General features: G+C 68.3%; 53 protein-coding genes and 1 other RNA gene (2 of these 54 running past the window's edge). 34 read left to right on the top strand and 20 right to left on the bottom strand.

Annotated elements, in window-relative coordinates:
- Positions 1-1,188: the 5' portion of a glutamate-1-semialdehyde 2,1-aminomutase gene (gene hemL / locus AC06E7_RS03040; RefSeq protein WP_478062931.1), read on the bottom strand. 102 nt of this gene lie to the left of the window's left edge; only the first 1,188 of its 1,290 coding nucleotides appear in the window; the start codon lies at positions 1,186-1,188; its stop codon lies off the left edge, out of view.
- Positions 1,185-1,832: a thiamine phosphate synthase gene (thiE, locus tag AC06E7_RS03035; protein WP_478062929.1), complete on the bottom strand. Its 648-nt coding sequence runs from the start codon at positions 1,830-1,832 to the stop codon at positions 1,185-1,187. The genes hemL and thiE overlap by 4 nt, the downstream gene beginning before the upstream one ends.
- Before the next feature lie 72 nt (positions 1,833-1,904).
- Between thiE and AC06E7_RS03030 the strand changes: the two genes are divergently transcribed.
- Entirely contained in the window at positions 1,905-2,096 is a 192-nt protein-coding gene (locus AC06E7_RS03030) for a rubredoxin (protein WP_068853901.1), read from the top strand.
- Between the two features lie 60 nt (positions 2,097-2,156).
- Here AC06E7_RS03030 and AC06E7_RS03025 read toward each other — a convergent pair whose 3' ends face one another.
- The 8 genes from AC06E7_RS03025 to AC06E7_RS02990 all read right to left on the bottom strand — a co-directional run bounded on the left by AC06E7_RS03025 (position 2,157) and on the right by AC06E7_RS02990 (position 6,187).
- Positions 2,157-3,002 carry a SirB1 family protein gene (locus tag AC06E7_RS03025; protein ID WP_068853900.1) on the bottom strand — a complete coding sequence of 282 codons (846 nt, stop codon included), beginning with the start codon at positions 3,000-3,002 and terminating at the stop codon, positions 2,157-2,159.
- Positions 3,003-3,089: 87 nt separating this feature from the next.
- Entirely contained in the window at positions 3,090-3,545 is a 456-nt protein-coding gene (locus AC06E7_RS03020) for a DUF192 domain-containing protein (RefSeq protein WP_068853899.1), read from the bottom strand.
- A gap of 47 nt (positions 3,546-3,592) precedes the next feature.
- Positions 3,593-4,240 (bottom strand): ribose-5-phosphate isomerase RpiA, encoded by a 648-nt coding sequence (rpiA, locus tag AC06E7_RS03015; RefSeq protein WP_093533643.1) that lies wholly within the window; start codon positions 4,238-4,240, stop codon positions 3,593-3,595.
- 25 nt (positions 4,241-4,265) lie between these two features.
- Positions 4,266-4,742 (bottom strand): EVE domain-containing protein, encoded by a 477-nt coding sequence (locus tag AC06E7_RS03010; RefSeq protein WP_068853897.1) that lies wholly within the window; start codon positions 4,740-4,742, stop codon positions 4,266-4,268.
- An 8-nt stretch (positions 4,743-4,750) separates the two neighbouring features.
- Entirely contained in the window at positions 4,751-5,326 is a 576-nt protein-coding gene (locus AC06E7_RS03005) for a 5-formyltetrahydrofolate cyclo-ligase (protein ID WP_478062926.1), read from the bottom strand.
- A 70-nt stretch (positions 5,327-5,396) separates the two neighbouring features.
- A non-coding RNA gene (ssrS, locus tag AC06E7_RS03000) (6S RNA) lies at positions 5,397-5,581 on the bottom strand.
- Between the two features lie 91 nt (positions 5,582-5,672).
- Complete coding sequence (locus tag AC06E7_RS02995) at positions 5,673-5,969, bottom strand: cell division protein ZapA (protein WP_068853895.1); 297 nt, start codon at positions 5,967-5,969, stop codon at positions 5,673-5,675.
- Positions 5,966-6,187 carry a TIGR02449 family protein gene (locus AC06E7_RS02990; protein WP_214901773.1) on the bottom strand — a complete coding sequence of 74 codons (222 nt, stop codon included), beginning with the start codon at positions 6,185-6,187 and terminating at the stop codon, positions 5,966-5,968. Before AC06E7_RS02990 ends, AC06E7_RS02995 begins: the two co-directional genes overlap by 4 nt.
- 129 nt (positions 6,188-6,316) lie before the next feature.
- Between AC06E7_RS02990 and AC06E7_RS02985 the strand changes: the two genes are divergently transcribed.
- Positions 6,317-6,865 (top strand): UPF0149 family protein, encoded by a 549-nt coding sequence (locus AC06E7_RS02985; RefSeq protein WP_068853893.1) that lies wholly within the window; start codon positions 6,317-6,319, stop codon positions 6,863-6,865.
- A gap of 7 nt (positions 6,866-6,872) precedes the next feature.
- Positions 6,873-8,201, top strand: coding sequence for an aminopeptidase P N-terminal domain-containing protein (locus AC06E7_RS02980; RefSeq protein WP_478063616.1), 1,329 nt, complete (start codon positions 6,873-6,875; stop codon positions 8,199-8,201).
- A 543-nt stretch (positions 8,202-8,744) separates the two neighbouring features.
- Here AC06E7_RS02980 and pepQ read toward each other — a convergent pair.
- The 7 genes from pepQ to rph all read right to left on the bottom strand — a co-directional run bounded on the left by pepQ (position 8,745) and on the right by rph (position 16,010).
- Complete coding sequence (pepQ, locus tag AC06E7_RS02975; RefSeq protein ID WP_478062923.1) at positions 8,745-10,070, bottom strand: Xaa-Pro dipeptidase; 1,326 nt, start codon at positions 10,068-10,070, stop codon at positions 8,745-8,747.
- An 82-nt stretch (positions 10,071-10,152) separates the two neighbouring features.
- On the bottom strand, positions 10,153-10,500 hold the full coding sequence (locus AC06E7_RS02970) for a PilZ domain-containing protein (RefSeq protein ID WP_068853891.1): 348 nt from the start codon (positions 10,498-10,500) through the stop codon (positions 10,153-10,155).
- Positions 10,497-12,953, bottom strand: coding sequence for a DUF1631 domain-containing protein (locus AC06E7_RS02965; protein ID WP_478062921.1), 2,457 nt, complete (start codon positions 12,951-12,953; stop codon positions 10,497-10,499). The genes AC06E7_RS02970 and AC06E7_RS02965 overlap by 4 nt, the downstream gene beginning before the upstream one ends.
- A gap of 82 nt (positions 12,954-13,035) precedes the next feature.
- Positions 13,036-14,247, bottom strand: coding sequence for a radical SAM family heme chaperone HemW (gene hemW / locus AC06E7_RS02960; RefSeq protein WP_249834384.1), 1,212 nt, complete (start codon positions 14,245-14,247; stop codon positions 13,036-13,038).
- A gap of 58 nt (positions 14,248-14,305) precedes the next feature.
- Complete coding sequence (gene rdgB / locus AC06E7_RS02955; RefSeq protein WP_249833043.1) at positions 14,306-14,899, bottom strand: RdgB/HAM1 family non-canonical purine NTP pyrophosphatase; 594 nt, start codon at positions 14,897-14,899, stop codon at positions 14,306-14,308.
- Positions 14,896-15,285: a VOC family protein gene (locus tag AC06E7_RS02950; RefSeq protein WP_068853888.1), complete on the bottom strand. Its 390-nt coding sequence runs from the start codon at positions 15,283-15,285 to the stop codon at positions 14,896-14,898. Before AC06E7_RS02950 ends, rdgB begins: the two co-directional genes overlap by 4 nt.
- Positions 15,282-16,010, bottom strand: a complete 729-nt coding sequence (gene rph / locus AC06E7_RS02945; RefSeq protein WP_093533648.1) for a ribonuclease PH — start codon at positions 16,008-16,010, stop codon at positions 15,282-15,284. Before rph ends, AC06E7_RS02950 begins: the two co-directional genes overlap by 4 nt.
- Before the next feature lie 120 nt (positions 16,011-16,130).
- Here rph and AC06E7_RS02940 point away from each other — a divergent pair, with 120 nt between their 5' ends.
- From AC06E7_RS02940 to AC06E7_RS02875, 14 genes are all read left to right on the top strand, one after another.
- Positions 16,131-16,991 (top strand): YicC/YloC family endoribonuclease, encoded by an 861-nt coding sequence (locus AC06E7_RS02940; RefSeq protein ID WP_068853886.1) that lies wholly within the window; start codon positions 16,131-16,133, stop codon positions 16,989-16,991.
- Entirely contained in the window at positions 16,988-17,653 is a 666-nt protein-coding gene (gene gmk, locus AC06E7_RS02935) for a guanylate kinase (RefSeq protein ID WP_093533650.1), read from the top strand. Before AC06E7_RS02940 ends, gmk begins: the two co-directional genes overlap by 4 nt.
- A gap of 111 nt (positions 17,654-17,764) precedes the next feature.
- On the top strand, positions 17,765-18,064 hold the full coding sequence (gene rpoZ / locus AC06E7_RS02930) for a DNA-directed RNA polymerase subunit omega (protein WP_068853884.1): 300 nt from the start codon (positions 17,765-17,767) through the stop codon (positions 18,062-18,064).
- Positions 18,065-18,218: 154 nt separating this feature from the next.
- Positions 18,219-20,378 carry a RelA/SpoT family protein gene (locus tag AC06E7_RS02925; protein WP_068853883.1) on the top strand — a complete coding sequence of 720 codons (2,160 nt, stop codon included), beginning with the start codon at positions 18,219-18,221 and terminating at the stop codon, positions 20,376-20,378.
- A gap of 56 nt (positions 20,379-20,434) precedes the next feature.
- Entirely contained in the window at positions 20,435-20,821 is a 387-nt protein-coding gene (locus AC06E7_RS02920; protein WP_068853882.1) for a RidA family protein, read from the top strand.
- Between the two features lie 7 nt (positions 20,822-20,828).
- A complete protein-coding gene (gene recG / locus AC06E7_RS02915; RefSeq protein WP_478062916.1) occupies positions 20,829-22,940 on the top strand; it encodes an ATP-dependent DNA helicase RecG in 2,112 nt (703 codons plus the stop codon).
- Between the two features lie 144 nt (positions 22,941-23,084).
- Positions 23,085-24,023, top strand: a complete 939-nt coding sequence (locus tag AC06E7_RS02910; protein ID WP_478062915.1) for a nucleoside hydrolase — start codon at positions 23,085-23,087, stop codon at positions 24,021-24,023.
- 113 nt (positions 24,024-24,136) lie between these two features.
- The gene (locus AC06E7_RS02905) at positions 24,137-24,403 is read left to right on the top strand and encodes a type B 50S ribosomal protein L31 (protein ID WP_093533653.1); all 267 of its coding nucleotides are present in this window, start codon (positions 24,137-24,139) and stop codon (positions 24,401-24,403) included.
- 324 nt (positions 24,404-24,727) lie between these two features.
- On the top strand, positions 24,728-26,005 hold the full coding sequence (locus AC06E7_RS02900; protein WP_068853878.1) for a citrate synthase: 1,278 nt from the start codon (positions 24,728-24,730) through the stop codon (positions 26,003-26,005).
- Between the two features lie 612 nt (positions 26,006-26,617).
- Positions 26,618-27,130, top strand: a complete 513-nt coding sequence (locus AC06E7_RS02895; protein WP_068853877.1) for a CS1 type fimbrial major subunit — start codon at positions 26,618-26,620, stop codon at positions 27,128-27,130.
- Between the two features lie 51 nt (positions 27,131-27,181).
- The gene (locus AC06E7_RS02890; protein WP_478062913.1) at positions 27,182-29,782 is read left to right on the top strand and encodes a CS1-pili formation C-terminal domain-containing protein; all 2,601 of its coding nucleotides are present in this window, start codon (positions 27,182-27,184) and stop codon (positions 29,780-29,782) included.
- Positions 29,767-30,900, top strand: a complete 1,134-nt coding sequence (locus tag AC06E7_RS02885) for a CfaE/CblD family pilus tip adhesin (RefSeq protein ID WP_478062911.1) — start codon at positions 29,767-29,769, stop codon at positions 30,898-30,900. The genes AC06E7_RS02890 and AC06E7_RS02885 overlap by 16 nt, the downstream gene beginning before the upstream one ends.
- 17 nt (positions 30,901-30,917) lie before the next feature.
- Complete coding sequence (locus AC06E7_RS02880; protein ID WP_210130975.1) at positions 30,918-31,616, top strand: fimbria/pilus periplasmic chaperone; 699 nt, start codon at positions 30,918-30,920, stop codon at positions 31,614-31,616.
- Positions 31,617-31,627: 11 nt separating this feature from the next.
- On the top strand, positions 31,628-33,277 hold the full coding sequence (locus tag AC06E7_RS02875) for a YadA-like family protein (protein ID WP_478062909.1): 1,650 nt from the start codon (positions 31,628-31,630) through the stop codon (positions 33,275-33,277).
- Positions 33,278-33,295: 18 nt separating this feature from the next.
- Here AC06E7_RS02875 and AC06E7_RS02870 read toward each other — a convergent pair whose 3' ends face one another.
- On the bottom strand, positions 33,296-33,943 hold the full coding sequence (locus tag AC06E7_RS02870; protein WP_068853874.1) for a hypothetical protein: 648 nt from the start codon (positions 33,941-33,943) through the stop codon (positions 33,296-33,298).
- A gap of 157 nt (positions 33,944-34,100) precedes the next feature.
- On the bottom strand, positions 34,101-36,521 hold the full coding sequence (locus tag AC06E7_RS02865) for a penicillin-binding protein 1A (protein ID WP_095363596.1): 2,421 nt from the start codon (positions 36,519-36,521) through the stop codon (positions 34,101-34,103).
- Between the two features lie 225 nt (positions 36,522-36,746).
- On the opposite strand from AC06E7_RS02865, the gene AC06E7_RS02860 reads away from it, so the two are divergent.
- From AC06E7_RS02860 to tkt, 15 genes are all read left to right on the top strand, one after another.
- Positions 36,747-37,805 (top strand): pilus assembly protein PilM, encoded by a 1,059-nt coding sequence (locus AC06E7_RS02860; RefSeq protein ID WP_038686523.1) that lies wholly within the window; start codon positions 36,747-36,749, stop codon positions 37,803-37,805.
- Positions 37,805-38,644: a PilN domain-containing protein gene (locus AC06E7_RS02855; protein WP_478062906.1), complete on the top strand. Its 840-nt coding sequence runs from the start codon at positions 37,805-37,807 to the stop codon at positions 38,642-38,644. The genes AC06E7_RS02860 and AC06E7_RS02855 overlap by 1 nt, the downstream gene beginning before the upstream one ends.
- Positions 38,641-39,315 (top strand): type IV pilus inner membrane component PilO, encoded by a 675-nt coding sequence (locus AC06E7_RS02850; protein ID WP_068853871.1) that lies wholly within the window; start codon positions 38,641-38,643, stop codon positions 39,313-39,315. Before AC06E7_RS02855 ends, AC06E7_RS02850 begins: the two co-directional genes overlap by 4 nt.
- A 35-nt stretch (positions 39,316-39,350) precedes the next feature.
- On the top strand, positions 39,351-39,848 hold the full coding sequence (locus AC06E7_RS02845) for a pilus assembly protein PilP (protein WP_237334367.1): 498 nt from the start codon (positions 39,351-39,353) through the stop codon (positions 39,846-39,848).
- 20 nt (positions 39,849-39,868) lie between these two features.
- A complete protein-coding gene (locus AC06E7_RS02840; protein WP_320457638.1) occupies positions 39,869-41,851 on the top strand; it encodes a type IV pilus secretin PilQ in 1,983 nt (660 codons plus the stop codon).
- A 126-nt stretch (positions 41,852-41,977) separates the two neighbouring features.
- On the top strand, positions 41,978-42,247 hold the full coding sequence (locus AC06E7_RS02835) for a YkgJ family cysteine cluster protein (RefSeq protein WP_320457637.1): 270 nt from the start codon (positions 41,978-41,980) through the stop codon (positions 42,245-42,247).
- A gap of 92 nt (positions 42,248-42,339) precedes the next feature.
- Complete coding sequence (locus AC06E7_RS02830; RefSeq protein WP_414715846.1) at positions 42,340-43,371, top strand: AAA family ATPase; 1,032 nt, start codon at positions 42,340-42,342, stop codon at positions 43,369-43,371.
- A gap of 7 nt (positions 43,372-43,378) precedes the next feature.
- A complete protein-coding gene (locus AC06E7_RS02825; RefSeq protein WP_478062903.1) occupies positions 43,379-44,305 on the top strand; it encodes a DUF58 domain-containing protein in 927 nt (308 codons plus the stop codon).
- Positions 44,302-44,763, top strand: coding sequence for a DUF4381 family protein (locus AC06E7_RS02820; protein WP_478062902.1), 462 nt, complete (start codon positions 44,302-44,304; stop codon positions 44,761-44,763). The genes AC06E7_RS02825 and AC06E7_RS02820 overlap by 4 nt, the downstream gene beginning before the upstream one ends.
- Positions 44,760-45,761, top strand: coding sequence for a vWA domain-containing protein (locus AC06E7_RS02815; protein ID WP_478062901.1), 1,002 nt, complete (start codon positions 44,760-44,762; stop codon positions 45,759-45,761). The genes AC06E7_RS02820 and AC06E7_RS02815 overlap by 4 nt, the downstream gene beginning before the upstream one ends.
- Positions 45,758-47,497 carry a tetratricopeptide repeat protein gene (locus tag AC06E7_RS02810; protein ID WP_478062899.1) on the top strand — a complete coding sequence of 580 codons (1,740 nt, stop codon included), beginning with the start codon at positions 45,758-45,760 and terminating at the stop codon, positions 47,495-47,497. Before AC06E7_RS02815 ends, AC06E7_RS02810 begins: the two co-directional genes overlap by 4 nt.
- The gene (locus AC06E7_RS02805; protein ID WP_478062897.1) at positions 47,494-49,179 is read left to right on the top strand and encodes a BatD family protein; all 1,686 of its coding nucleotides are present in this window, start codon (positions 47,494-47,496) and stop codon (positions 49,177-49,179) included. The genes AC06E7_RS02810 and AC06E7_RS02805 overlap by 4 nt, the downstream gene beginning before the upstream one ends.
- Positions 49,180-49,246: 67 nt before the next feature.
- Positions 49,247-50,572, top strand: coding sequence for a dicarboxylate/amino acid:cation symporter (locus AC06E7_RS02800; RefSeq protein WP_478062895.1), 1,326 nt, complete (start codon positions 49,247-49,249; stop codon positions 50,570-50,572).
- An 83-nt stretch (positions 50,573-50,655) separates the two neighbouring features.
- Entirely contained in the window at positions 50,656-51,075 is a 420-nt protein-coding gene (locus AC06E7_RS02795; protein ID WP_221414595.1) for a hypothetical protein, read from the top strand.
- Positions 51,076-51,231: 156 nt separating this feature from the next.
- Positions 51,232-53,241 (top strand): transketolase, encoded by a 2,010-nt coding sequence (gene tkt, locus AC06E7_RS02790; RefSeq protein ID WP_478062893.1) that lies wholly within the window; start codon positions 51,232-51,234, stop codon positions 53,239-53,241.
- A gap of 72 nt (positions 53,242-53,313) precedes the next feature.
- Here the strand turns inward: tkt and AC06E7_RS02785 are convergent, their stop codons facing one another.
- On the bottom strand, positions 53,314-55,263 hold the full coding sequence (locus AC06E7_RS02785) for an acetyl-CoA hydrolase/transferase C-terminal domain-containing protein (RefSeq protein ID WP_478062891.1): 1,950 nt from the start codon (positions 55,261-55,263) through the stop codon (positions 53,314-53,316).
- A gap of 124 nt (positions 55,264-55,387) precedes the next feature.
- On the opposite strand from AC06E7_RS02785, the gene AC06E7_RS02780 reads away from it, so the two are divergent.
- Complete coding sequence (locus tag AC06E7_RS02780) at positions 55,388-55,753, top strand: BlaI/MecI/CopY family transcriptional regulator (RefSeq protein ID WP_478062890.1); 366 nt, start codon at positions 55,388-55,390, stop codon at positions 55,751-55,753.
- Positions 55,746-56,536, top strand: partial view of a M56 family metallopeptidase gene (locus AC06E7_RS02775; RefSeq protein WP_478062888.1) — the 5' portion only. 448 nt of this gene lie beyond the right edge of the window; 791 of the gene's 1,239 nt are visible here — the first part of the coding sequence; it begins with the start codon at positions 55,746-55,748; the stop codon falls past the right edge of the window. The genes AC06E7_RS02780 and AC06E7_RS02775 overlap by 8 nt, the downstream gene beginning before the upstream one ends.

Here is a 56,536-nt window from a genome sequence, read left to right as displayed (position 1 = left end):
CGGGGCCAGGAACACTCCGCGCTCGAGCATCGCGTGGAAGAAGCGGTTGAACGCGGCGGTATCGCAGGCCGTGGCCTGGGCGTAGGTTTCCACCTTCTGGTCGGTGAAGAACAGCCCGAACATCGCGCCCACCTGGTTGGTGGTTACCGCTACACCCGCATCGGCCGCCGCAGCTTCCAGCCCGGCGCACAGGCGCGCGCTGGCCGCCGACAGGCGGTCGTGGAAGCCCGGTTCCTGCACCAGTTCCAGCATCGCCAGGCCCGCGGCCATGGCCACCGGATTGCCGCTCAGGGTGCCGGCCTGGTAGATCGGGCCGGCCGGGGCGATCTGCGACATCAGCTCGCGGCGGCCGCCATAGGCACCCACCGGCATGCCGCCGCCGATGATCTTGCCGAAGGTGGTCAGGTCCGGGGTGATGCCGTAGTGCGCCTGCGCGCCGCCCAGCGCCACGCGGAAGCCGGTCATCACTTCATCGAAGATCAGCACCGTGCCGTACTGCGTGCAAAGCGCGCGCAGGTGCTGCAGGTAGCCGTCGCGCGGCGGAATGCAGTTGGCGTTGCCCACCACCGGTTCGATGATCAGGCCGGCGATGTCCGCGCCCTGCTCGGCGAACAGCGCGGTGGCCGCCTCGAAATCGTTGTAGGGCAGGGTCAGGGTGAGTTCGCTCAGGCCGGCCGGCACGCCCGGCGAGGTCGGCACGCCCAGGGTCAGCATGCCGCTGCCGGCCTTGACCAGGAACGAGTCGCCGTGGCCGTGGTAGCAGCCTTCGAACTTCACGATGCGGCTGCGGCCGGTAGCGCCGCGCGCCAGCCGGATCGCCGACAGGGTGGCTTCGGTACCCGAATTGACCATGCGCACCATCTCGCACGAGGGCACCAGCCGGGTCAGCGTTTCAGCCATGGTCACTTCGGCCGCGCACGGCGCGCCGAACGACAGGCCGTTGTTGATCGCGTGCTTGACCGCCTGGCGCACCGCGCTGTGGTTGTGGCCGACGATCATCGGGCCCCACGAGCCCACGTAGTCGATGTAACGGTTGCCGTCGACGTCGTACAGGTACGGGCCGTCGGCGCGCTCGACGAAGAACGGCTCGCCGCCCACCGACTTGAACGCGCGCACCGGCGAATTGACGCCGCCCGGAAGCAGTTCCTGGGCGCGGGTGAACAGGGCGTGGGACTGGTCGTGCTTCATGCGGAAGGGTCCTGGAAACAAGCAAGGTAGGCGTGCAGGGTGGCCACCGGGTCGTTGGCGGCGAAGACGCTGCTGACCACGGCCACCAGATCGGCGCCGGCGGCGATGATCGGGCCCACATTGTCCGGCGTCAGCCCCCCGATCGCCACCCGCGGCACTCCGAGTGCGGCGCTTTGCCGCAGCAGGTCCGGGTGGGCGCGGCTGCTGGTGACCTTGGTGGTGGTCGGGAAGAAGGCGCCAAAGGCCACGTAGCTGGCCCCGGCGGCCAGCGCCCGTTCGGCGTTGGCCAGCTGGTCATAGCAGGAGGCGCCGATGATGGCGGCCGGGCCGAGCAGGGCGCGCGCGGCGCCGATGTCGCCATCGGTGCCGCCCAGGTGCACGCCGGCCGCGCCGACCTCCAGGGCCAGGGCCGGGTCATCGTTGATGATCAGCGGCACCCCGTGCGCGGCGCACAGGTCCTGCAGGGCAAGCGCCTGCTCGCGGCGCAGCGCGTCGCTGGCGGTCTTGTTGCGGTACTGCAGCCAGGTGGGGCCGGCCGCCAGCAGCGGCGCCACGCGGGCCAGCAGGCGGGCGGTATCGGCCTCGTCGGGGGTGATCAGGTACACGCCGCGCGCGGGCGCGGCCGGGGAAGCAGGGAGCGTCATCGATGGCTACCGGCAGAACGACGGGAGTGGGACAATGGCCTATGACCGTACTGCCCAACGCCTGATTATCCGATGACCGACGCCACCGCCACCACCTTCCGCACCTGGATGTGCGTTGTCTGCGGCTTCATCTACAGGGAAGTCGATGGCCTGCCCGAAGAGGGCATCGCCCCGGGTACCGCCTGGGAAGACGTGCCCGACACCTGGACGTGCCCGGACTGTGGCGTGACCAAGGACGATTTCGAGATGGTCGAGATCGATTGACCGGTAGCGTTAGCGGGTAGAGCCGACTGACAGTCGGCTCTACCGGCGGGCGGCCCAGGTTCAATGCAGGCGCGGTACGCGCCCCCCCATTTCCACCAGCTTCTCGCGCACCCACTGCGCATCATTGGCCTGGCCGTTGCGCTGCAGGTACAGGGCCAGGTCCTGGCGCGCGCCGGCCTGGTAATCCAGCTGCAGGTAGGCCAGGCCGCGGTCGCGCAGGGCATCGTCCTGTTCCGGGGCCAGCTTCAGCAGGCGGTCGGCACTGCGCGCGGCGCGGTCCCACTCGCTGCGCTCCACATATACGCCGTGCAGGTTGCGCAGCATCCGCATCAGGATCGCCCGCGCCGGGGCCGCATCCAGGATCTGCGCCAGCACGCTGTCGTCGGGCACTTCGCCGCCCAGGTGCGAGCGCGCGCGTTCGCGCAGCTCCTCCACGTCCAGCGGCCGCCCGCCGTTGAACGGGTCCATGACCAGCATCCCGTCGTCCACCGGCAGCCGCACCAGGAAATGGCCGGGGAAGGACACGCCGTCCAGCGGAATGCCCAGCCGCCGCGCCACTTCCATCTGCACCATGGCCAGGGAAATCGGGTTGCCCAGCCGGCGTTCGAACACCTGGTTGAGGTAGCTGTTACGGGGGTCGTAATACTCGCCATGGTCGCCGCCATAGCCGAGTTCATCGAACAGGTGGCGATTGACCGCCGCGATCTTGAGCGGCCAATGCTCGATCGTGTCCACCTCGGTGCGCAGGTGGTCGGCGTGGCTCTGCACCAGCGCGTCATAGACCTGCGGGTCCAGGTCGGGGTATTCGTCGCGGGCGATCAGCAGCGCCGTGGGCAACAGCGGCAGCGCCTCGTCGTCCAGTTCGGCCAGGGAGTCCCACGCCGGCAATGTCATTGGCGCCTGCATGGACACAGACTGGCGACAAACGCGGCCCGATTCAAGCGGGATCGCGTGAAAACTCCGGGACTGGCGGGGCGTGCCCGCCAGCCCGGTTCAGGGCTTGTCGGCGATACCCGGGCCGAAGGTCAGTACCGCGCCATCCTGCAGGCCCAGCTTCTCGGCCTGGCCGGCGTTGAGTTCCAGCACGTAACGGGCCGGGCCGCTGCTGGGGTAGGGCGGGCAGCGGTCGCCGGCCGAACACGGCGGCACATCGCGCTGCTGGCTCACCAGGCGGCGCTGGTCATCGAAATACAGGATGTCCAGCGCGATCTTGGTGTTCTTCATCCAGTACGCCTGCAGCTCCTGGCGGTCGTGCACGAACAGCATGCCGTGGTCGGCGGGCATCTCGTCGCGGAACATCAGGCCGCGCGTGCGGCTTTCATCGTTGGTGGCCAGTTCCACCTGGTAGCGGGCCCCGCCCAGTTCCACCCAATGGCTGGCACCGGCGCTGGCACAGCCGGACAACGTGAGCAGCAACAGCAGCGGCAGCAGCAGGCGCATGAAGGGCATGGGCGATCCTCGCAGAAGAGCCGGCACGGGCGTGCCGACGGTGGATATCAGAACACCATCGGCGGTTCACCGCCAACAATCACCACATCGGCCGGGCGGCGCGCGAACAGGCCCACGGCGACCACGCCGGGCAGCTGGTTGAGCTCGCGCTCCAGCGCCACCGGGTCGGTGATCTGCAGGTGGTGGATGTCCAGGATCTGGTTGCCGTTGTCGGTCACCACGCCTTCGCGCCAGGCCGGCTGGCCGCCGGTCATGTCCATGATGCGGCGGGCAATCAGGCTGCGCGCCATCGGGATCACTTCCACCGGCAGCGGGAATCTGCCCAGCACCGGCACCTGCTTGCTCGGGTCGATGATGCAAACGAAGCGCTCGCTGGCCTCGGCGATGATCTTCTCGCGGGTCAGCGCGGCGCCACCGCCCTTGATCAGGCACTTGTTGCCGTCGCACTCGTCGGCGCCGTCCACGTACAGCGACAGGCCGCCGGTGTGGTTGAGTTCCAGCACCTCGATGCCGTGCTGCTTCAGGCGCGCGGTGCTCTGCTCGGAGCTGGACACGGTGCCCTTGATGCGGTGCTGGATGCGGGCCAGGCCGTCGATGAAGTAGGCAACGGTGGAGCCGGTGCCGACCCCGACGATCATGCCGTCTTCGACGTATTCGAGGGCTTTTTCTGCGGCGAGGCGTTTGGCTTCGGACATGGCGGGAAACTCGTGAAGGAAAAGGTCAGTGTTTTTCGAGCGACAGCAGCAGCTTCCACTGCGCGGCGGTCACCGGCAGGATCGACAGGCGGTTGCCGCGCGCGATCAGGGGAAACCCTTCTCCCAGCGCGTCGGCATGCAGCTTGATCTCGTCCAGCGAAATGGTGTCGCGCAGCTTGCGCTCGAAGGCCACGTCCACCAGCAGCCAGCGTGGCGTTTCGCGGGTGGCCTTGGGATCGTAATAGTCCGATTTCGGATCGAACTGGGTGTCATCCGGATACGCCTCGGTGGCGACCGTGGCGATTCCCACGATGCCCGGCACCTTGGTGTTGGAGTGGTAGAACAGGATGCCGTCGCCGACCTTCATGCCATCGCGCATGAAGTTGCGCGCCTGGTAGTTGCGCACGCCGTTCCAGGGTTCCTGGCCCACGCGCTTGAGGTCGTCGATGGAAAAGGCGTCCGGTTCGGACTTCATCAGCCAGTAGCGCTTGCGTGCGGTCATGCGTCGTTCTATCGGGGAAGGTACGTGGTGGTGTCGGTGCAGATCGCATCCACGCCGACGTCCCACGGCTGCACGGGCAGCTCATCGACCTGCTGCACCGAAAAACCGACGCCGGCCAGCCACGGCGGGGCCGGGCGCTGGCTGCGGAATGCGAAGCTGCGATCATACCAGCCGCCTCCCATGCCCAGCCGCCGGCACTGCGCGTCGAAGCCCACCAGCGGGGCTGCCACCAGCGTCATCTGCTCCGGCGCGAGGGTGTCGCCTGCGGCGATGTCGGGTTCTGGAATGCCGAAGCGGTTGCTGGTCAGCGGCTGGCCCGGGCGCCACGGCGCGAAGCGCAGCATGTCGCCGGCCAGTACGGGCAGGCAGTAGACGGCGGTGTCGGGCAGACGCATCTGCCAGCGGTGCAGCGCGATTTCGCCATCCAGTGCCCAGTACCCGGCCACGAAGCCATGGGTGGGCGCGAAGGGCAATGCAAGCAGGGCATCGGCAAGCAGTTCGGCGGCGGCCAGCCGCTGCACGGCGGGAATGTCTCGGCGGCGTTGGCGCAGCTGCTGGCGCAGTGCGGAGCGCGGGTCGGTCATGCCTGGGTCCGTTGGGGCCGGATAAAACAAGAGCGACGTTCCAGTGGAACGTCGCTCTTGCAGGAATACTGCATTCTCCGCGGTGACGATGCGTGCGAAACGACCTTGAACCCGGGGTTCAAGTGGGTACGCTGGGCCTCCATTGGGCTTCCCGCTACAAGGCGGACCTGCACTCCCGGCGACGTCGCGCACCCGTGGTCGTAATTAAGGGACAAGGCGAATGTTTGCACACGCCGTCGTTCACAGCAGAGAACGCATCGCCATTATAGCCAACCGGACCGGATCGGATACCCCGTTCGTCGGTCCAATTACGTGCCAATTCAGAACAATGAAAGACGCGTGCAGTTCAGCCCGCGTCGAGAGCCCGGTCCAACCGCCTGTTCAGATCGGCCAGCGTCTGCTGCAGGGCCACGCCTTGGCGCGCATGGTCGTCGCGCAGCTGCTGCAGTTCATGCGCCAGGTTCAGCGCGGCCAGTACCGCGACGCGGTCCACGGCGGCCATGCGGTTGCTGCCGCGGATCTCGCGCATCTTGGCGTCCAGCAGCCGCGCGGCGGCGGTGAGGCTTTCGCGTTCTTCGGCGCCCACGCCCACGGTGTATTCGCGGTCCAGTATGCGGACACTGACCGGTTCGGTCTGGCTCATGTGTGCTGCTCCAGGCTTTTGAGCCGGGTGATCATCGCTTCCACCCGCGAGCGCGCCTGCTCGTTCTTGGCCAGCAGCTGCGAGCGCTCGTTGACCAGCTGTTCCTGCTGGTGGCGCAGGCTGCGGTTTTCCTCGGCCAGGCGCTGGTTGCGTTCCAGCAACGCCTCCACCCGGGCGGCAAAGGCCTGCAATTGGGCGATGGCATCGGCGGGTTCCATGTCCGGCACGATAGGCAAGCGGGGTGGAGCCGGTCAAGCTAATAATGACAAGGGGCGGATTGATACACTGTGACGCTGCCAACCCAGGGTTGCCGGCGGCGCCGCCGACCCATCAGATCGAGCCCCAAGATGACCGAACTTCCGAGTGTCAACGACGTAAACCAGGCCAGCCAGGCGGCCGGCCTGGGCGCTACTGCCGCGGAGCTCCACGGAGGCCTGTGCGGCTGGCTGGCGGCCGGCGGCGCGCCGGTGCCAGAATGGCCGGCCCGTGTGCTGGCCGACGACAACCTGCCCACCCCGACCGCAGGCGATGCGCTGGACCGGCTGCTGGGCGCCAGCGTGGCGCAGCTGGAGGACCGCGATTTTGCCTTCGAGCTGCTGCTCAGCGACAGCGATGACACCGCCGCGCAGGCCGATGCGCTGTTCACCTGGGCGCGTGCGTTCCTGGGCGGCTTCGGCCTGGGTGCGGGCCAGCAGCGTCCCACCCTGTCCGAGGAAGGCGAAGAGGCGCTCAACGACCTGGCCAAGCTGGCACAAGCCTCGAGCGAGGATTTTGAAAGCGGCAACGATGACGACGAGGACGCGCTCGCCGAAATCGAAGAGTTCATCCGCGTGGCGGTGCTGATCCTGCACGGTGACTGCGTGATGGCCGTGCGTCACCGGCAGCGCCTGAACTGAGATGGATATCCGCGAGTTGACCGGCATCACCGCGGCCGAATACGCGGGGCGCCGCCAGGCGCTGATGGAAATGGCGGGCGATGACGCCATCCTGGTGCTGCCGGCCGCGTCGGAGCGGGTGCGCAGCCTGGATACGCACTATCCGTTCCGGCAGGATTCGGACTTCTGGTACCTGAGCGGCTTCCCGGAGCCGGATGCGGTGCTGGTGCTGATTCCTGGCCGCCGCCACGGCGAAGTGATCCTGTTCTGCCGCGAGCGCGACGCCGACCGCGAAGCCTGGGACGGCGCACGCGCCGGCCAGGAAGGCGCGGTGGCGCAGTACGGCATGGACGATGCGTACCCGATCGACGACCTGGACGACATCCTGCCGGGCCTGCTGGAAGGGCGCTCGCGGGTGTATTACCACTTCGGGCGCGACGCCGAGTTCGACCTGAAGCTGATCGGCTGGGTCAACCGGGTGCGTTCGCAGGTGCGGCATGGCGCGCAGCCGCCGCATGAATTCCTGGAACTGGGCCACCTGCTGCACGAGCAGCGGTTGTTCAAGTCGAGCGCGGAAATCGCCCTGATGCAGCGCGCGGCCGACATCACGGTGCAGGCGCACCGGATGGCGATGCGCGTGGCGCGGCCGGGCATCCACGAGTACGAGCTGCAGGCGGACCTGGAGCGCGAGTTCCGCGCCAATGATGCGTGGGCAGCCTACGGCAGCATCGTGGGTACCGGCGCCAACGGCTGCATCCTGCATTACCGCGCCAACAACGCGCGCAGCCGCGATGGCGAGCTGGTGCTGATCGATGCGGGCGCCGAGTACCGCGGCTACGCCAGTGACATCACGCGTACGTTCCCCGTAAATGGTCGCTTCACGGCCGAACAGCGCGCGCTGCACGATCTGGTCGGTGCGGCGCAGGCGGCAGCACTCGCGCAGGCCAAGCCGGGCGTGCCCTACGAGGCGGGCCACCTGGCGGCGGTACAGACGCTCACCGAAGGCCTGCTGCGGCTGGGCCTGCTCACCGGCACGCTGGAAGAGAACATCGCCGACGGCCATTACCAGCGTTTCTACCGTCACAAGACCGGGCACTGGCTGGGCCTGGACGTGCACGACGTGGGCGACTACCGCCTGGCCGGCGATTCGCGGCTGCTGGAACCGGGCATGGTGTTCACCATCGAACCGGGCCTGTACATCAGCGCCGACGACCGCAGCGTGGAAGCGCGCTGGCGCGGCATCGGCATTCGTACCGAGGATGACGTGGTGATCACCGACAGCGGGCATCACGTGCTGACGGCTGGGTTGGCGCGAAGTGCAGATGAGATTGAGCAGGAAATGAACGCTGCTGGCTGATGTTGGCTTTGCGCCAAGAGCAGCGTTTCAGTTTTTCCGGGCTGGGGAGGCCGACGGGCAGCCCCTTACGGGACACGCCGTAAACCCATCCTTGGGGGCTTGGCAAAAACATCCATGTTTTTGACAGTCCCTACAGGGGCTGCCCGCCGGCCTCCCCCGATAGATAGTCGCGTGCGGATACGAAGAGCATCCACGCAGGGCGTGGCTCTACGCGGTGGGGCGCCGGACTGGCCTGAGCGGTAGCGTCGGTTCCCGAACGACGGCACGGAACGCCACCGCGTCCGGAAACGCATGAAAATGATCGACACCGCCGTTGATCTTCCGTGGCCCCCAACACACCGTCGAGGGTCGGCGGGGGCGGGTTTGCGGGACTGTAGAAAACATGGATGTTTTCTACAAGCCCCCATGGATGGGTTCACGGCGTGTCCCGCAAACCCGCACCCGCCGGCCCAGCTCAGGCCACGCGATGCGCACCGGCTGTTCGCCAAAATGCATGAAGCAGCCGGGCAACAGCCCGGCTGCATGGGCAAGCGTCGATCAACGTTACGCCTTGGCAAACTCCGGCCGGGTCAGGTTGTCCGCATCGCCGTCGGTGCACAGCACTTCGTCTTCAATGCGGATGCCACCGTAAGGCCGGAAGAAGTCCACGCGAGCCCAGTCGATGCTGTCGCCTTGGCCGCGTTGCTTCACTTCGTCCAGCAGCATGTCGATGAAGTACACGCCCGGTTCGATGGTGACCACCATGCCCGGTTCCAATGCGCGGGTCAGGCGCAGGTACGGGTGGCCTTCCGGGCGCTCGACGCGGCCGCCGCGGTCGCTTGCCGCAAAGCCGGCCACGTCGTGGACCTGCAGGCCGATCAGGTGGCCCAGGCCGTGCGGGAAGAAGGCCGCGCTGACGCCGGTGGCCAGCGCCGCCTCCGGCGAGACCTTCAGCACCCCGAAGTCCTTCAGGATGCCCATGAGCGACAGATGCGCATCGATGTGCAGCTGCTTGTAATCCACGCCCGCCCGCACGCCGGCACCCATTTTCTGCTGGGCCGCATCGACCGCATCGATCATCGCCTGGAACTCGTCGTGGCCGGCGGCCGCATACGTGCGCGTGATATCGCTGGCGTAGCCGTACGCGCTGGCGCCGGCGTCGATCAGGAAGCTGCGCAGCGGCTGCGGCGCGCTGCGGCCCAGGTCGGTGTAATGCAGCACCGCAGCGTGTTCGTTCAGCCCGATGATGTTGCCGTAGGGCAGTTCGTTCGCATCCTGGCCGACCGCGCGGCAGTAAGCCATGTGAATCTCGAACTCGCTGGCACCGGCGCGGAACGCCGCTTCGGCCGCGCGGTGGCCGCGCACGCCCAGCTGCTGGGCCTGGCGCATCAGCGCGATTTCATACGCCGTCTTGTACGCCCGGTGCCAGTCCAGGTAGTGGATCACCGGCTCGGGGTTGTTCGGGGTGAACGTGCCCAGCGCACTCTGCGGCTCGCCCAGGATCGCGCAGCGCGCCGCATCGCGTGGCAGCAGCGCCAGCGCCTCGTCCGGCGTGCGGATGATCTCGATGTCGAAGTGTTCCACCCACCAGCCGTTCGGCGCATCGGGCACCACGTGCCAGTAATCGAACGGCTGGTGGAAGATCACCTTCGGGCGCTGGCCCGGCGTGTATACCACCCAGCTGTTGGGCACCTTGGTCAGCGGCAGCCAGGCCTTGAAGTTCGGGTTCACCGCGTACGGGTAATCGCGGTCATCGAAGGCCTGGTAGTGCAGCGTGCCGCTGGGAATCACCAGGTGGTCGAAGCCGCCGCGCGCCAGCGCCTCGTCGGCGCGTTGGCACAGCACGCGGACATGATGGGAATACAGGGCGGCGAGGTCGGGCTGGTTCATCGCGGAAGCTCACAGGGCAGTGCGGAATGCAGCCCCTGATTCTGCCGCAATCAGCCCGTGCGCGCTGTGCCGGAACCGGCACTCACACCGCCGAAGATTCCTCGGCGATCCAGGCGCGCAGCTGGTCGCGGTGCTCGCGGCTCAGTGTGAGGAAGCGGAAGCCCGCCCAGGACTGGCCCGGCGCATTGCTCTGTTCGATCCACAGCAGGTGCGCCCCCACGTCCACCTGCACCGGTTGGCCGTTCGGCCCCTGGATGGCGAAGCGGAACTGGTAGTTGCCGTCCGGCGTCAATGGCACCGAACAGATCATCAGCATGCCGGTTTCGGACACATTGCCCAGCCGGCCGATCACCGCCTCGGCCATCGTGTCGGTCACCGGCACCTGCTCGGCCACCTGGCGGCGGGGCGCGCGGCGGGTGTCGTCGTTCATTGGTCAGTCTCTGCAGTGGCCGGGGTGCCGGCCAGCGAGCGCAGGGTGCGCAGCGTGGCCTGCCAGGCGCGGTCGATCAGGCGGCTCTTGCCCTCGCTGACCAGGCGCGCCTGCCCGTGCACCATCAGCCGGGCCAGGCTGTCCAGCGAATGCTCGGCCACCTTCTGCCCGCGCGGATTGACGAACAGCGCGTTGTCGGTGATCAGGCTGTACCAGGACAGCCGCTGGCGGCGCATGTCGCCCTGCTGGTTGGTGGTGAATTCGAACCAGGTGCCGAACGGCAGCGTGCGCAGCTGGCGGTAACAGTCTTCCTCGGCAGGGCTGCGCGCCAGCGGCGCCTCGCGCCGGGCTTCGGTGCCTTCGGCCTGCTCCCCCAGCCGGGTGCGCGCACGGATGCGCGCGGTCAGTTCGGTGCGTGAGCTGCTGTCGTCTTCACCGCCCGGGGTGGACAGCCGTCGCGCGATCGCCGCCGCTTCGTCGTGGTGGTAGCCGACCTGCAGCAGTGCCGCTTCGACCTGCTCGCCGAGCTGGGTATCACTCCCGGCGCTGCCGGGTGGTTGGCAGGTGACCTCGGCGATGCGTGCGGTTTCCTGCTCGCGCGCCTGCCATTGCTCGGAGCCTTCGCCGCTGCGCAGCAGGGTCAGGGTCAGCACATCCGACCAGGCCTGCTTCAGCAGCGACTGCACGAACCGCGGCGGCGCGGTCTGCGCGCACAGCTGTTCGATGCTGGCGCCGGCCTGCTGCTTGGCCGATTCCAGCCGTTCCTTGCCACGCGCCGCTTCCACGTGGCGGCGCTCGGCCAGCTCGGCCTTGTGCGCCAGGGCCCGGAAGTGCTGCTGGATCTCGTCGTTGGCCGCTTCGAAGACCGCCGCATCACCCTCGTAGTCGGTGACCACCTTGTCGACGGCGCGGTCCAGCTTCTGCACCAGCTGCGGATCGACATCCTCCTCGCCCAGCCAGTTGGCGCCGGCTTCGGCCACCGCGTTGAGCAGCTCGCGGGCCGGGTGCTGGTCGCGCACGAAGAAGGCCGGGTCGGACAGTGCCGCGCGCGCCACCGGCACCTGCAGGCGGGTGAGCAGGTCCACGGCGGCCGCGTCGGGGCGGACCTCGCGGTGGATCTGCCCGTACAGCATGTCCAGCAGGTCGAAGGTGTCGGTGTCCTTGACCGTCAGCGCGGCCTGCGGACCGTGGTCGGCGCGCATCTGGGCGAGCAGGGCGTTGTGCAGGTCGGCCATGGTGCGGCGCACGCCGGCCGACTGCGCCTGCAGCTTGGCCAATGTGGCGTGGAGGTTGCCGCTCGAGATCGCGACCGGTTCCGGCCGATCACCTGCCCCCGCGGCCTCCGGATGGGGCGACGCCCCGGTTGCGGCTTGTGCTCCCTCCACGCCACCGGTGTCAGGGCCGGCGGCGGTACCGGGCTGGCCCGGCGTCACTGGAATGCCATGGCCGAGACCCGCCGGGCCTTGGGTATGCCGGGCGGCGTCCAGCAGGTGGTGCAGGGCCGACAACGCCGGGGCGTTCATGTCCACCGGGGCGACATCCGCGGGCGCTGCAGCGGCCACGGCCGGCGCCGGCGGCGCCATCTGGCCGATCACCTCGCTGGTCATCGCCGCCCAGCTGCCGCTGCTGGCAGAACCGCTCCAGCCGGTGAGCGGGCGTCCGCCCGCCCCGCCGGGTTCGCGCGGGGGCGCCGCGCCGGTCCCGCGCTCGGGGCCGGTGACGATCCGCCGCGTGGTGGCCGAGCGCGCCAGGTACGGGGTGTAGACCAGCCCTGGCAGCACGCCCTCATGGGTCAGCAGCACGTTGGCGCGTTCCAGCAGCTCGCCCAGGCGTTCCAGCAGCTGGCGGTCGAACACGCGGAACAGCGCCAGCTGGGTTTCCAGGCCCAGCGCGAATTCCTCGCCCAGCTCACGGGTGATCCGGCACAGCACGTAGGGCCCGAACGGCAGGTCCTCGGCGTCGAACGCCGGGCCGGCGGCGAGCACGCCGAAGCGCTGCCCCAGCAGCTGCAGCGCACTGGCCGAGCGCTGCGCCTCGCGCCGGGTGATGTCGGCCAGCACGATGTCGCGGTCGATATCGGTGTCGGTGACCAGGGTCAGCGTGGTGGCCGCCACCGGCGCGCTCGGGGCGGGCACGTGCCGCACCCGCGGTTCGCGCAGGTTGGCCAGGGCCGTGGCCAGCGCGTCCAGGAAGCGCGGCGCGAACTGCGCGTTGACGTCGTGCAGGCGCCGGGCCTGGGCGTAGATGTCGGCCTGGATCTGGCTGTTGCGGGCGCGTTCGGCGTCGCGGAACAGCTCGCGCTCCAGCTCCACGATGGTCAGCTTGAGCGGGGTGCTCAGGGTCTGCACGGCCAGCGCGTGCAGCGCCGCCAGCAGGCGGCGCACGCGTGGCGGTGCATTGACCCCGGCGAACCGGGTCGGATCGGATGACGATGAAGGTGCGGACGCAGACATCCGTTGTGGGTTCCGGCTCCCCTGAGAGCACAGAATCTAACGTTTTCCCGGGGTCCCCGCCAGAAGGGATCTCCCGACATCCTCAGCCCAGGAACAACTCCACCACGTCGTTGGTGAAACGCCGGCCCAGCTCGGTCGGCTGCACATGGTCGCCCTGCACCGTCATCCAGCCGTTGGCGAGGGCGGTCTGCAGCGGCGCGGCGATGCTCGCCCGGTCCAGCCCGGTGCGCGACTCGAAGTCCTTGAACCGGAAGCCCTCGTGCAGCCGCAGCAGGTTGAGCATGTATTCGAACGGCAGGCGGTCGGCGCCGATCACCTCGTCGCCGCCGATCGACGCGGCCGTGCCGGCGGTGTCCATGAACGTCTGCGGGTGCTTGTGCTTCCAGCGACGCAGCACGTGCTGCCCGGCGCCGGAGCTGATCTTGCCGTGGGCGCCGGCACCGATGCCCAGGTAATCGCCGAAGCGCCAGTAGTTCAGGTTGTGCTGGCTCTGCCGCCCGGGGCGCGCGTACGCGCTCACTTCGTACTGGGCATAGCCGGCCTCGGCCAGCAGGCGCTGGCAGTGCTCCTGCATGTCCCAGGCCGAATCATCGTCGGGAATGCCCTGCGGCGGCCGCGCGAAGAACACCGTGTTCGGCTCCAGGGTGAGCTGGTAGTGCGACAGGTGGGTGGGCTGCAGCGCGAACGCGCGTTCCAGGTCGTGCTCGGCCTGGGCCAGGGTCTGCTGCGGCAGCGCGTACATCAGGTCGATGTTGAAGTTGTCGTAACCGGCATCCTGGGCCAGCTTCACTGCGCGCTCGGCTTCGCCGCTGTCGTGGATGCGGCCCAGCCGCTGCAGTGCCTCATCGTTGAAGGTCTGGATGCCGAAGCTGATCCGGTTCACCCCGGCCGCGCGGTAGCGGTCGAAGCGGCCGTGCTCGGCCGTGCCCGGGTTGGTTTCCAGGGTCACCTCCAGGTTCGGGGCGAAGCGCAGCCGTGCCGAAGCTGCCTGCAGGAAGCGGTCGATCGCCTCCGGCGGGAACAGGCTGGGTGTGCCGCCGCCGAAGAACACGCTGTTCACCACCCGGCCCCAGACCAGCGGCAGGTCCTGGTCGAGGTCGCGGATCAGCGCGTCGATGTAGGACTCGAACGGCAGTTCGCCCTTGGCCTGGTGCGAGTTGAAATCGCAATACGGGCACTTGCGCACGCACCACGGCAGGTGCACGTACAGCGACAGCGGCGGCGGTACCAGCGACACCGCGTGGTCGTGGTCGCAGCTTTCGCCCGGAAGGTGGTGGCAATCGGTGTCGGACATCGTGCTCATCGGTAGCGCCGGCCGTTGGCCGGCCCTCGGGAAATCATCAACAGTCGATTCAGATCAACGCCGACAGCTTCTGCTTCAACACCTGCAGCGCCTTGCCGCGGTGGCTCATCGCGTTCTTTACATCCGGTGCCATTTCCGCGGCGGTCTGGCCCAGCACCGTGTCCAGGAACAGCGGGTTGTAGCCGAAGCCGTGGCTGCCGCGCAGTTCGTCCAGGATCTCGCCTTCCCAGCTGCCTTCGCAGATCAGCGGCTGCGGGTCGTTGGCGTGGCGCAGCAGCACGATCACCGCGTAGAAGCGCGCGGTGCGGCGCTCGGCCGGTACATCGCGCATGGCGTCGAGCAGCTTGGCGTTGTTGGCCGCGTCATCGGTCGGGCTGCCGGCATAACGCGCGCTGTACAGACCGGGCGCGCCGTCCAGCGCATCCACGATCAGGCCCGAATCGTCGGCCAGCGCCGGCAGGCCGGTGCTGGTGCAGGCATGGCGGGCCTTGATCAATGCGTTCTCGACGAAGGTCAGGCCGGTTTCCGGCACATCGCTCACGCCCAGCGCGCCCTGCGCCACGATTTCCAGTGGCAGGTCGGCCAGCATCGCCTGCAGTTCCTTCAGCTTGCCGGCGTTGCCGCTGGCCAGTACCAGTTTCATTGCTTGGGCTCCAGCAGGTCCCACGTGTTGCCGTACAGGTCGCGGAACACCGCAACCGTGGCGTAGGGCTCTTCGCGCGGGGCTTCGAGGAATTCCACGCCGCGCGCGGTCATCGCGGCATGGTCGCGGTAAAAGTCGTCGGTGTTGAGGAAGAAACCGACCCGGCCACCGGTCTGGTTGCCGACCCGGCTCTGCTGCTCTTCATTGCTGGCGCGGGCCAGCAGCAGCGCCGCGGCGCTGCCGTCGGTAGGACCGACCACCACCCAGCGCTTGCTGCCCTGGTCGATGTCATCGATCAGATGGAAGCCGAGCTTGCCCGTGTACCAGGCGATCGCCTCGTCGTAATCGGCCACCACCAGGGTGACCAGGGCGAGGCGCCGGCTCACGGCTGTGCCAGTGCGGCCTGCTGGGCCGCGAACAGGTCGGTGATGCCCTTTTCGGCCAGCGCCAGCAGCGCGTCCAGCTCATCGCGGCGGAACGCGTGGCCTTCGGCGGTGCCCTGCAGCTCGATGAAGCCGCCGCCGTCGTTCATCACCACGTTCATGTCGGTGTCGCAGTCGCTGTCTTCGGCGTAGTCCAGGTCCAGCACCGGGGTGCCGCGGTAGATGCCGACCGACACCGCAGCCACGGCGCCGAAGATCGGGTTGCGCTTGATGTCGCCGCGCTTGATCAGGAAGTTCACCGCATCCACCAGCGCCACGTAGGCACCGGTGATGGCGGCGGTGCGGGTGCCGCCATCGGCCTGCAGCACGTCGCAGTCCAGGGTGATGGTGCGTTCGCCCAGTGCGCTCCGATCAATGCAGGCGCGCAGGGTGCGGCCGATCAGACGCTGGATTTCCAGGGTGCGGCCGCCCTGCTTGCCGCGCGCCGCTTCGCGGTCGTTGCGGGTGTGGGTGGAGCGCGGCAGCATGCCGTATTCGGCCGTGACCCAGCCTTCGCCCTTGCCGCGCAGGAAGCCCGGCACGCGGTTTTCCACGCTGGCGGTGCACAGCACGCGGGTTTCACCGAAGCTGACCAGCACCGAGCCTTCGGCATGGCGGGTGAAGGCGCGTTCGATGCGCACTTCGCGCAACTGGTCGGCCTGGCGGCCGCTGGGACGGGGATCGGACATGGATGGCTTCCGGTAAGACGAGGGATGCGGGACCGCGCCCGGACCGGGGACCGGCAGGCGAGGAGGCTCCAAAGGAACCGCTAGGGTACCATTTGCACTTTGAGAGCACCGGAAACCCGCATGATTCGAAGCATGACCGCCTATGCCGGCGGCGAGCGCGCCACACCCTGGGGCACGCTTGCTTGTGAGCTGCGCTCGGTCAACCACCGGTTCCTGGAGGTGGGCGTGCGCCTGCCCGAGGAGCTGCGTGCGCTTGAACCGCAACTGCGGGAGCGTGTCGCCAACCGCTGCAGCCGCGGCAAGATCGATCTGGTCATGCGCCTGCGCGCGCCGGAGGTCACCGGGGCATTGGTGGTCAACGATGCGCTGCTGGCCCAGCTCGGCGAGCTGGCCAGCCGGCTGGCGCCGGGCTTCCCCAGCCTGCAGGTGAGCTTCACCGAGCTGCTGCAGGTGCCAGGCGTGATGCAGGGCGAGGCAGTTGATGCCGCCGCCCTTCAGGCCGAGGCCCTGGCCCTGCTGGAAGAAAGCCTGGACGGTTTCGTCGCGGCGCGTGAGCGCGAGGGCGACAAGCTGGCCACGGCGATCCAGGAGCGGGTCGATGGCGTGGAGCGCATCGCCGCCGAGGTCACCACCCTGATTCCGCTGATCCGCGATGGCCAGCGCGCCAAGCTGTCGGCCCGGCTGGCCGACCTGCCGCACCCGGTCGATCCCGGCCGTGCCGAGCAGGAACTGGTGCTGTGGCTGCAGAAGCTGGACGTGGACGAGGAGCTGGACCGCCTGCGCAGCCACATCGTGGAGATCCGCCGTGTGCTCACGCAACGCGAGCCGGTCGGCCGCCGCCTGGACTTCCTGCTGCAGGAGTTCAACCGCGAAGCCAACACGCTGGGCTCCAAGTCGGTGGACAGCCGCACCTCCAATGCGGCCGTCGAGCTGAAGGTGCTGATCGACCAGATCCGCGAACAGGTGCAGAACATCGAATGAGCAGCCAGCCCCTCCAGAGCCCGGAACCGGCCCGCGGCACGCTGTACATCGTGGCCGCCCCGTCCGGGGCCGGTAAAAGCAGCATCGTCAACGCCACCCTGGCGCGCGACCCGCAGATCGCCCTGTCGATCTCGTTCACTTCCCGTGCGATGCGCCCGGGCGAAGTGAACGGCGAGCACTATCACTTTGTCAGTGCGCCCGAATTTGAGCGGATGATCGCCGCCGGCGACTTCTTCGAACACGCCTGGGTGCACGGGGACTGGAAGGGCACCGCCCGCCAGTCGGTCGAGCCGCAGTTGTCGGCCGGCCAGGACGTGCTGCTGGAGATCGACTGGCAGGGCGCCCAGCAGGTCCGCCAGCTGGTCCCCGGCACGGTCACGGTGTTCATCCTGCCGCCGTCGAAACAGGCCCTGCAGGACCGCATGCGCAAGCGTGGGCAGGACAGCGAGGCGGTGATCGCCCAGCGCCTGGCCGCCGCCCGCGAGGAAATGCTGCATTTCAACGACTTCGACTACGTCATCGTCAACGAAGTGTTCGAGACCGCCGTGGACGAGCTGTGCGCCATCTTCACCGCCAGCCGCCTGCGCCGGGAGTCCCAGAAGGTCCGCCACGCGGGCCTGATCCAGGCCCTGCTGACCCAGGACGCAACGGCAACTGACTGATTCACAAGGGGCGGGTAGCCGGTCGGCTTGATTTTGTCCAGCCCTGGCCGGTACAATCCGTCCCCTTTCCCTCATTCGATGAGCAGCCCCTGCCGGCTGCCGGGAGCCCGCATGGCCCGCATCACCGTAGAAGATTGCCTGGAAGTCGTCGATAACCGTTTCGAGCTGGTCATGATGGCGTCCAAGCGCGCCCGTCAGCTGGCCAACGGTGTCCAGGCCACCCTGGACAACAGCGAAACCGAAGACAAGCCGACCGTGCTGGCGCTGCGCGAAATTGCCGCCCGCAAGATCGACAACGCCCTGATCGACGAAGTCGAGAAGGCCGAGCGCGAGCGTGCCGAGCGTGAAGCACTGGAATGGGCCGCTGCCGAAGTCGTCGCCGACGAAGACATGTCCAAGAACGACGACTGATCCCATCCGATCATCCGTTGTTGCAACAGACAGCCCGCCATGTGCGGGCTGTCTGCTTTTGAGCGGCAGGTCACCCCGTTGGTGGTGACGCATTTGACGATTGCCCGAACGCAATAGTTTGCCGTTATCCCGTCGCTGGAATAGTCTTCCAGCCATGAACCCAGGCCCCTCTGCCAAGGTCGCCACGTCTCCCGGCGCGGCCGTACCCGACTATGTCCTCCAGCTTGAACGCGCAGCCCATTACCTGCCGCCCGAGCAGTTGCCGCTGCTGCGTCGCGCCTGGGAGGTAGGGGCCTCCGCGCATGCCGGGCAGACCCGCAAATCGGGCGAGCCGTATATCACCCATCCGGTGGCGGTGGCGCAGGTACTGGCCGAGCTGGGCCTGGACGTGGAAGCGCTGATCGCCGCGATCCTGCACGACACCATCGAAGACACCCCGCTGACCCGCGAAGAACTGGCCGCCGAATTCGGCGAAGCCGTGGCCGAGCTGGTCGATGGGGTGACCAAGCTGGACAAGCTGAAGTTCCGTGACCGCCAGGAAGCGGCCGCCGAAAGCTTCCGCAAGATGCTGCTGGCGATGTCGCGCGACCTGCGCGTGATCATGATCAAGCTGGCCGACCGCCTGCACAACATGCGCACGCTGGGCGCGCAGAGCACCGAGGCGCGTGGCCGCATCGCGCGCGAGACCCTGGAGATCTACGCCCCGATCGCGCAGCGGCTGGGCATGAGCCTGGTCAAGAGCGAGCTGCAGAACCTGGGCTTCAAGGCGCTGTACCCGTGGCGCCACGCGATCCTGGAAAAGCACATCCGCAGCCAGCCGGTGGTTCGCCGCGAGGCAATGGCACAGGTGGAAGTGCAGCTGTCGCAGCGGCTGGCCAAGGAAGGGCTGGAACACCGCCTGGTCAGCCGGATCAAGACCCCGTGGAGCATCTACAACAAGATGCGCGACGAGAACAAATCCTTCGACCAGGTCATGGACGTGTTCGGCTTCCGCCTGGTCGTGCGCAGCGTGCCCAACTGTTACCACGCGCTGGGCTCGGTGCATGCCACCTTCAAGCCGCTGGATGGGCGCTTCCGCGATTTCATCGCCATTCCCAAGGCCAACGGCTACCAGTCGCTGCACACGGTGCTGTTCGGCCCGTACGGCTCGCCGATCGAAGTGCAGATCCGCACCGAGGAAATGGACCTGATCGCCGAGCGCGGCGTGGCCGCGCACTGGACCTACAAGTTCGGTGGCGACACCCCCAACAGCGCGCAGAGCCGTGCGCACGCCTGGATCGTGGAACTGATCGATTCGCAGCGCGCCGCCGGTTCGTCGCTCGAATTCCTCGACAACGTCAAGGTCGACCTGTTCCCGGACGAGGTCTACCTGTTCACGCCCAAGGGCAAGATCCTGGCCCTGCCGCGCAACTCCACTGCGCTGGACTTCGCCTATGCGGTGCACACCGACGTGGGCAACATGGCGGTGGCCTCGCGCGTGGACAAGAAACTGGTGCCGCTGCGCACCAAGCTGGTCAGTGGGCAGACCGTGGAAGTCATTACTGCGCGCTCGGCCACGCCCAAGCCGCAGTGGCTCGAATTCGTGGTCAGCTCCAAGGCGCGCACCGCGATCCGCCACCAGCTCAAGCAGCTCGAACACGAAGATGCCGTGCAGCTGGGCCACCGCATGCTGGACCGCGCGCTGGAGGCGATGGACAGCTCGCTCGAACGCCTGCCCAAGGGGCGCCTGGATGCGTTCCTTGCCGAACACCGCTACCCGCGCCTGGAGGCCCTGCTGGCCGAAGTGGCGCTGGGCAACTGGATGCCCAACCAGGCCGCGCAGGCACTGATGGCCTATGCCGAACTGCGCGGCGGCGCGCATTCCAAGCACTCGCAGGAAAAGATCCTGATCAACGGCAGCGAACGCGGCGTGGTCAGCTTCGCCAACTGCTGCCAGCCGATTCCCGGCGACGAAATCATGGGCTACCACACCGCCGGCAAGGGCATCGTGGTGCACCGCCTGGACTGCCCGAACCTGGCCGAACTACGCAAGTCGCCCGAGCGCTGGGTGCCGATCGGCTGGGACACCACCGTCTCCGGCGATTACGACACTGCGCTGGTGGTGGAAGTGGAGAACGGCACCGGCGTGCTGGCCCAGCTGGCCGCGGCGATCGCGCAGAGCCATTCCAACATCGAGCGGGTGGACTACCTGGACCGCGACTTCAACGCCGCCGTGCTGGCCTTCAACATCCAGGTCCGCGACCGCAACCACCTGGCCGAAGTCATGCGCCGCCTGCGGCGCTTGTCGGTCGTGCAGTCGGTGCGCAGGCAATAGGCAATGATCGAAACCGATACAATGGGCCACCATTGTTCGACATAACGAGGCACCCCATGTCCCGCCAGATCATCAACACCGAAAACGCACCGGCCGCGATCGGTCCGTATTCGCAGGCCGTGCGTGCCGGCAACACCGTGTACTTCTCCGGCCAGATTCCGCTGGACCCGGCCACCGGCGATATCGTCGGTGCCGGTGATGTCGAAGCGCAGGCCCGCCGCGCCTTCGACAACCTCAAGGCCGTGGCCGAAGCCGCCGGCGGCTCGCTGGACAAGGTGGTCCGCCTGGGCCTGTACCTGACCGACCTGGCCGAATTCGCCAAGGTCAACGCGGTCATGCAGGACTACTTCCAGGCGCCGTTCCCGGCCCGCTCCACCATCGAAGTGTCCGGCCTGCCCAAGGGCGCCAACTTCGAGGTTGATGCGGTGATGGTCATCGACTGACCGCCACGTGGCACGCAGACCGGCGGTCACCCCGGCGCTGGCGCCGTCCGGCGAAGCTTCGCTGGCGGTGCTTGCCGGCGTGGGTCCGGCCGTGGCCGCCAAGCTGGCGGCGCGCGGCCTGTCCTCGCTGCAGGACCTGTGGCTGCACCTGCCGCTGCGGTATGAAGACCGCACCGCGCTGACCCGCATCCAGGACCTGCGCAACGGCGTGCCGGCGCAGGTGGAAGTCCGCGTGGTCGCGGTGGACCGCGGCATGCGCTTCCGCCCGACCCTGAAAGTGGCAGTGGAAGACGAAGGGCAGGGCACCCTGGTGCTGCGCTTCTTCCACTTCCGCCAGCAGCAGGTGGCCCAGTTCTCGGTGGGCACCCGCCTGCGCTGCTTCGGCACGCCCAAGCCGGGCCAGCTGGGGCTGGAAATCGTCCACCCGAGCTACCAGGTGCTCGGCCGTACCGATGCCCCGGCGCTGGGCGACAGCCTGGACCCGGTCTATCCCACGGTGGAAGGCATCGGCCCGGCCACGCTGCGCCGCCTGATCGGCCAGGCGCTGGACCGCCTGCCCGAAGAATCCAGCCTGGAACTGCTGCCGCCGGGCTGGCTCGATGGCCTGGCGCTGCCTTCGCTGCGCAGTGCCTTGCTGACCGTGCACCGCCCGCCACCCGACGCCAACCTGGCCGCGCTCGCCGCAGGGACGCATCCCGCACAGCGCCGGCTGGCGCTGGAAGAGCTGCTGGCCCACCACCTGAGCCTGCGCCGCCAACGCATTGCCCTGCAGGCGCACCATGCGCCACCGCTGGCCGGCCCGGGAAAACTGGCCAAGGCCCTGCTCAAGCAGCTGCCCTTTGCCCTGACCGCTGCGCAGAAACGCGTGTTCACCCAGATCCGCGAGGACCTGGCCCAGCCGCGCCCGATGCTGCGGCTGGTGCAGGGCGATGTCGGCTCGGGCAAGACCGTGGTGGCCGCGCTGGCGGCCATGCTGGCGGTGGAGCAGGGCAAGCAGGTCGCGCTGGCTGCCCCCACCGAACTGCTGGCCGAACAGCACCTCACCAACCTGCGCGGCTGGCTGGAACCGCTGGGCGTGCAGGTCGCCTGGCTGGCCGGCAAGGTCACCGGCAAGGCGCGCGCGAAGGTGCTCGAACAGGTCGCCAACGGGCAGGCCCAGGTGGTGGTGGGCACCCATGCGCTGATGCAGGAATCGGTGGTGTTCCACGACCTGGCGCTGGCCATCGTCGACGAGCAGCACCGGTTCGGCGTGCACCAGCGGCTTGCGCTGCGCGACAAGGGACCGGGCGGGCACAGCGTGCCGCACCAGCTGGTGATGACCGCCACGCCGATTCCGCGCACGCTGGCAATGTCCGAATACGCCGACCTGGACGTGTCGGCGATCGACGAACTACCGCCCGGGCGCACCCCGGTGCAGACCGTGGCATTGAACAATGATCGCCGCCCCGAACTGATCGAGCGCATCGCGCTGGCCTGCCGCGAAGGCCGCCAGGTGTACTGGGTATGCACCCTGATCGAAGAAAACGACGAGCTGGATGCGACCCCCGCGCAGGCCACGTTCGAATCGCTGCAGGCGTTGCTGCCGGGCGTGCGGGTGGGGCTGGTGCATGGCCGGCTGAAGGCCAGCGAGAAGCTGGCCACCATGGTCGCGTTCAAGGCCGGGCAGATCGACCTGCTGGTGGCCACCACGGTGATCGAAGTCGGCGTGGACGTGCCCAATGCCTCGTTGATGGTGATCGAGAACGCCGAACGCCTTGGCCTGGCCCAGCTGCACCAGCTGCGCGGACGGGTCGGGCGTGGTTCGGCGGTGTCGCGCTGCGTGCTGCTGTACCAGGCGCGGCTGTCGGCGATGGCACGCGAGCGCCTGGAAACCATGCGGCAGACCAACGATGGCTTCGTGATCGCCGAAAAGGACCTGGAACTGCGCGGTCCGGGGGAGCTGCTGGGTACCCGCCAGACCGGCCTGGCCGGCTTCCGCATGGCCGACCTGGCCCGTGACGCGGATCTGCTGCCGGGCGTGCATGCGCTGGCCGAGCGTCTGCTGGCCGACGCCCCGGCGGTGGCAGACCGGGTGGTGGAGCGGTGGATTGGATCGGCCGTGCGATACGCAGGAGCGTAACGACCAACGGTCGTTACCTACCGATCCACCGTGGTTGTGCCGCCGGTAGATCACGACCGTTGGTCGTGACCGGCTTCGGCGCCGGCCTTGTATTTGTCATCTGCGGGTGAGACATTCCGTTGCCGCTAGATAAAGACGGCACGCATGACCAAGAAGATTCCGCTGTTGATCGACACCGATCCGGGTGTCGATGACGCCCTGGCCCTGTTGATGGCCTTTGCCGACGAACGCCACGACGTGGTCGGCCTCACCATTGCCGCCGGCAATGTCGGCCTGGACCACACGGTCCGCAATGCGCTGAAACTGTGTGAAGTGGCCGGGCGTGAAGACGTGCCGGTGTTCGCCGGTACCCCCGAACCGCTGGTGCACCCGTCGGTGGATGCGGCCCACGTTCATGGCGCCGACGGCTTCGGCGACGTCAACCTGCCTGCCGCCCAGCGCCAGGCCGAAGCCGAGCACGCCGCGCTGGCCATCCTGCGCCTGTCCCATGAGTACGCCGGCGAGCTGTTCCTGGTGGCCCTCGGCCCGCTGACCAACCTGGCCCTGGCGCTCAAGCTCGACCCGACCCTGTCGCAGCGCGTGAAGCGCTTCCTGGTCATGGGCGGGGCGGTCACCTGCCACGGCAACATCACCCCGGCGGCCGAGTTCAACATCGCCTTCGATCCCGAAGCGGCGCACGTGGTCTTCACCGGTTTCCCGCACATCGAAGTGGCCGACTGGGAAGCCACCGTCGCCCACGGCCTGCTGCACAAGGATGTCGAGCAGTGGCTGGCCTTCGACAGCGACAAGGCACGCTTCTACGAGCTGATCTCGCGCCAGACCCGCCTGTGGTCCGAAGACAGCCGCGGCGAGCGCTGGTTCGCCGCCGACGCCCTGGCCATGGCCTGGGCGCTGCAGCCGGAAGGCGCGCTGCGGGTCGAATCGCGCCCGCTGAACATCGAACTGGCCGGGACCCACAGCCGGGGTGCTACCATTGTCGACTGGAACCGCCAGACGGGGCAGCCGGACAACACCGAGCTGCTGATGGCCTACGACCAGGGGCGCTTTGAAGCCCAGGTCCGGAGTGCGCTCGGCGTCGCCTGACGCCGCAGTGGCGGTATCTTCACGCGGAACATGGCCATGGGTTGCCCTAGCGGGCGAGCCCGGCTATAATGCCGCTCTTGCGTTTCCCTGACCTTATTTACGGTGTGTGCCCCATGAAGGACGATATCCATCCGAACTACCGTGACGTCGTGTTTCAGGACGTTACCTCCGATTTCAAGATCCTGACCCGTTCCACCATGGCGACGAAAGAAACCGTGAAGTGGGAAGACGGCAACGAGTACCCGCTCGTCAAGATCGAAATCTCCTCTGCTTCGCACCCGTTCTACACGGGCAAGCACAAGGTGATCGACACCAGCGGCCGTATCGACAAGTTCCAGAAGCGTTTCGGCAAGCCGGCTGCGGCTGCTGCTGCCGAATAAGCGTTTCGAAGCTGCTGCACGCAAACAACGGTCGCCTCGGCGGCCGTTGTTTTTTTATGCCTGGAGGAAAGCCTGCTGGCGGATGAACGACGGTTCATAAATTCCCCCGCCGCGCGGAACGCAGTGTCCATTCCAGCCCGCCTGGCGCTTGCCGGTGCTTGTGCGGCAAGGGCGAGCGGGGTGTGCGTCTACGACTTCCGTCCTAGGGCGTGGCAAATGTTGCTGTGCGATAATGACGTGATCCACAGCACAGGCTGTGGACTTACTTTCACGTGCCTGCCCCACGCGCTTGGGTGGGCGCCTTCCCCTTGAGGAGCGCACACAGTGTCCGATCTTGATCAGGTCACGCTGAATGCCGGCGACAAGTCGGTTGTTCTGCCTGTCATCAAACCCACGCTCGGCAACGATTGCGTCGATATTTCGAAGCTGACCAAGGAAACCGGTCTCTTCACCTACGACTCCGGCTTCACCGCCACCGCCAGCTGCAAGTCCGCCATCACCTACATCGACGGTGACAAGGGCGTGCTGCTGTATCGCGGCTACCCCATCGAGCAGCTGTCGGAAAAGTCCAGCTACGTCGAAGTGGCTTACCTGCTGATCAACGGCGAGCGTCCGAGCGCCGAGCAGCTGAAGGCCTTCACCGATGAGCTGGCTGCCGAAGCCAACGTCGATGCCTCGATCAATGCCCTGATCGCCAGCTTCGACAAGGATGCCCACCCGATGGCCATCCTGACCGCTGCCATCGCGCAGCTGTCGGCGAAGTACCATGCCTCGCTGGACCTGTCCGACGCCGAGCAGCGCCGCCAGTCCGCCGTACGCCTGATCGCCAAGGTGCCGACCCTGTCGGCGCTGATCTACCGCCACGGCAAGGGCCTGCCGGCCAACACGCCGGACACCTCGCTGGATTACGTCAGCCGTTTCCTGAAGCAGACCTTCGAGTCGGCCGATGGCCAGTACGAGCTGAACCCGGACGTGGTCAAGGCGCTGGACCTGCTCTTCATCCTGCATGCCGACCACGAGCAGAACGCCTCCACCTCGACGGTGCGCCTGGTCGGTTCGACCGGTGCCAACCCGTATGCATCGGTCGCCGCTGGCGTCACCGCGCTGTGGGGTCCGGCCCACGGCGGTGCCAACGAAGCCGTGCTGAAGATGCTGGAAGAAATCGGTTCGGCGGACAACGTTGAATCGGCCGTGCTCAAGGCCAAGGACAAGACCTCGGGCTTCCGCCTGATGGGCTTCGGCCACCGCGTGTACAAGAACTTCGACCCGCGCGCGAAGGTCATCGGCGAGATGACCGGCAAGGTGCTCAAGCAGCTGGGCGTGCAGGATCCGCTGCTGGACGTTGCCGTGAAGCTGGAACAGGCCGCGCTGCAGGACGACTACTTCGTTGCCCGCAAGCTGTACCCGAACGTCGATTTCTACAGCGGCATCATCTACAAGGCGCTGCAGATCCCGACCGAAATGTTCACTGTGATGTTCGCCCTGGGCCGCACCTCCGGCTGGGTCGCGCACTGGCTCGAACAGCAGGTCGACCCGGAAATGAAGATCGGCCGCCCGCGCCAGGTCTACACCGGTAGCGACGTGCGTGACTACCAGGGCTGATCAGCTCCCGTAGTGCGTGAAAAGACGCCTCCGCAAGGGGGCGTTTTTTTTTGGGTTCAACAGCGTTCAAGCAGGAGATTTCAAGCAACAGCCGTCGTGTGCAGGATGCTGCGCGCAGGGCCGGCGGTGGTGGGGGTACGGGGGGCGCCGTGAATCCATCCCTGGAGGCTCTTGCGAAACATCCATGTTTCGCAAAGCCCCCGTACCCCCCCCACCGCCGACCCTCTGACAGTCGGCCGGTGACCACGGGAAAAGCAAAAATCACGTCGCCGGCCGTGCGCGCAGCATCGTGCAAACGACGGCTTTGGCTTTGGCTTTAGCTCTGGCTTCAGCGTTGCGCCTTTCGCTTTCAGCTTCCGGCAACACCACGCCGTGCCGCGGCGAGCATAAGGCAGCAACGCGCCACATGTGCACGCGCGCGGGTCGGAATGCTTGCGTTGCTTCCGGTTCGCGCGCGCTGTCGCAGAACGTGCGCGTGCGTGGCGGGTTTAAGAATGGTTGCGTGGGGAGACGTCGCGCACAGAACTAACGTGATCGTGTCGCCGACACTGCACAGCGCAGCGTGGGTGATCGCCTCGAACGAGGCGTTTTTCAATCATGGGAGAGAACCACATGTACCGCACCCTGAAGCAGGCCGCGTTGGGCCTGGCGATCTTTACCGCCGCACTGTCCGCCCACGCCGTTGAAGCGCACATCACCGTCTGGGCGAACGTCGACCCGACCCTGTCGCTGCTCCGGGCCGATGGCAGCGCGCTTCCCGCTGACGTCGAGATGCCGTACCGCGCCGGGCAGGGACTGAGCAGCTGGAGCGAACGCGTGCGCGTGTTCTCCAACGACACCAGCCTGGATGTCGATGTGCGCCTGGCCGAACCGGCCGTGCTGATGCCCAAGGTGACCGCTGCCGGTGCGGTCGACATCCCGCTCTCGGTTACCCTCAACGGCCGCGAGCTTGGCCTGGCCCCGATCGCGTTCACCGCAGACCAGCTGTTCCAGGGCGCGATTCCCGGTGCCTCCATCGAAATGCCGCTGACCGTGGCCCAGGCCGCGCCCGGTCCCATCACCGCCGCCGGCCTCTACGACGGCCCGGTCAGCCTGGTCCTGGTGCAGAAGGCCAGCAGCCTCTAAGCCATTGCGCGGACGCCGGCCCTGCGGGGCCGGCGTTCCTGCGCCCCTGCCATGCGCATTCCTGCTCCCGCCCTTGTCCGGCTGGCGGTGGCGCTCGTCCTGGTGCTGGCCTGCGTGGCCGTCCAGGCGGGCCCGGTGCCGGCCGGTTTCGAAGATCTTGTCAGTGGCCAGCGCGAGCGCGTTGAAGTGCGCGCGTTCGGCCGTTCCGCCGGCCTCTGGCCGGCCTGGGTGACGCTGGAGCACGTCCAGCTGGAACAGCCCGCGCAGGTGTTGGCCGCGCTGGGCATGACCACCTCCGCGCAGCAGGCACTGCTGCCGGCGCTGTCCCTGCCGCTGCCGCGCAACAGCCACCTGGCCTGCGTCCATGGCCAGCCACAGCCGGGCTGCGGCTGGCGCCCCCCGTCCGAGGATCCGACCCACATGCATGCCATCTTTGACGAAGGCAACGGCGCGCTGCTGCTGTTTCCCGCATTGCGCTGGCTGCCGCGCGCATCGCCCGGTGCCGACGGGCTGCATGCGCCCAGCGAGCACGCCGAAAATGCGTTGCTGCACCAGCAGACGCTCGCGCTCAGTGGCAGTGGCAGCCAGTACGCCCTCAACGCGCATGGCAGCGCCACGCTGGGCGTCCTGCGCGCCGGCCATGTCGGCGGCAACTGGAACTACGCGCGCCACGCCTGGCCCGGCCAGCGCGCCCGTACGCACTTCCAGTTCGACGATCTGTACTACAGGCATGACCTGGCCCGGCGCCACTACCTGCAGGTCGGGCGCATGGACCGGCGCAACCTTGCCAGCACCCAGGGCGGACAGTTCGGCTTCGGCATGTTGCCGCTTGACCGCTTCGACGGCGTCCGCGCCGGTACCACCCAGGCCTACGTCGATGCCGTCGCCGATACCGGCGCCGCGCCCCTGACCGTGCTGCTGTCGCGGCAGGCGCGCGTGGATGCCTACGACGGCGAGCGACTGCTGCAGACGTTCTACCTGCCCGCTGGCGTCACCGACCTCGATACCCGCCGGTTTCCACCGGGCAGCTATGACGTGACCCTGCGCATCCACGAAGACGGGCGCCTGCTGCGGACCGAGACACTGCCGTTTGCCCGCACCCAGGACTGGGGCGAACCGGGCCTGCAATGGTTCGTGCAGGGCGGGCGAAGCCGCGCCCGCGATGTCCGCCTGGACGCCGGCGACCGCGTCCTGCAGGCCGGCCTGCGCATGCCACTTGCCCGCCAGCTTGGCATGAGCCTGGGCGTGGCACGCGTGGCCCAGGCCAGCCACGCCGAACTGCGTACTGGAGTCCGACATAGCCTGGGCAGGCACGACCTGCACGCCGAAGTCGGCGCCCTGGTCGGCAGCGACGGCAGGCGTGGCAGCCAGCAACAGCTCAGTGTGCGCAACACCGTTTCCTGGAACCTGTACCGGCAGCGCCTGCGCGGCAGCCGTTGTCGCGTGGACTGCGCTGATTCCCTCAGCGCATCGCTGACCGTTCCGTTGTCCGGCGGCAGTCTTTACCTGGGACACAGCCGCAGGCGCACGCTGGTACCCGGCCGCTGGCCCGGTGGCAGCGCCCGCAGCCTGCAGGCCGCCTACGGTCTTACCCGGCAGTGGCGCAGCGTCAGCATCGGCACCCGTCTGGGCGCATGGCGTCAGACCGGGAGCATCTCCGACCAGGGCCTGCAGCTCTCGGTCACGCTCTCGCGGTTGCAGCACGCCGCGGGCGCCAGCCAGCTGCGCCGCATCGGTGCCGAAGCACGGCGCACGCAGTCCGGTGATGCCGGTCAGCGCCTGCTGCTCGCGCAGTCCTGGCGCCGCGAACAGGACGCGACCGCGCGCGAGGTGGCCACCGAGGTCAGCGTGCAGGACGCCGCCGACGTCGATGCGCTGCTGGCGCTGCGCACCGCCACGCCGCTTGGCCAGACCAGTGCCGTGCTGTCGCACCACCGGCAGGCGCATGCCAGCGAAACCGGGTACAGCCTCAGCCATGGATCGGCGCTGGCGCTGTCGCCGCGCGGTGTGTTCTGGGGCGGCGCGCCCGGTGCCGACGCGGGCGTGGCCGTCAGCGTCGAGGATGCCGCTGCCAGCGGGTTCGACGGCGCGGCCGCCGAGGTGAAAGCCGGGGCCAGCCGCCGCCAGGTGCTGCGCTCCGGTCAACGCCGCCTGCTGCCGCTGAGCGGCTATCAGCGCCATCAGGTGGAGGTCCAGGATGCGCCCGGGCACGCACACGACGCCAGCGTGCGGGTGACCGATCCCGGCCCTGCCCAGCAGCCCTTCCTGTTGCCGGGCAGGGTGATTGCATTGCCGGTGGGCGTGGAAGCCACCTTCACGTATGTCGGCAGCGCCGTGGACAAGGCCGGTGCCGCGCTGGCCGGTGCGCGCATCCTCAATGCGGCGGTTCCCCGGCTCGGGGCCGACGGCGGGTTCATCGCCGAATTCCCGCAGCGCGAAGCGGTCCTGTACCTGCTGCAGGCAGGTCGCCTGCTGCACTGCCCGCTGCGGGTGCGCGAGCAGCGCAGCGTGGTGCTGCTGGTAGGGCAGGTGGCGTGCATGCCCCTGGCGCGCGACGCGCTGCCCGCCCGCATCGCCCTCCAGCCGCGTGTGCAGCAGTTGCTGGAGGATGCAGCGCCGATCGCGCAGGAGGGGCGATGGAGCGGACCCTGATGCGCGCCGTCATGCTCGTACCGGCCTTGTGGGTCGCCCAACCCGCGGCGGCGCAGCGGCCCCCGGTCACCACGCCGGCCGCAGGCACCACCGTGACCACGCTGAACCACGCCTTCGACCGTGCCGCGCCGCAGCCCCTGCAGTTATGGACGCCGCGCACCGTGCTCGGGTTCGACGAGGTGGTGCACGGCCATGGCCGCCTGCATGTCACCTGCACCGATGACCCCGCGCGCGGGCGCTGCCCGCGCAGCGACACCGGCGAAGGACCGACCGGGCGCCAGCCGATCCTGCTGGAGTTCCACGAACCGCGCAGCGGCCAGCGCCGCGACATCGGGGTCAGCGGATGGATGGAACGGGTCGAGTGGGAGCGCAGCTGCAGCGACGACTACTGGGATAAATCCGAGTACCCGCTGTGGACATCGGCAACCCGGGAATGTCACGTCGCCCCGGCCGGCACCGCCGCGACGTTGCAGGTGGCGGCATCGGACATCGGCGCGCTGGTGGCGGGGCGCTGGCGGGCCGAGCTGCACCTGGACGTGCGCGGTGGCGTGGGCGGCGCGGTACTCGGCCGGCACGTATTCGTGCTGGAGGTCACGGTGACCGATACCGAGCGGGCGGCCATCCACCTGCCCGAGCACGGCGGCTCGGCCGCGCCGATCGACCTGCAGTTGCAGTTGCGGGCCGTACCGCCGCCGGCCAGCGTCGGCGGCGAGGCGGTGTTGGACATGTGCCTGTACGACGGGCTGGGTTCCCACAGCAGCCAGCTGGTGCTGGTGGCGCGCGATCGCGGCCCAGACGTGCCGGGGCGGCCACGCGATGCATTTTCGGTGTGGCACCACGCGGGCGGCCGCGCGCCGCACGAGCGCATCGATTACCGCCTGCAACTGCTGCATGCGGGCACCACGATCGACCTGCACCGGGAGGCGCACACGGTGCTGGCCGGCATCCACAACGCCCCACTCCGGCCGGTACTGCTGCCCGGCATGGACCAGCCCGTGCACTGCGTGCCGACCCCGCTCAGCTTCATCACGCCCCGGGTGCCAGCCGCCGAAAAGCGCGACGGACGCTACCAGGGCGATCTCACGCTTGAGATGCGCCTGCCCACCCGACGCCCCTGACCCCGACCGAGACTTCCATGCGCCCGCATCGCCTTTCCCTGCTGCTGTTGCTGCTTCCTGCCCTGCCGGTGTCGGCCAGCCTGGACGTGCACCCCATGCGTGTCCACGTCGACGCGGGCAGCACCACCAGCATCCGCGTGCAGGCGCAGTCGCCGCGAACCCAGTACGTCAGGGCCACGGTCAAGCGCGTGGTCGCCCCCGCCACCGAAGACGAAAGCGAAGTGGATGAGCCGACCGGCGACGCCGCGGCGATCGCCGTGACGCCGGGCATGTTCGCGCTCGCCGGCGGTGGCAGCCGGCTGGTGCGGGTGATCGCCCTGGCCCCGGTCAAGGAAGAAACCGCGTTCCGGGTGTACTTCGAAGGGGTGCGCGGAGAGGAACCGGAGGCGCGCCCCGATGCCCTGGAGACCCCCGGTGCCACCCTTGGGGTCAGCCTGGTATGGGGCGTGCTGGTCAACGTCCTGCCTGCCGATGGACGGGTCGCGATGCAGGTTGCCGGGGGCCGCCTGCATAACCACGGCACGCTCCGGCTGGGCATCCGCCGGGTCGAGCACTGCGTTGCGGCCGCCTGCATCACCCACGACATCGAACGCAGCGTCTACCCCGGCGCCTCGCTGGCGTTGCCCTTCGAGCCGGTGCCCGGCGCGCGGCTGCGCGTGGATTACCGGCTCAGCCGCGACGGCTACCGCGAACACCAGCAGATCCTGCTGCCTTGAGAGGAAACACCATGCATGTTCTCTACCGATCCTTGTTGTTGATGGTGCCTGGCACCGCGTTTGCGACCGCGTTGCCGCCGCCGGGCGAGGCGGATCCGGCACCTCGCGAACAGAGCACGTCCAAGACGACGCACAGCGTGGCCTTCGCCAGCGGGCTCGGCGTCGGCGTGGGCGTGGCCGGCGTGTTCGGCCGCGACCAGGTCCGCGACCGCCTGGTGTACTGCGAAGCGCCCGCGGTGCCGCCAGCGGAGGTCCCGACCGCACCGCCGGGGTGGGCCGATGCGCTGTGGCAGGTCAATCACAACCATGAGCGGATCGCGCGCAACCGGCTGGACATCGACCTGCTGCGCGACGGCGTGCAGGGCGTCAGCGCCGACCTCAGCGATGTGGTGCGTTTCGACAAGGACGCCATCGTGCACCTGCGCGGCTCGCGCCTGGTGGCGCTGGGCGCCGGCGAGGTCAGCGCCAGCAGCGCACACGCGGTCAACGGCGCGCAGCTGTTTGCCGCCGAAGCGCGGGTAGCTGCACTGGAATATGTGCAACGGTATTTCAAGGTCGGATCGGACGAACTGAGCCTGCCCGCGCATGCCGGGTTCCTGGCCACCGCGATGGGCGCCGATGCGCGCGCCGTTGCCAGCGGCTCCACGGCGTACGGCAGCTACGCCACGGCATTGGGCAACAACTCGGTGGCGCTGGGCCGTGCAGCGATCGTCCTGGAAGGGGCCGCAGACGGTTTCGCGCTCGGCACGCGCTCGCGCGTGTTGGCCGAGAACGGCATGGCGCTCGGCGGCTCCACCCAGGTGTGGGCCGACGCCCATGACAGCGTGGCGCTGGGCTTTGGCTCGATCGTGCAGCGCCCCTGGGAGGTCTCGGTGGGCGGGCAGGGCCTGCGCCGACGCATCACCAACGTCCTGCCGGGCATCGCCGCTGATGACGTGGTGTCGCTGCGGCAGCTGTCGGACATGGCCAGCGTGCTCGGCACCAGCGTCAATGCCGACGGCGGCGTGCGCGGCATGCGTTTCGCGGTGCAGGGCAAGTGGCACGGCACCGTGGCCGGAGCGCTGGATGCGCTGGATTACGCGGTAAGCGCGGCACACCGGGCGCTGGACGACATGGGCGAGCAGGTCGACGCGCTCGCGGCGCAGGAAGGAGCCAGTCTGCCCTCCAGCGTGGCCGATCCCGCCGAGTCGATCACGGCGTCGGCGGACACGACCCACGCCGCAGGCCCGCAGGCCGCTGCCACCGGGACCGCCGTCGCGGCCGACGCGCATGCGGTCGAGCCGGCCGCTGCGACACCGCCGTCGGCAGCGCCACTGCCGCCGGTCGACACCCGCGCCGTGGACGACGCGGTGCAGCGCGCCAACGCGTACACCGATCAGGCCCTGGCCGGCATCGACCGCCGCTTCGACCGCCTCGACCAGCGCATGAACCGCATGGCGGCGATGAGCAGTGCGCAGGCCGCCATGGCCATGAACACTGCGGGCCTGCCCACCTGGAACCGGCTGGGCGCGGGCGTCGGCCATGCCGACGGCGAATCGGCCCTGGCGGTGGGTTACCAGCGCGTACTGGACCGTCGCGCCACCACCAGCGTCAGTCTCAGTGGCGCCTTCAGCCAAGGCGGCGAAAGCAGCGTGGCGATGGGCGTGGGCATCGGCTGGTAGATCCCGCGCGGCGCGTGCTCAGGGGCCGTCCAGATAGCCCCTGATCTCGTCCTCGGCCAGCAGGCTGCGCAGCTGCGCGGCCGAGGCCCGTCGCATCGGTTTCTCGTCGATGCTCGACAGCGGCGGCTGGCGCAGCGCGTCGTAGGGCAGCACTGCCACGTCGAAGGTCAGCCCTTCGGCGGAGAACACCCACACCGGCACGTCCATCGTGCGTTCGCGGTCCAGGCGCAGGCGGCGCATTCGCGACTCGGCCGGGATGCGGTGTTCTTCCAGGAACCGCTGAACGGCATCGGCGTCGTCGCTGTGCAGCTGCAGCTGCACCGGACTGTTGGCGTCGGCGGTGCCGTCCAGCACCGGTCCGCACAGGCGTGGTGCGAAGCCGTGCAGGAATTCCAGCGCACGCAGGCCGGCCTCGCGGCGTTGTCGCAGCTGCGTGCCATGCCCGGGGCCGGCGAACAGGCGCTGGTACTCGCGCAGGGCGTCTTCGATCTCGGTATTGCGCGGCAGCGAGGCATCATCGTGGATGCCCAGTCGCCCGGCGGCTTTCAGCTTGGCCTGGTGGTAATCGCGGATTCCGCCTTCGGCCATCAACCGCGCCGCCTCGTGTGCAAGCCGGTGGCGGCGTTCGCGGGTCTGGCTCTCGGCATGCTGACGGGCCCGATGCATGAGCGATTCTCCCCTTGTACGACCTGCCCCGACTTTACACCCACGTTGTGACGATCAGGACACGCACGGCGTGTCCCTACGCAACCCCAACATCGCTCGACCCCGGATCGTAGTGACACGCCATGCGTGTCAACGCCATGCCGAACGAAGCCGCGGATCAGAAAATATCGAACGCCGCGTCGTCGGCCTGCGGGGTCTGGGTGTTGAAGTCGTACTCGGCCAGCTTCTCCATGTCCTCGACCTTGACCCACTCGGTAGCGCCGTTGAGCGTGGCCTGGACCATCCCGGTCGGCGGCTCGTTCTGCGCGATCGGCGTGTCCTTCAACGCCACCCGCATGTAGTCGATCCAGATCGGCAGCGCGGCGCGGCCGCCGTACTCGCGGTAGCCCAGCGAACGGAAATCGTCGCGGCCCACCCATACGGTGGTGGCGTACGGGCCGCCGAAGCCGGAGAACCACGCATCGCGGTGGTCATTGGTGGAGCCGGTCTTGCCGCCCACGTCCTCGCGACCGAGCACCTTGGCCGCCGTGCCGGTGCCGCGCTGGACCACGTCGCGCATCATCGAGACCAGCTGGTAGGCGGTGCGCGCATCGATCGCTCGCGGCGCGGTGCGCGCATTCGGGTCTACCGGCGCGGCCGGCTCCGCCGCCTGCTGCGGCTTGGCCGGGCCGGCCGGCGCAGGTGCGGCAGCGGCACCGAAGTTGAAACCGTCCACTACCTGGCTCACCGGCGCCCCGCCACTGGTGCCCACGCATTCGCGGCAGGCCCGGGCCGGGTTTTCCTTGAACACCAGGTTGCCGTCGCGGTCGCTGACCTGGTCGATCAGCCAGGTGTCCACGCGCGAGCCGCCGTTGGCGAACACGGCATAGCCGCGCGCCACCGACAGCGGGGTCAGCGAAGCGGTACCCAGCGACATCGACAGGTTCGGCGGCAGCTCGGCTTCGGCAAAGCCGAATTCGCTGATGTACTTGCGCGCGTACTCCACGCCCATGCCGTCAAGCAGGCGCACCGACACCAGGTTGCGCGACTGCACCAGCGCTTCGCGCAGGCGCATCGGGCCACGGAAGCCGCCGCCGTCGTTCTGCGGCTGCCAGGTCTTGCCGCGGCGGTCGCGGAACACCACCGGCGCATCGAGCACGATCGAGGCCGGGTTGAAGCCCTTGTCGAAGGCGGCGGCGTAGATGAACGGCTTGAAGCTCGAACCCGGCTGGCGACGCGCCTGGGTGGCGCGGTTGAACTTGTTGCCGGAGAAGCTGAAACCGCCCACCAGGGCCTTCAGCGCACCGGTTTGAGCATCCAGCGATACCAGCGCGGACTGGCCGCGCGGGATCTGGTCCAGCAACCACTCGCCTTCCTTCTCGCCGGCGCGCACGCGGACGATGTCACCGCGCTGGACCAGCTTGGCCGGGCTCTTGCCGGTCCACTTGGCGGCCGAGGCGGGCAGCACCACCTCGGTACGGTTGGCCAGCACCACCGTGGCGCTGCCATCGGCGCCGGTGCCGGCCACGATGGCCGGCAACAGCCCGGACTGGCCATTGATACCGCGCAGGTGCGCGGCCAGTGCGGCCGCATCATCGCCCGCGCCCAGCGCCACCTGCTGCTCCACCCCGTGCCAGCCGTGGCGGTGGTCGTAGGCCAGCAGGCCGTCGCGCACGGCCAGGTTGGCGGCGGTCTGCATCTCGGCATTGATGGTGGTGGTGACGTGGTAGCCCTTGTTGAGCACGTCGCCGCCGAAGCGGGCGATCATCTCCTGGCGGACCAGTTCGGCCACGTAGGGGGCCTCGACCTGCAGCGGGGGCTCATGCGCGCTGGCGTGCATCGGCACGGCCTTGGCTGCGTCGGCCTCGGCCTGGCTGATGAAGCCCAGGTTGGCCATGCGCTGCAGCACGTAATAGTCGCGGCGCTCGCGGGCGCGCTCGGGGTTGCTGATCGGGTTGCCGCTGGAGGGGAACTTGGGGATGCCGGCCAGCGAGGCCATCTCGTCCAGGCTCAGCTCGCCCAGCTTCTTGCCGTAGTAGAACTCGGCCGCCGCGGCCACGCCGTAGGCGCGGTTGCCGAAGAAGCTCTTGTTGAGGTACAGCTCGAAGATCTCGTCCTTGCTCAGTTCCTGCTCGATCTTGCGCGCCAGCAGGATCTCGGCCAGCTTGCGGGTGTAGCTGTACTCGGAGCTGAGGAAGAACTGGCGGGCCACCTGCTGGGTGATGGTCGACCCACCCGGGACCCGCTTGTCGTTGGTGGTGGCCAGCAGCCAGACCGCGCGGCCGATGCCCTTGTAGTCCACACCCCCGTGTTCGTAGAAGCGGGCGTCCTCCGTGGCCAGGAAGGCCTGCTTCAGGCGCTCGGGGACCTCCTTCATGGTGATCGGGGTGCGCCGGGACTCGCCGAACACCGCCATGAGCTTGCCATCGGCCGCATAGACGTACATGGGCTCCTGCATCTCGATGTCGCGCAGGGTCTGGACGTCGGGAAGACGGGAGGAAATGGCGTAGTACAGGCCCCCGGCGACCGCGGCGCCGATCAGTGCCAGGACCAGGAAGGCGACCAGCAACCAGCGCAGCCAGCGGCGAAGGCGAGTCATCAGTGTCAGATTCCGATTGCGAATTTCGTGGCCGCAGAGTATAGATTACGCAAGGGAACGGCTGGGGTTGTTCCCGGGGAGAGCATTTCGGTCACCGTCAGGGGACGGGTGAAACGTGTCGTAAGTACACGTTTTGCACGTTGATGGTTGCGAATTGCAAAAAAAACGTTATTAATGCGCGGGCGCAAGTTTTGCGTCCAAGTGCCCGTCGGCAGGGGAGAAACCGTGGGGCTTATCCCAAAAAGCCAGTCGCCGCTTATTGGCGTCGACATCAGCTCGACTGCAGTAAAGCTCTTGCAGCTTTCCCGCAGTGGCAATCGTTTCCGCGTGGAACATTACGCCGTGGAACCACTACCGCCGAATGCGGTGGTGGAAAAGAACATCGTGGAAGTGGAGGCCGTGGGTGAGGCCATCCGCCGCGCGGTGAACCGTTCAGGCACCAAGGCCCGGCATGCCGCCGCCGCCGTGGCCGGCTCTGCGGTCATCACCAAGCTCATCCCGATGCCCGCTGACCTGGACGAGAACGACATGGAAGCCCAGGTCGAGCTCGAAGCGGTCAACTACATCCCGTACCCGATCGAGGAAGTGAACCTCGATTTCGAGGTGCTGGGGGCGATTCCCAACAACCCGGAAATGGTCCAGGTGCTGTTGGCGGCGTCGCGGTCGGAGAACGTGGAGCTGCGCCAATCGGCGCTGGAGCTCGGTGGCCTGACCGCCCGGGTGATGGACGTGGAGGCCTTCGCGGTCGAAAACGCCTTCGCGCTGGTGGCCAGTGAACTGCCGATCGCCAGCGATGGCGTGGTCGCGCTGGTCGACATCGGTGCCACCATGACCACCCTGAACGTGCTTCGTGGCGGGCGCAGCCTGTACAGCCGCGAACAGGTGTTCGGTGGCAAGCAGCTGACCGACGAGGTCATGCGCCGCTACGGCCTGACCTACGAGGAAGCGGGCCTGGCCAAGCGCCAGGGTGGGTTGCCGGAAAGCTACGAGATGGAAGTGCTCGAGCCGTTCAAGGAAGCCACGGTCCAGCAGATCAGCCGCCTGCTGCAGTTCTTCTATGCAGGCAGTGAGTTCAACCGGGTCGACCACATCGTGCTGGCCGGCGGTTGCGCGGCGCTGGCCGGTCTGCCGGAGATGGTGGAGGAACAGCTGGGCGTGGCCACCGTGGTGGCCAATCCGCTGGCGCAGATGACGCTGGGTCCGAAGGTGCAGGCGCATGCCCTGGCCCAGGACGCCCCGGCGCTGATGATTGCCACCGGTCTGGCGCTGAGGAGCTTCGACTGATGGCAAGAATCAATCTATTGCCCTGGCGCGCCGAGCGGCGCAAGCAACGCCAGCGCGAGTTCATGACCATGCTCGGCTTTGCGGCCATTGCAGGCGTGGTGCTGTCGGCGCTGATCTGGTTCTACTACGACCGCCAGCTCAGTGGCCAGGAGGACCGCAACGCGTTCCTCACGGCCGAGATCGCGCGGGTCAAGGAGCAGAACAAGGAAATCGACCGCCTGGATCGCCAGAAGGACCGCCTGCTGGCGCGCAAGAAGGTGATCGAACAGCTGCAGGCCAAGCGCTCGCAGATGGTGCACCTGTTCGATGCGCTGGTCCGGACCATCCCTGATGGGCTGGTGCTGACCGCGTTGAAGCAGGAAGGCGACATCCTCACCCTGGAAGGGCGCACCCAGTCCAACGCCCGGGTCAGCGCCTACATGCGCAACCTGGAAAGCTCGGGCTGGATGACCAAGCCGGAACTGTCGGTGATCGAAGCCAGGAAGCCGGAAGAAGAGAAGGACAAGCCGATCGGCCCTGTCTCGGACATTTCCGCGCTGCCGTACGTGTTCGTGGTCAAGGTGACGCTGCCCGCGCAGAGCGAAGCGGTCGACGGCATCGCGCCGGATGGCACCGTGGAGGCACCGGGCACCGACCCGAATGCCGCGCCTGCCGCTGCCCCCGCCGTGGCCCCGCTCGCGCCGGCGCCGGCAGGAACTGCCGCACCGGCACCTGCGCCGGGCACTGCTCCGGCACCGGCCGCTGACCCGGCTGCACCGGCGCCTTCGGGCAGCCGTATCGTTCCCGCCCCGGCAACGCAACCGGCGGCGTCCAGCACGCCGCAGAAGGGGGCCGCATGAGCCAGAAGAAAGTCAACCTGAAGGACCTGGACTTCAACAACATCGGGAGCTGGCCGCAGCAGGCGAAGATCGTCTTCTGCGCCCTGTTGACCGTGCTGATCGTCGTGCTTTCGTGGTTCCTGCTGATCAGTGGCAAGAGCGACGAACTGGCATCGCTGGAGCAGACCGAAGTCTCGCTGCGCGCCGATTTCGAGAAAGAGCAGGGCCGCGCGGTCAACCTGGAGCCGCTCAAGCAGCAGCTGGCCCAGATGGAGCAGGTGCTGCAGCAGATGCTGCGCCAGCTGCCCAGCAAGACCGAAATGCCGGACCTGATCATCGACATCTCGCAGACCGCGCTGTCCAGCGGCCTGGTCAACGAGCTGTTCCAGCCCGGTGAGGAAGTGCCCAAGGAGTTCTACGCCGAAAAGCCGATCGCCCTGCGCATGGTGGGCAGCTACCACCAGTTCGGTGCGTTCGTCAGCGGCGTGGCTTCGCTGCCGCGCGTGGTCATCCTGACCATGCACGACATCAACCTCAAGCCCAAGGACCCCAAGACCGGCATCACCGCGCGCAGCGGCGCGCTGGAACTGTCGGGCACGGTCAAGACCTACCGTTACCTGGACGACGTGGAAATGGAAGCGCAGGAGAAAGCGGCCGCACAGGCAGCAGGCCCGAACGGAGGCAAGCCATGAACCTGGCCAGCACCGCACGGGTATGTGGCCTGCTGATGCTGGTCCTGTTGGCGGGCTGCGCACGCAGCATCTCCAGCACGCCCGGTGACGCGCCCAACCTGGAAAAGTGGGTCGCGGACGTGCGCGCCCGCCCGGCACCGCCGCTCGAACCGCTGCCTGTCATGCAGCAGTTCGAGACCTTCGAGTACTCCGCGCAGGGGATGCGTGATCCGTTCACCGACGCCTGGGCCAACCCCCAGGCCGGCGGCTCGGGCCTGCGCCCGGATCCGAACCGCCGCAAGGAGCCGCTGGAAGCCTTCCCGCTGGACTCCCTGGACATGGTCGGTTCGATCGGCAAGGGCAGCGCACTGGTCGCGCTGGTGATGGCGCCGGACAAGGTCACCTATCGGGTGCGTCCGGCCGTCTACATGGGGCAGAGCGACGGCCGCGTGACCGGGGTCTTCGAAGACCGGATCGAACTGATTGAACTGGTGCCGGATGGCGCGGGCGGCTGGCTGGAACGGCCTGCATCGCTTGCGCTTGAAGATCAATGAATGATTATGGGGATAGCACGATGACCTTTTCCAACGCCATGCTGCAGCGTCCCGACCGGCGCCCGAAGCTGATCCACCTGTGCGCGCTGGGAGTCGCGCTCATGGTGGCCAATGGCACCCTGATGGCGGCCACGCCGGCCGCTGCAGCCACGACCCAGGGGGTCGGCCCCGCGCCGGCCGCCGCACCGGCCTCGCTGGCGGTGTCCAAGATCGATTTCAAGCGCGGTGAAGACGGCAGCGGCCGGCTGATCCTGCAGTTCGATGGAAAGGGCGCCAACCCGGACCTGCGCAGCCAGGGCAACAGCGTCGTGATCGACGTGGGTAACGCGACCCTGCCGGCGAACCTGCAGAAGTCGATCAACGTGGTCGACTTCGCCACGCCGGTGCAGCGCATCGATCCCAAGCCGTATGGCGGTGGCACCCAGCTGGTGCTGGACACCAACACGGCCTTCGAGTCGCTGGCCTACCAGACCGGCAACGAGTACGTGGTCGAGATCAGCGCCCGCAAGAGCGCCCCGGCCACCGGTGCGATCAACGCCACCACGGTGACCCAGGCGGCCACCGCGGTCGCGCAGCGTGGCTACAGCGGCAAGCCGGTGACCTTCAACTTCCAGGACGTGCCGGTGCGCACCGTGCTGCAGTTGATCGCCGAGGAGTCCAACCTGAACATCGTGGCCTCCGACACCGTCGAAGGCAACGTCACCCTGCGTCTGGTCAACGTGCCGTGGGACCAGGCACTGGACATCGTGCTGCGGGCCAAGGGCCTGGACAAGCGTCGTGACGGCGGCGTGGTGTGGGTGGCCCCGCAGCCGGAGCTGGCCAAGTTCGAGCAGGAGAAGGAAGACGCCCGCATCGCGATCGAGAACCGCCAGGACCTGATCACCGATTACGTCCAGATCAACTACCACAACGCCGCGCAGATCTTCAAAGCGCTGACCGAGGCCAAGGGTATCGGCGGCAGCGGTGGTGGTGGTGGCAGCGGTGGCGGTTCCGGCGGCAGCTCGCAGGAAGACAGCGGGTTCCTGTCCTCGCGTGGCCGCCTGGTGGCCGACGAGCGCACCAACACGCTGATGATCAGCGACATCCCGAAGAAGGTCGCGCGCATGCGCGAGCTGATCAACGTGATCGACCGCCCGGTCGACCAGGTGCTGATCGAGAGCCGCATCGTGATCGCCACCGATACCTTCGCGCGTGAACTGGGTGCCAAGTTCGGCATCACCGGCAGCCGCGACAACGTGTACTTCAGTGGCAACACCAGCACCAACCACGAAAACGTCACCAGCGACGGCGAGAACGCGACCGAGTACCAGGAAGCGCTCAACGAGTGGGCTGCCGGTGGCGGTACCGGTCCGATCCCGGTGCGTCCGCCCCGTACCATCAACACCGGTGGCCTGAACTGGAACCTGCCGGTGGCCGCGGCCAGCAACCCGGGTTCGCTGGCACTGTCGATCCTCAACGCCGGCTACCTGCTGGACGTGGAGCTGTCGGCGATGCAGCAGGAATCGCGCGGTGAAGTGATCTCCAACCCGCGCGTGGTCACCACCAACCAGCGCGAAGCGGTGATCAAGCAGGGTAAGGAAATCGGCTACGTCACCATCACCGGCGGCACTGGTGGCCAGGCGGCGACGCCCAACGTGCAGTTCAAGGAAGTGCTGCTCGAACTGAAGGTCACCCCGACCATCACCAACGACAACCGCGTGTTCCTGAACATGGCGGTCAAGAAGGATGAGGTCGAAAGCTACATCGTGCTGGAAGGCTACGGCCAGGTTCCCTCGATCAACCGCCGCGAAGTCAACACCGCCGTGCTGGTCGATGATGGCCAGACCGTGGTGATCGGTGGCGTGTACGAGTTCACCGACCGCAACAGCGTCAACAAGGTGCCGTTCCTGGGCGACGTGCCCTTCCTGGGCAACCTGTTCAAGAAGCGCAGCCGCAACAAGGACAAGGCCGAACTGCTGGTCTTCGTCACCCCGAAGGTGCTGCGCGTGGCCAAGACCAACTGAGCCGCTGATCCAGCACACGGTGGTAAGCAAGGATCCGGTGCCCGCAAGGGCGCCGGATCTTTTTTTGGCTGTTCGTTCCCCGGGAGCGGTTCAGGGCAGGGCAAGGGCGCCGCGCTATCCTGCCCCATGGCCCAGGCACACTGCTCCGGTTGCACCGCGCAATGCTGCCGGCTTACTGCCGTGCTGGCGCCGTCGGAGTGCGTCCCTTCGAATCTGACCACCGAGATTGCCGATGGCGTGCTGGCCATGGCCAAAAGCCCTGACGGCTGGTGCGTGGCGCTCGACCGCGAAACGATGTCCTGCGGCATCTACGCGGAACGGCCGATGGTCTGCAGGCGCTTTGAAATGGCCGGCCCCTACTGCAGCGCCATCTTCGACGGTGCAGGACGGGCGTAGCCGTGTTCAGGCAATCTTGATCCCGCAGCGCCGCCAGCCCTGCCATCATGTGCGCGGAACCTTACGCCTGTTGCGTGGGTCAGATGGACGCCATGAACCTGCCACCCCCCATGCCCGCAATCGACCCCACGCCCTTCGTTGACACCCCCGAACACGACCGCCTGCATGCCGGCTTCCGCGCGCTGCGGGACTCGCTCGCGGCCGAGATCGTCGGCCAGGACGCGCTGGTCGAGCGCCTGCTGACCGCACTGCTGGCCGATGGCCACCTGCTGGTGGAAGGCGCCCCCGGGCTGGCCAAGACCACGGCCATCCGCGCACTGGCTGCCCGCCTGGAGGCCGACTTCTCGCGGGTGCAGTTCACCCCGGACCTGCTGCCCGCCGACCTGACCGGCACCGAGATCTGGCGGCCGCAGGAAGGGCGCTTCGAATTCGTGCCCGGTCCGATCTTCCACCCCATCCTGCTGGCCGATGAGATCAACCGGGCCCCGGCCAAGGTGCAGTCGGCGCTGCTGGAGGCCATGGGCGAGCGCCAGGTCACCGTGGGCCGGCATACCTATGCGCTGCCGGCGCTGTTCCTGGTGATGGCCACCCAGAACCCGATCGAGCAGGAAGGCACCTTCCCGTTGCCCGAAGCCCAGCTGGACCGGTTCCTGATGCACGTGCGGATCGGCTATCCCGACTCCAACGCCGAAGCCGAGATCCTGCGCCTGGCCCGCGAGCGCGCACGTGATGCGCTCGGCACCGCGCCGGCGGCGCCGGCGCGCATGCCGCTGGACGACGTGTTCGCCGCCCGCCGCGCGGTGCTGTCGCTGCACATGGCGCCGGCGCTGGAGCGTTACCTGATTGAACTGGTGCTGGCCACCCGCGACCCGGGCCGCTATGACCCGGCGCTGGCAAAGCGCATCGCCTGGGGTGCCAGTCCGCGCGGCTCGATCGCGCTGGAGCGCTGCGCGCGGGCACGCGCCTGGCTGGCCGGACGCGACTTCGTGACCCCCGAGGACGTGCGCAGCGTCGCCCCCGACGTGCTGCGCCACCGCGTGCTGCCCAGCTATGAAGCCACCGCCGAAGGCTGGGATGGCGAGCGGCTGGTGGCCGAGCTGCTGGCCCGCATCCCGGTGCCTTGAGATCCGCATGACTGCCCCGGATGACACTGCTGCCGATGCGCTGGCGGGCAACGGCGTGCAGCCGAGCCTGGCCGAACTGGTCGCCTTGCGGCGCAGCGCGCACCGGCTGGCACCGGCGCGACGCGGGCGGCTGGCGCATGCTGGCCAAGCGCCGTCGCCGATGCGTGGGCGTGGCATGGAATACGCAGAATCGCGCGAGTACGTCGCCGGCGATGACGCGCGGCACATCGACTGGCGGGTGACCGCGCGCACAGGTCGCGCGCATACCAAGCTGTTCCAGGCCGAACGCGAACGCCAGACATTGCTGGTGGCCGATACCGACCCGGTGCTGTACTTCGGCACCCGGGTGCGCTTCAAGTCAGTGCAGGCCGCGCGGGTCGGTGCCGTGGCAGCGTGGCTTGCGCAACGCCAGGGCGACCGCCTGTCCGCACTGCGCGGCAGCCGCAGCGAAGCACCGATCCCACCGGCCGGCGGTACGCGGGGCGTGCTCCGCGTACTCGACGCTCTGACCCGCTGGTACGCCGCGCCGCCGCCCGACGACGCCGGCCTCGACCACGCACTGCAGCAGGCCGCGCGCGTGCTGCGCCCTGGCGCGCGCGTGGTGGTGCTGGCCGATCCGGCGCGCGCGGCCGCCATCGACATTCCGCGCTGGACCGCGCTGGCCATGCACCATGAAGTGCAGCTGATGCTGCTGGCCGATCCGCTGGAGCTGGCGCCGCCGGATGGCGTGCTGCCGTTCCTGTCGCAGGGCCGGCAGGTGGTGCTGGACCTGCACGATCGTGCCGTGCGCGAACACTGGCATGCCCGCTTCGTCGAACCGCTGGAAGCGCTGCAGCGCAGCCTCGGCGCCCGCCGCATCCAGGTGCACGTGGTCAGTACTGACGATGCCAGCGACTGCTGGCTGGGCCCGCTGCCGTCGGCGGTGGTTGCATGAGCGCGGCCACCTCGCTGCCGCTGCGCGACGTGCACCTGCCGCCCATCCCGTCCTGGTGGCCGCTGCCCTTGGGCTGGTGGCTGGTGCTGGCGGCGCTGGCGCTGGTCGTGCTGTTGGCCTGGGCGTGGCGCGCGCATCGACGGCGCCAGCAGCGGCGCTGGCTGCGGCTCTTCGACACGACGGTCGATGCGGCGCAGCACGGCACTGCCCAGGTAGCCGCAATGGCTGAACTGCTGCGCCGCGCCGCGCGCCGCCGCCAACCGGGCGCGGAACTGCTGCAGGGCCAGGCCTGGCTGGAATTCCTCGATGCCCCCGGCAGCCGCGCCTTCTCCGACGGCGATGGACGCCTGCTGCTGGACGGGGGCTACCGTCGCAGCCTCGACGCTGCCGACGTGCAGCGCGTGCGCGACCTCGCGCGCGCACGCTTCCTTGAACTGATCGACAGGCGCGGCCGATGAACCCGGGCCTGTCTTCCGTGCTGCCGTGGCTGGATGCGCTGGCCTGGCCGTGGGCGTTGTTGGCATTGCCGCTGCCGTGGCTGATGCGCTGGTGGCCACGCCGCAACGCAGCGCCCGCGCTGCGCGTGCCGTATGCCGCCGGTGCGCTGGCCGAACTCGGCCAGGCCAGTGGCGTGGCCGGCTGGCGGATCGGACGCCTGCTGCTGTGGCTGGCCTGGGCCTGCCTGTGCGTGGCCATGGCCCGGCCACAGCAACTCGGCGAACCGGTCACCCCGCCGCAGCAGGGCCGGCAGATGATGCTCGCCGTGGACGTCTCCGGCAGCATGAGCGAACCGGACATGATGCTGGGCAACCAGGTCGTGCAGCGTCTGTCCGCGGCAAAAGCGGTGCTGGCCGATTTCCTCGACCGCCGTGCCGGCGACCGGGTCGGGCTGCTCATCTTCGGCGAACGTGCCTACACGCTGACCCCCATCACCGCCGACCTCACCACCGTGCGCAACCAGCTCACGGACAGCGAAGTCGGCCTGGCCGGCCGCGACACCGCGATCGGCGATGCCATCGCACTGGCGGTCAAGCGCCTGCGCGAACAGCCCGAAGGCCAACGCGTGCTGATCCTGCTGACCGACGGCGTCAGCAACGCCGGCGTGCTGCAGCCCCTGCGCGCGGCCGAACTGGCCAAGGCCGAAGGCGTGCGCGTGTATCCGGTGGCATTCGGCGGCGACGGTGGCATGAGCCTGTTCGGCGTGCAGATCGCCGCCGGCGACGACCCGGTGGACGAGGCCACGCTGCGCCGCATTGCCGAACTCACCGGCGGCCGTGCGTTCCGCGCGCGCAACACCGACGAACTGGCCGGCATCTATGCCGAGCTGGACCGGCTGGAACCGATCACCGCCGCAGGCGCGGCGGTTCGCCCCTATATCGAACGCTATGCGTGGCCGCTGGCGCTGGCCATGCTGCTGGGTGGGCTGGGCTGGCTGCTGCCGAGGCGCTGGGCATGAATACCCTCTTGAACCACGTGCATCTGGCGCGCCCGGCACTGCTCTGGGCGCTGGCCGCGCTGCCGCTGATCGCACTGCTCTGGACCTGGCGCCGCCGGCGCAGCAGCGTCTGGCGGCAGAACGTGGATGCGCACCTGCTGCCGCACCTGCTGGTGGCCGGCGGGCGCCGCGCCTGGAGCGGGCTGGCGCTGCTGTTGCTGGGCTGGACACTGGCGGTGGTGGCCCTAGCCGGACCGGGTTGGCGACAACTGCCGCAGCCGCTGTGGCAGGCACCGGCGCCGCTGGTGGTGGCGCTGGACCTTTCCTCGCGCACCACCGCCACCGACCTGCCGCCGTCGCGCCTGCTGCAGGCGCGGGCCAAGCTGGCCACGCTGCTGCGCGAGCGCAGCGGCGGGGAAGTGGCGTTGCTGGCCTACGCCGACGATGCGTTCACCGTTGCACCGTTGACCGGCGACGCCGCCAACGTGGCGCTGTACCTGGATGCGCTGGCCCCGGACGTGATGCCACGCGACGGCCAACGCGCCGACCGTGCGATTGAAGCGGGGGTGCTGTTGCTGCAGCAGTCCGGCGCCAAGGGCGGCGATATCCTGCTGCTGACCGACCGTGCCGATGACCCCGCACGTGCTGCCGCCGCTGCCGCCAAGGCGCAGAACATCCATGTCTCGGTACTCGGACTCGGCACTGCGGCCGGTGCTGCGTACCGCAGCGGCGATGGCCAGATCGCGCGCGCGCAGCTGGAGCCGGACACGCTGCGCGCGGTGGCCGATGCCGGCGGGGGTCGCTACGCGCCGGTGGCCGACGACGAAGGTGATCTGAAGGCGCTGGGCGTGCTGACCCCGCGCGCCAGCGCAGGCGAGCAGCAAAGCCGCGAAGGCGAAGGCCTGGCCTGGCGCGACGAAGGCTTCTGGCTGCTGCCGCCGTTGATGCTGCTTTCGCTGTGGGCCTTCCGTCGCCGTGGCGTGGCGGCCGTGGCCCTGGTCTGCGTGATGCTGCCACTGGCCATGCCCGCGCCCGCGCAGGCCGCCGAACGCAACTGGTGGCAGCGCGCCGACCAGCGCGACCAGCAGCGCGTGGCCGAGGGGGTGGAAGCCTACCGGCGAGGCGATTTCCAGACAGCACAACAGCAGTTCGAGGGCGTGAACGACGCCGAGGCCCGCTACAACCTCGGCAACGCGCTGGCCCGGCAGGGCCAGTACGACGCCGCAATTGCCGCCTACGACCAGGCGCTGGCCCTGCGCCCGGGCATGGCCGACGCGGTGGCCAACCGTGCCGCCGTGGATGCCGCGCGCAAGCGCAAGCCGCCACCGGGTGGCGGGCAGCAACCGCAGCAGCAACAGCAGAAGCAGAATCAGTCGCAGCAGTCCCAGCAGCAACAACAGCAACAACAGCAACAACAGCAACAGAAACAGGACCCCTCCCCGAAAGGCGAGCAGGGCCAGCCCAAACCGGGGCAGGGCACGCCGCCGCAGGACCCGCAGGCGGGCAAGCCCGATCCGGGCGAGCAGGCGCGGGCCGATGCGGCCCAGCGCGAGCGCATGCGCCAGGCATTGGAAAAACAACAGGGCGACGCCGGCAATACCCCGGCGCAGCGCCGCGAGGCGAATGAGACGCCGCAGCAGCGCGAGCAGCGCCAGGCGGTCGAAGCGTGGATGCGGCGGGTGCCCGATGAACCGGGCAACCTGCTGCGGCAGAAATTCCAACTGGAAAGCGAACGCAGGAAACGGGACGGACAATGAGCGCAGCATCCCCCACGCAACGTTGGTGGCGCGCCTGCGCCTGGCTGCTGCTGGGCGTGAGCAGTCTGGCCCAGGCCCAGCCCCGCGCGTGGCTGGATCGCGATGCGATCAGCGACACCGACACGGTCACGCTCAATATCGAGACCGATGCCGGCGCACCGGATTACGCTCCCTTGCAGGCCGATTTCGAGCTCAGCGGCCAGACCAGCAGCCGCCAGGTGCAGTGGAGCCAAGGCGCGATGCAGTCGCGCTCGTTGTACGGCGTAGCGCTCAGCCCCCGGCGCAGTGGTGTGCTGACCATCCCCGCGCTCCAGGTGGGCGCGGCGCGGACCGCGCCATTGCAGTTGACCGTGGCCGCCAGTGCCGCTGCCACCGCCGCCGTGCCCGGCAACGCCACTGCCTTTGTCGAAATGGAGGTCGATGACGCCAGCCCTTACGTGCAGCAGAGCGTGGGCGTGGTGGTGCGCCTGTACTACGCTTCGCAACTGCTGTCGGGCGAACTGGGCGTGGATGCGCCCGAAGGCGCCTCGATGCAGCGCGTCGGCGAGGATCGCAGCCTGGTCCGCGAGATCAACGGGCGGCGCTACAACCTGGTCGAGCGCCGCTATCTGCTCATTCCCGAACGCAGCGGGCCGCTGGTGCTGCCGGGCGCGCGCTTCAATGGCCGCAGCGCGGGCGGCTTCTTCGATGACCTGTTCGGCGGCGATGGCCGGCTGCGCGCCAACGCGCCCGATCGCACCCTGCAGGTGCAGGCACAACCTGACGCCGCACCGCAGCCGTGGTTGCCACTGCACGACCTGCGCCTGCGCTACACCGCCGCGCCTACCCGTGCCCGCGCCGGCGAGGCGGTCACGGTGGTAGTGGAAGCGGTGGCCGACGGCGCCACCCGTGCGCAGTTCCCCGAGCTGCCGCCGCTGGATGCCGGCCCGGGCGCGCAGGTGTTCGCCGAGCCGCCGCAGTACGACGAAACCTTCGACGGCAGCACCCCGCGCCTGACCCTGACCCGCCGCTATTCGGTGGTGCCCCGCCAGCCGGGCACCCTGGTGATTCCCGGCCCGCGCATGGCCTGGTGGGATGTGCGTGGCCGCCAGGCGCGCACCGCCTCGCTGCCCGACCTCAGCCTGGCCGTGGCCGCCGGCGCCCCGGGGACGGTGCCGCCGCCGACCGCGCTGGATACCACCTCGCCCTTGCCCGGGACCACCGCCACGCCGTCCGACGCCGTCACCGTGGCGGCCGCGGCCAGCCGCCCCTGGGGCTGGATCGCAGCAGCGGCCGGCTTTGCGGCGCTGTGGCTGCTGACCCTGGCGTGGGCGTGGCGGCGCCGGCGCGTGGCAGCGCCCGGCGCATCCCACGCGGCGGTGGGGCCGGCTGCCTCCGCACAGGTCCCGTCGCGCGGCGAGCTGCGCCGCGCCCTGGACCACCAAGGGCTGGACGAGATCGTCGCACTGCTCGGCAGAATGGGCGGCGTACACGGCCTGGATGCCGTGCTGGCGCGGCTGGCCGACCCGGCCCAACGGCAGGCCCTGAGCGACATGCAGGCCGCGCGCTGGAGCCGCGACGGGGGCGATGCAACCCAGGCGCGACAGGCGCTGCGCCGCGCCTTCCATGACGGACCGCACTGGCAGCCGCCGCAGACTGCAGAAAATACTGGGCTGGCGCCGCTCTATCCTTCGGGACGCTGAGCGGCCCCCGGGCCGGGTTGGCCGGCTTTGCTAAGCTCTTTCTCTAATTTTCAAGGAACACCGCTCCATGACTGAGGCCGCAACGACCCGGCAGAAGCTGCCATTGCATTGGAAAATGGGCATTGGCTTCGGGCTTGGCCTGCTGCTGGGGCTGATCGTGCACGCCGTCGGGCCGGGCATTCCCTGGCTGCCCGATGCCGCGCGCGCGGTGATGACCTACCTGACCACGCCGCTGTCGGGCCTGTTCCTCAACCTGATCTTCATGCTGATCGTGCCGCTGATCTTCTCGGCGCTGGTGATGGGCGTGTCGGAGATGGGCGACATCCGCTCGCTCGGCCGGATCGGCTGGAAGACCCTGGCCTACACCGTGCTGCTGTCGGGCATCGCGGTTGGCCTGGGCCTGGTGCTGGTGAACGTGCTCAAGCCGGGCGTGGGCGTGGACCCGGCCATGGCCCAGCAGCTGCTGCACGAGAACGTCGAGCGCAGCCGCGAGATCGTGGCCAACATCGGCGAACAGCCCAAGGGCATGGACATGCTGCTGTCGATCGTGCCCAGCAACGTGCTGGCCGCCGCCTCCAGCAACGGCGCGATCCTGTCGCTGATGTTCTTCGCGCTGATGTTCGGCATCGGCATGGTGCTGTCGCCGGATGAGAAGACCGCGCCGCTGCGCAAGGTCATCGAAGGCGTGTTCGAAGTCTCGATGACCCTGATCAACCTGGTCATCCGCCTGGCGCCGTACGCGGTGGCCTGCTTCATGTTCAACCTGGCCGCGATCTTCGGCTTCGACCTGCTGATCCGCCTGGGCGCCTACGTCGGCGTGGTGGTGCTGGCGCTGGCACTGCACATGGTGGTGACCTACGGTGCGGCGGTGTGGCTGTCGGGGCGTTCGCCGCTGGCGTTCTTCCGCGATACCCAGGAGGCCACGGTGATGGCGTTCTCCACCGCCTCCAGCAACGCCACCCTGCCGACCGCGCTGCGCGTGGCCGACCAGATGGGGCTGCCGCAGAAGGTATCGCGCTTCGTGCTCACCGTGGGCGCCACCGCCAACCAGAACGGCACCGCGCTGTTCGAAGGCGTGACGGTGATCTTCCTGGCCCAGTTCTTCGGCGTGGACCTGAGCATCACCCAGCAGCTGATGGTGATGGTGGTCTGCATCCTGGGCGGCATCGGCACGGCCGGCGTGCCGTCCGGCTCGCTGCCGGTGGTGGCGATGATCTGCGCCATGGTCGGCGTGGACCCGATGGGCATCGGCCTGATCCTGGGCGTGAACCACTTCCTGGACATGTGCCGCACCGCGCTCAATGTCACCGGCGACCTGGCCTTGACCACCCTGGTGGCCAAGGGCGAAAGTGATGAAAGTCACATTCCCGGGACTGTCGCGCCGCGCGATTGAATGCGAGGTTGATGCCATGGATACTGGCCCGGCGCATGGAAGGCGCCGGGTCGGCGTCGTGCGGGGAAAGGAGAATCACATTCATGAAGAAGTATCTGGTGGTGGCCGTGCTCGGCCTGCTGGCGTTCGATGCCAGCGCGAAGTCGGAATGCCCGAACTACAAGCAGGAAGGCAGTTACTTCGCGGGCCGCAAGTTCACCAACTGGGACGTTGTCCCGGTGTCTGCGGACGTGGCGTTCAAGCGCATCAAGGTGGAAGGCGTGAGCTCGGGCTTGACCCTGAAGTCGGAAGACAAGGAAGCAGGCCTGCTGATGTTCGAGCAGAACGCCAGCGGCTCCAACGGCCAGGTCACCCTGCCGTGGAACGTGGTGATCACCCCGCAAGGAGCGACGTCCTCCAAGGTCATGGTCACCAAGCTGACCCCGGGTGGCTACGCTACCGGTGAGAAGTTCCAGCGTGAATCGACCTGTGCGGTGATCAATTCGGCCACCGGCGAGGCCTGATCCACGACGCCCAAGCTGAAACGCCCCGCCCAGCGGGGCGTTTTCGTTGGTGTACCGCAGCCGTCTTCACACACCCGGGCAGCCTGACCCGCCCGGTGGACTGTGGGACAATGGGTGGCCCGCAGCCAGCGGGAGCCTCCCGACCCCGACAGAACCATGACGCAGCCCACCCGCCGCCAGTTGGCCAACGCCATCCGCTTCCTTGCCGCTGATGCGGTCGAAACCGCCAAGTCCGGGCATCCCGGCATGCCGATGGGCATGGCAGATATCGCGGAAGTCCTCTGGAACGATTATCTCCGTCACAACCCGAACAATCCGAAGTGGTTCAACCGCGACCGCTTCGTGCTGTCCAACGGCCACGGCTCGATGCTGCAGTACGCGCTGCTGCACCTGAGCGGCTACGACCTGCCGATCGAACAGCTCAAGCAGTTCCGCCAGCTCGGCAGCAAGACCGCCGGCCACCCGGAACACCATGAAACCCCCGGGGTGGAAACCACCACCGGTCCGCTCGGCCAGGGCCTGGCCAATGCCGTGGGCTTCGCGCTGGCCGAGAAGCTGCTGGCCCAGCGCTACAACCGCCCCGAACACGAGATCGTCGACCACCGCACCTGGGTGTTCCTGGGCGACGGCTGCCTGATGGAAGGCATTTCCCACGAAGCGGCCTCGCTGGCCGGCACCTGGGGCCTGGGCAAGCTGGTCTGCTTCTGGGACGACAACCACATCTCCATCGACGGCAACACCGCCGGCTGGTTCACCGACAACACCCCCGAGCGTTTCGAAGCCTATGGCTGGAACGTGGTGCGCGGCGTCGACGGGCATGACCCTGACAGCATCAAGGCCGCCATCGACAGCGCGCTGGCGCAGGACGACAAGCCGACCCTGATCTGCTGCCGCACCACCATTGGTTTCGGGTCGCCGGGCAAGGCCGGCAAGGAATCCAGCCACGGCGCACCGCTGGGCAAGGATGAGCTGGAAGCCACCCGCAAGCAGCTGGGCTGGAACTACGGCCCGTTCGAGATCCCCGAAGAGATCTACGCCGGCTGGCGTGCCGGCGGGACCGGCACCCTGCGCCAGGCGGAGTGGGACCAGCAGTTCGACAAGTACGCCGCGCAGTTCCCGGCCGAAGCCGAAGAGCTGACCCGCCGTTCGCAGGGCGAGCTGCCGGCCGATTTCGTCGCCAAGGCCGATGCCTACATCGCCCAGGTCCAGGCCGAAGGCCAGACCATCGCCTCGCGCAAGGCCTCGCAGCTGGCCATTGAAGCCTTCGCGCCGTTGTTGCCGGAGCTGGTGGGTGGTTCGGCCGATCTGGCGCACTCCAACCTGACCCTGTGGAAGGCCAGCAAGTCGGTCGCCACTGACGACCCGAACGCCAACTACGTGTACTACGGCGTGCGCGAGTTCGGCATGACCGCCATTGCGAATGGCCTGGCCCTGCATGGCGGCTTCATTCCGTTCGATGCCACCTTCCTGGTGTTCAGCGACTACGCCCGCAACGGCGTGCGCATGAGCGCGCTGATCCCGGCCCACGCCATCCACGTGTACACCCACGACTCGATCGGTCTCGGCGAAGACGGCCCGACCCACCAGCCGGTGGAGCACCTGGCCTCGCTGCGCTACATCCCGAACAACGATGTGTGGCGCCCGTGCGATGCGGTCGAATCGGCGGTCAGCTGGAAAGCCGCAATCACCCGCCAGGACGGCCCGAGCTGCCTGGTGTTCAGCCGCCAGAACCTGCCGCACCAGCCGCGCAGCACCGACCAGGTGGCACAGATCGCCCGGGGCGGTTACGTGCTGGCCGATGCCGAAGGCGGCGTACCCGACGTGATCCTGATCGGTACCGGTTCGGAAGTGGGCCTGGCCGTGGCCGCCAAGGCCGAGCTCGACGCCGCCGGGATCAAGACCCGCGTGGTCTCGATGCCGTCCACCGATGTGTTCGAGCGCCAGGATGCGGCCTACCGTGAATCGGTGCTGCCCAACGCGGTGCGCAACCGCGTGGCGGTCGAAGCCGGCGTCACCGGTTTCTGGCGCCAGTACGTGGGCCTGGACGGTGCGGTGATCGGTATCGACACCTTCGGCGCATCGGCCCCGGCCGAAGCGCTGTACAAGCACTTCGGCATCACCACCGATGCGGTGGTGGCTGCAGCGAAGGCGCAGCTGGCCGGGTAAGGGCAAGCAACCGACGTAGTCCAGACGGCGCTTCCCGAAACGGAAGCGCCGTTTTCATTTGTCCGCGCTACGTTACGCGGTGCGCGCCAAGCCCAACCGCACCAGACGCGCTTCAACTTTCTCGCCGAACGTCTTCGGCGCATCCAATCCCATCCGCTGCAGGTACACCGCGTCACCATCGCCGGCAGGCTGGGTAAATGCAGCCAGCACCGTGCGCAGCTTCGCGCCCGGGGTCTGGGTGTTCTGCTTCAACCAGCCCAATGCCTTTACCAGGTGCTGCTCCACTTCGGTGAAATCGCTGCCCAGCGGGTAATCGGGCAGGGCGCCGGACTGCCGGAACGGCACCAGCGATGCACTCACCGCGGCGGCCGTATTGCGTCGTGCCCAATGCTCCGGCGCGACAAAACCATCCGCCAGCTTCTTCGAGGCCTTCGCCGTCTGCAGCAGGTTGGCCTGGAACGCCGCATCGGTGATCGCCGCCATGCCGGTCACACAGTCCTCGTCGGTGAGGTTGCGCAGGTCGGCGATGCCATATTCGTTGATGTAGATATCGCGCAGGTGGCGCGGAATCGTGGTGTGCCCGTAGTTCCAGCGCACGTTCGACTGCAGCGTGCCCTTGTCCTCGCGGATCGCGCGGAACATCAGCGCGCTGCGTGCCTCGGGCAGCGCGTGCGCCATCGCCACGAAGTTGTACTGGCCGCCCACGCCGGAGACCACGCGCCCGTCTTCCAGCGCGTCGGACACCGCCGCGCCCAGCGCGGTGGCCATCATGCAGGAATTGAAGAAACGCGCATGCCGGCGCTGCAGCCGTTCCAGCGCTTCGTTGCCGCCATACAGCTGGTTGATCTCGCTGATCCGGCGCATGCCGATCGCGCGGGATTCCGCTTCCGGCAGGTCGCGCAGCCACTGGTAGAACTCCGGCGAGCCCAGGTAGAACGCGCCATGCAGGTATTCGCCTTCGGCGTCCAGCGTGGCGTGGTCGATGGTCAGCGTGCTGCCGCTTTCAATCCGCTCCATCAGCGCCAGGTCATCGTGCACCTTGCGTCGAATCACGCCAGTCTGCACCAGCCGGCGGAAGCCTTCGTTGAGCATCTCACTGCAGCCGTACAGACCCACCTCGAACGGCTCCAGGCCGCCGCATTCGAGCACCGTCGGGTGGCTGGCCAACGTCGGGTCCAGCGCGTGCAGGATCTGCCGGTAGCGGGCGTTGTCGGTGTGGCGCAGCACCAGCGCGTGGCTGATCGCATCGGCCAGCGTGCCGATGCCGATCTGCAGCGTGCCACCATCGCGGACCAGTGCGCTGGCATACAGCCCGATGGCGTAGTCCGCATCGCTGACCGGCTGGCGCGGCAGCCCGAACAGCGCCGGATACGGCGCCGGCGGCGTGATCACCAGGTCGAAGAAGGACACATCCACCGTGGCCGAGCCGCCCAGGTAGGGCAACTGCGGATCGATCTCGGCAATCAGCAGCGGGCGCGGCAGGCCGCGCGCCAGCATGGCGTCGATCGTGTCCTGGGTGATGTCGTTGTTGCAGGACAGCGACAGGCGCCGGTCGTCGGGCCGCATCGCCACTTTCTGCACGATCGCGTGCGGCGCGCGCTGCGCCACCGCATCGGCGGCATGGGTGTAGTTGAGGCTGGTGTAGCCGCGCTGGGCCTGCGATGAACCGAGCAGCGCGCCGGACTGCATGTAGAACTCCTCCACCTGCACGTGGTCGGGCAGGCGGTCGCGCACCATCGCATCGGCATAGGCCAGGCGCGGGAAATCCTCGCCGAAATGGCGCGCCGCGAACGGTGCCATGAAGCGCGCCTCCAGCCCGCCGCCGGGCTTGGGCGGGTTCAACGACAGCGCGGTGTAGATCTGCAGCGGTCGCGACGGGTCGTTCTCGATCCGCGCATACAGCGCGTTGAGCAGCCGGTGCGGCTTGCCCAGTGCCAGCGGTGCGCCGATGCGCAGCGGCCCGTCAACACGCTGCAACAGCCAGTCGGTGGCAGCGTCCAGGTCGGTGAGATGCTCGGTCATTCGGCGTTCCTGCAAAGTCTTGAAAAGCATTACAGCACTTCCGGCTTGAACGGACCGCGACGCAGGGGCTTGACAGGGGCAAGGATTACGCGCGTAATCGATCCGTCGATTACGGATGTAAATGATGAGCCAGATCAGCGAAGCCGAAGCCGTTGTCATGGAAGTGCTCTGGAACCGGCACCCGCAGGGCGCCGACGAGGTGGTGGCGGCGCTGGCCGACCGCGACTGGGCAGAACCCACCATCAAGACCCTGCTCAACCGCCTGCTTACCAAGGGCGCGATCAGCGCCAGCCGTGAGGGCCGCCGCTATCTGTACTCGCCGGTGCTGCAGCGCCAGGTCTGGGTGGCCGAACAGAGCAGCGGCCTGTTGGACAAGCTGTTCGCCGGCCGGGTCGCGCCGTTGGTGGCCCATTTCAGCGAACGCGGCGAGTTGAGCGCGCAGGACATCGCCGAACTCAAGAAGCTGATCCAGGAGCTGGACCATGACTGAGCTGCTGCAGGGAATGCTGCTGGCAAGCATGTGGCTTGCGATCGGTGCGATGTTGCTGGCCGCGTTGCGCCCGCTGCTGCGCCGGCTGGGCGGTGCACCGCTGGTGTATCGCAGTTGGTGGCTGCTGCCGCTGGTGCTGCTGGCACCGCTGCTGCCGCTGCCCGGCGTGCCGCTCGACGAGCCCACGCCGGTACACGCGCTGGGGTCGGCGCTGCGCGCGCCGGTGCTGCCAACCGACGCGGTGCTGTGGCCGGCCCTGCTGGTCGCGCTGTGGGCGGCCGGCGCACTGCTGGCCGGCATCCGCCAGTGGCGTGGCCAGCGCCGTTTCGAGCGTGGCATGGGCGCGCTTCACCCGCGAAGCGATGGCAGCTGGCAGGCCAGCGCCGATCCCGGCCTGCCGGCCCTGGTGGGCCTGTGGTCACCACGCGTGGTGGTCGGCCCGGATTTCGATCTGCGCTTCAGTGCGGCCGAACGCGCGCTGATCCTGCAGCATGAATTCCAGCACCGCCGGCATGGCGATCACTGGGCCAATGCCGCGCTGGCACTGCTGCGCTGCCTGTTCTGGTTCCATCCGTTGTTGCCGTGGGCCTCGCGCCGCTTCCTGCGCGACCAGGAGCTGGCCTGCGACGCACGCACGGTCGACCCGCATCCGGCCTCGCGCCGGCTCTACGCCAACGCGCTGCTGAAGGCGCAGTTGGTCCACCCGGTTGCGCCCATGGCCTGCCACTGGCGCAGCCAACCGATGTTGAAGGAGCGAATTGCCATGATGAAGGAACACAAGCG

It is taken from the genome of Stenotrophomonas sp. Steno-Z4 (genome assembly GCF_056393145.1).
This window is presented reverse-complemented; position numbering and strand designations above follow the sequence as displayed.

Coding starts and splice junctions, on each gene's coding strand:
- thiE (WP_478062929.1), bottom strand. CDS start 1,832: ATGACGCTCCCTGCTTCCCCGGCCGCGCCCGCGCGCGGCGTGTACCTG.
- AC06E7_RS03030 (WP_068853901.1), top strand. CDS start 1,905: ATGACCGACGCCACCGCCACCACCTTCCGCACCTGGATGTGCGTTGTC.
- AC06E7_RS03025 (WP_068853900.1), bottom strand. CDS start 3,002: ATGCAGGCGCCAATGACATTGCCGGCGTGGGACTCCCTGGCCGAACTG.
- AC06E7_RS03020 (WP_068853899.1), bottom strand. CDS start 3,545: ATGCCCTTCATGCGCCTGCTGCTGCCGCTGCTGTTGCTGCTCACGTTG.
- rpiA (WP_093533643.1), bottom strand. CDS start 4,240: ATGTCCGAAGCCAAACGCCTCGCCGCAGAAAAAGCCCTCGAATACGTC.
- AC06E7_RS03010 (WP_068853897.1), bottom strand. CDS start 4,742: ATGACCGCACGCAAGCGCTACTGGCTGATGAAGTCCGAACCGGACGCC.
- AC06E7_RS03005 (WP_478062926.1), bottom strand. CDS start 5,326: ATGACCGACCCGCGCTCCGCACTGCGCCAGCAGCTGCGCCAACGCCGC.
- AC06E7_RS02995 (WP_068853895.1), bottom strand. CDS start 5,969: ATGAGCCAGACCGAACCGGTCAGTGTCCGCATACTGGACCGCGAATAC.
- AC06E7_RS02990 (WP_214901773.1), bottom strand. CDS start 6,187: ATGGAACCCGCCGATGCCATCGCCCAATTGCAGGCCTTTGCCGCCCGG.
- AC06E7_RS02985 (WP_068853893.1), top strand. CDS start 6,317: ATGACCGAACTTCCGAGTGTCAACGACGTAAACCAGGCCAGCCAGGCG.
- pepQ (WP_478062923.1), bottom strand. CDS start 10,070: ATGAACCAGCCCGACCTCGCCGCCCTGTATTCCCATCATGTCCGCGTG.
- AC06E7_RS02970 (WP_068853891.1), bottom strand. CDS start 10,500: ATGAACGACGACACCCGCCGCGCGCCCCGCCGCCAGGTGGCCGAGCAG.
- AC06E7_RS02965 (WP_478062921.1), bottom strand. CDS start 12,953: ATGTCTGCGTCCGCACCTTCATCGTCATCCGATCCGACCCGGTTCGCC.
- hemW (WP_249834384.1), bottom strand. CDS start 14,247: ATGTCCGACACCGATTGCCACCACCTTCCGGGCGAAAGCTGCGACCAC.
- rdgB (WP_249833043.1), bottom strand. CDS start 14,899: ATGAAACTGGTACTGGCCAGCGGCAACGCCGGCAAGCTGAAGGAACTG.
- rph (WP_093533648.1), bottom strand. CDS start 16,010: ATGTCCGATCCCCGTCCCAGCGGCCGCCAGGCCGACCAGTTGCGCGAA.
- AC06E7_RS02940 (WP_068853886.1), top strand. CDS start 16,131: ATGATTCGAAGCATGACCGCCTATGCCGGCGGCGAGCGCGCCACACCC.
- gmk (WP_093533650.1), top strand. CDS start 16,988: ATGAGCAGCCAGCCCCTCCAGAGCCCGGAACCGGCCCGCGGCACGCTG.
- rpoZ (WP_068853884.1), top strand. CDS start 17,765: ATGGCCCGCATCACCGTAGAAGATTGCCTGGAAGTCGTCGATAACCGT.
- AC06E7_RS02925 (WP_068853883.1), top strand. CDS start 18,219: ATGAACCCAGGCCCCTCTGCCAAGGTCGCCACGTCTCCCGGCGCGGCC.
- AC06E7_RS02920 (WP_068853882.1), top strand. CDS start 20,435: ATGTCCCGCCAGATCATCAACACCGAAAACGCACCGGCCGCGATCGGT.
- AC06E7_RS02910 (WP_478062915.1), top strand. CDS start 23,085: ATGACCAAGAAGATTCCGCTGTTGATCGACACCGATCCGGGTGTCGAT.
- AC06E7_RS02905 (WP_093533653.1), top strand. CDS start 24,137: ATGAAGGACGATATCCATCCGAACTACCGTGACGTCGTGTTTCAGGAC.
- AC06E7_RS02895 (WP_068853877.1), top strand. CDS start 26,618: ATGTACCGCACCCTGAAGCAGGCCGCGTTGGGCCTGGCGATCTTTACC.
- AC06E7_RS02890 (WP_478062913.1), top strand. CDS start 27,182: ATGCGCATTCCTGCTCCCGCCCTTGTCCGGCTGGCGGTGGCGCTCGTC.
- AC06E7_RS02885 (WP_478062911.1), top strand. CDS start 29,767: ATGGAGCGGACCCTGATGCGCGCCGTCATGCTCGTACCGGCCTTGTGG.
- AC06E7_RS02880 (WP_210130975.1), top strand. CDS start 30,918: ATGCGCCCGCATCGCCTTTCCCTGCTGCTGTTGCTGCTTCCTGCCCTG.
- AC06E7_RS02875 (WP_478062909.1), top strand. CDS start 31,628: ATGCATGTTCTCTACCGATCCTTGTTGTTGATGGTGCCTGGCACCGCG.
- AC06E7_RS02870 (WP_068853874.1), bottom strand. CDS start 33,943: ATGCATCGGGCCCGTCAGCATGCCGAGAGCCAGACCCGCGAACGCCGC.
- AC06E7_RS02865 (WP_095363596.1), bottom strand. CDS start 36,521: ATGACTCGCCTTCGCCGCTGGCTGCGCTGGTTGCTGGTCGCCTTCCTG.
- AC06E7_RS02855 (WP_478062906.1), top strand. CDS start 37,805: ATGGCAAGAATCAATCTATTGCCCTGGCGCGCCGAGCGGCGCAAGCAA.
- AC06E7_RS02850 (WP_068853871.1), top strand. CDS start 38,641: ATGAGCCAGAAGAAAGTCAACCTGAAGGACCTGGACTTCAACAACATC.
- AC06E7_RS02845 (WP_237334367.1), top strand. CDS start 39,351: ATGCTGGTCCTGTTGGCGGGCTGCGCACGCAGCATCTCCAGCACGCCC.
- AC06E7_RS02840 (WP_320457638.1), top strand. CDS start 39,869: ATGACCTTTTCCAACGCCATGCTGCAGCGTCCCGACCGGCGCCCGAAG.
- AC06E7_RS02835 (WP_320457637.1), top strand. CDS start 41,978: ATGGCCCAGGCACACTGCTCCGGTTGCACCGCGCAATGCTGCCGGCTT.
- AC06E7_RS02830 (WP_414715846.1), top strand. CDS start 42,340: ATGAACCTGCCACCCCCCATGCCCGCAATCGACCCCACGCCCTTCGTT.
- AC06E7_RS02825 (WP_478062903.1), top strand. CDS start 43,379: ATGACTGCCCCGGATGACACTGCTGCCGATGCGCTGGCGGGCAACGGC.
- AC06E7_RS02820 (WP_478062902.1), top strand. CDS start 44,302: ATGAGCGCGGCCACCTCGCTGCCGCTGCGCGACGTGCACCTGCCGCCC.
- AC06E7_RS02815 (WP_478062901.1), top strand. CDS start 44,760: ATGAACCCGGGCCTGTCTTCCGTGCTGCCGTGGCTGGATGCGCTGGCC.
- AC06E7_RS02810 (WP_478062899.1), top strand. CDS start 45,758: ATGAATACCCTCTTGAACCACGTGCATCTGGCGCGCCCGGCACTGCTC.
- AC06E7_RS02805 (WP_478062897.1), top strand. CDS start 47,494: ATGAGCGCAGCATCCCCCACGCAACGTTGGTGGCGCGCCTGCGCCTGG.
- AC06E7_RS02800 (WP_478062895.1), top strand. CDS start 49,247: ATGACTGAGGCCGCAACGACCCGGCAGAAGCTGCCATTGCATTGGAAA.
- AC06E7_RS02795 (WP_221414595.1), top strand. CDS start 50,656: ATGAAGAAGTATCTGGTGGTGGCCGTGCTCGGCCTGCTGGCGTTCGAT.
- tkt (WP_478062893.1), top strand. CDS start 51,232: ATGACGCAGCCCACCCGCCGCCAGTTGGCCAACGCCATCCGCTTCCTT.
- AC06E7_RS02785 (WP_478062891.1), bottom strand. CDS start 55,263: ATGACCGAGCATCTCACCGACCTGGACGCTGCCACCGACTGGCTGTTG.
- AC06E7_RS02780 (WP_478062890.1), top strand. CDS start 55,388: ATGAGCCAGATCAGCGAAGCCGAAGCCGTTGTCATGGAAGTGCTCTGG.